The 57671-nt window shown below is 64.4% G+C and carries 50 protein-coding genes, 2 pseudogenes and 1 riboswitch (1 of these 53 running past the window's edge); of the genes and pseudogenes, 27 read left to right on the forward strand and 25 right to left on the reverse strand.

Going from position 1 to position 57671, the window contains the following annotated elements; translation table 11 throughout:
- The 5 genes and pseudogenes from A8V01_RS29230 to A8V01_RS12840 form a co-directional block, all read right to left on the reverse strand.
- Nucleotides 1-123, reverse strand: a pseudogene (locus A8V01_RS29230) (arsenical-resistance protein); the annotation flags it as partial.
- 47 nt (nucleotides 124-170) lie between these two features.
- A complete protein-coding gene (gene arsC / locus A8V01_RS12820) occupies nucleotides 171-584 on the reverse strand; it encodes an arsenate reductase (glutaredoxin) (RefSeq protein ID WP_103096235.1) in 414 nt (137 codons plus the stop codon).
- Nucleotides 585-594: 10 nt separating this feature from the next.
- Nucleotides 595-924, reverse strand: a complete 330-nt coding sequence (locus A8V01_RS12825) for an ArsR/SmtB family transcription factor (RefSeq protein ID WP_103096236.1) — start codon at nucleotides 922-924, stop codon at nucleotides 595-597.
- Between the two features lie 337 nt (nucleotides 925-1261).
- A complete protein-coding gene (locus tag A8V01_RS12830) occupies nucleotides 1262-1717 on the reverse strand; it encodes a hypothetical protein (RefSeq protein ID WP_103096237.1) in 456 nt (151 codons plus the stop codon).
- A 391-nt stretch (nucleotides 1718-2108) separates the two neighbouring features.
- Nucleotides 2109-2315 carry a cold-shock protein gene (locus A8V01_RS12840; RefSeq protein WP_036526131.1) on the reverse strand — a complete coding sequence of 69 codons (207 nt, stop codon included), beginning with the start codon at nucleotides 2313-2315 and terminating at the stop codon, nucleotides 2109-2111.
- A 227-nt stretch (nucleotides 2316-2542) separates the two neighbouring features.
- Between A8V01_RS12840 and A8V01_RS12845 the strand changes: the two genes are divergently transcribed.
- Nucleotides 2543-2971 carry an acyl-CoA thioesterase gene (locus tag A8V01_RS12845; protein ID WP_103096239.1) on the forward strand — a complete coding sequence of 143 codons (429 nt, stop codon included), beginning with the start codon at nucleotides 2543-2545 and terminating at the stop codon, nucleotides 2969-2971.
- Here the strand turns inward: A8V01_RS12845 and A8V01_RS12850 are convergent.
- From A8V01_RS12850 to A8V01_RS28595, 4 genes are all read right to left on the reverse strand, one after another.
- Nucleotides 2966-3790, reverse strand: a complete 825-nt coding sequence (locus A8V01_RS12850; protein ID WP_103096240.1) for a transglutaminase-like domain-containing protein — start codon at nucleotides 3788-3790, stop codon at nucleotides 2966-2968. The two genes, A8V01_RS12845 and A8V01_RS12850, sit on opposite strands and share 6 nt — an antisense overlap.
- On the reverse strand, nucleotides 3784-4050 hold the full coding sequence (locus A8V01_RS12855; RefSeq protein ID WP_103096241.1) for an antitoxin Xre/MbcA/ParS toxin-binding domain-containing protein: 267 nt from the start codon (nucleotides 4048-4050) through the stop codon (nucleotides 3784-3786). The genes A8V01_RS12850 and A8V01_RS12855 overlap by 7 nt, the downstream gene beginning before the upstream one ends.
- A gap of 10 nt (nucleotides 4051-4060) precedes the next feature.
- On the reverse strand, nucleotides 4061-4282 hold the full coding sequence (locus A8V01_RS12860; protein WP_103096242.1) for a hypothetical protein: 222 nt from the start codon (nucleotides 4280-4282) through the stop codon (nucleotides 4061-4063).
- Between the two features lie 80 nt (nucleotides 4283-4362).
- A complete protein-coding gene (locus A8V01_RS28595) occupies nucleotides 4363-4536 on the reverse strand; it encodes a hypothetical protein (protein WP_170065912.1) in 174 nt (57 codons plus the stop codon).
- 309 nt (nucleotides 4537-4845) lie between these two features.
- Between A8V01_RS28595 and infA the strand changes: the two genes are divergently transcribed.
- Nucleotides 4846-5115 carry a translation initiation factor IF-1 gene (gene infA / locus A8V01_RS12865; RefSeq protein ID WP_036526130.1) on the forward strand — a complete coding sequence of 90 codons (270 nt, stop codon included), beginning with the start codon at nucleotides 4846-4848 and terminating at the stop codon, nucleotides 5113-5115.
- Between the two features lie 29 nt (nucleotides 5116-5144).
- Nucleotides 5145-5291: a hypothetical protein gene (locus A8V01_RS28600; RefSeq protein WP_170065913.1), complete on the forward strand. Its 147-nt coding sequence runs from the start codon at nucleotides 5145-5147 to the stop codon at nucleotides 5289-5291.
- Between the two features lie 92 nt (nucleotides 5292-5383).
- On the opposite strand, the gene A8V01_RS12870 is transcribed toward A8V01_RS28600, so the two are convergent.
- On the reverse strand, nucleotides 5384-5746 hold the full coding sequence (locus A8V01_RS12870) for a response regulator (RefSeq protein ID WP_103096243.1): 363 nt from the start codon (nucleotides 5744-5746) through the stop codon (nucleotides 5384-5386).
- A 544-nt stretch (nucleotides 5747-6290) separates the two neighbouring features.
- On the opposite strand from A8V01_RS12870, the pseudogene A8V01_RS12875 reads away from it, so the two are divergent.
- From A8V01_RS12875 to fahA, 11 genes and pseudogenes are all read left to right on the forward strand, one after another.
- A pseudogene (locus A8V01_RS12875) lies at nucleotides 6291-6629 on the forward strand (transposase); the annotation flags it as partial.
- Nucleotides 6630-7135: 506 nt separating this feature from the next.
- Nucleotides 7136-8377 carry a putative DNA modification/repair radical SAM protein gene (locus tag A8V01_RS12880; RefSeq protein ID WP_103096244.1) on the forward strand — a complete coding sequence of 414 codons (1242 nt, stop codon included), beginning with the start codon at nucleotides 7136-7138 and terminating at the stop codon, nucleotides 8375-8377.
- Between the two features lie 11 nt (nucleotides 8378-8388).
- Nucleotides 8389-9783: a UdgX family uracil-DNA binding protein gene (locus A8V01_RS12885; RefSeq protein WP_425437322.1), complete on the forward strand. Its 1395-nt coding sequence runs from the start codon at nucleotides 8389-8391 to the stop codon at nucleotides 9781-9783.
- A gap of 60 nt (nucleotides 9784-9843) precedes the next feature.
- Nucleotides 9844-10098 (forward strand): RNA-binding protein, encoded by a 255-nt coding sequence (locus A8V01_RS12890; protein WP_170065914.1) that lies wholly within the window; start codon nucleotides 9844-9846, stop codon nucleotides 10096-10098.
- 129 nt (nucleotides 10099-10227) lie between these two features.
- On the forward strand, nucleotides 10228-10752 hold the full coding sequence (locus A8V01_RS12895; protein WP_103096247.1) for an RNA polymerase sigma factor: 525 nt from the start codon (nucleotides 10228-10230) through the stop codon (nucleotides 10750-10752).
- A gap of 57 nt (nucleotides 10753-10809) precedes the next feature.
- A complete protein-coding gene (locus A8V01_RS12900) occupies nucleotides 10810-11760 on the forward strand; it encodes a FecR family protein (protein ID WP_245892475.1) in 951 nt (316 codons plus the stop codon).
- Between the two features lie 37 nt (nucleotides 11761-11797).
- Nucleotides 11798-14191, forward strand: a complete 2394-nt coding sequence (locus tag A8V01_RS12905; RefSeq protein WP_425437321.1) for a TonB-dependent receptor — start codon at nucleotides 11798-11800, stop codon at nucleotides 14189-14191.
- A 101-nt stretch (nucleotides 14192-14292) separates the two neighbouring features.
- Complete coding sequence (locus A8V01_RS12910; RefSeq protein WP_103096249.1) at nucleotides 14293-17493, forward strand: autotransporter outer membrane beta-barrel domain-containing protein; 3201 nt, start codon at nucleotides 14293-14295, stop codon at nucleotides 17491-17493.
- A 10-nt stretch (nucleotides 17494-17503) separates the two neighbouring features.
- Nucleotides 17504-18022 carry a DUF6438 domain-containing protein gene (locus A8V01_RS12915; protein ID WP_245892478.1) on the forward strand — a complete coding sequence of 173 codons (519 nt, stop codon included), beginning with the start codon at nucleotides 17504-17506 and terminating at the stop codon, nucleotides 18020-18022.
- Nucleotides 18023-18143: 121 nt separating this feature from the next.
- Nucleotides 18144-19445, forward strand: a complete 1302-nt coding sequence (locus A8V01_RS12920; RefSeq protein ID WP_103096250.1) for an ATP-binding protein — start codon at nucleotides 18144-18146, stop codon at nucleotides 19443-19445.
- A 130-nt stretch (nucleotides 19446-19575) separates the two neighbouring features.
- The gene (fahA, locus tag A8V01_RS12925) at nucleotides 19576-20904 is read left to right on the forward strand and encodes a fumarylacetoacetase (protein WP_103096251.1); all 1329 of its coding nucleotides are present in this window, start codon (nucleotides 19576-19578) and stop codon (nucleotides 20902-20904) included.
- Here the strand turns inward: fahA and A8V01_RS12930 are convergent.
- A complete protein-coding gene (locus tag A8V01_RS12930) occupies nucleotides 20888-21889 on the reverse strand; it encodes an alpha/beta fold hydrolase (RefSeq protein WP_245892479.1) in 1002 nt (333 codons plus the stop codon). The genes fahA and A8V01_RS12930 overlap by 17 nt on opposite strands.
- 101 nt (nucleotides 21890-21990) lie before the next feature.
- A riboswitch (cobalamin riboswitch) is annotated at nucleotides 21991-22233 on the forward strand.
- Between the two features lie 198 nt (nucleotides 22234-22431).
- Between A8V01_RS12930 and cobW the strand changes: the two genes are divergently transcribed.
- From cobW to bluB, 4 genes are read left to right on the forward strand one after another with little or no spacing between them, the layout of a single operon-like run.
- Nucleotides 22432-23481 (forward strand): cobalamin biosynthesis protein CobW, encoded by a 1050-nt coding sequence (cobW, locus tag A8V01_RS12935; RefSeq protein WP_103096253.1) that lies wholly within the window; start codon nucleotides 22432-22434, stop codon nucleotides 23479-23481.
- On the forward strand, nucleotides 23481-27215 hold the full coding sequence (gene cobN / locus A8V01_RS12940) for a cobaltochelatase subunit CobN (protein ID WP_103096254.1): 3735 nt from the start codon (nucleotides 23481-23483) through the stop codon (nucleotides 27213-27215). Before cobW ends, cobN begins: the two co-directional genes overlap by 1 nt.
- On the forward strand, nucleotides 27208-27816 hold the full coding sequence (gene cobO, locus A8V01_RS12945; RefSeq protein ID WP_103096255.1) for a cob(I)yrinic acid a,c-diamide adenosyltransferase: 609 nt from the start codon (nucleotides 27208-27210) through the stop codon (nucleotides 27814-27816). The genes cobN and cobO overlap by 8 nt, the downstream gene beginning before the upstream one ends.
- Entirely contained in the window at nucleotides 27813-28454 is a 642-nt protein-coding gene (gene bluB, locus A8V01_RS12950) for a 5,6-dimethylbenzimidazole synthase (protein WP_103096256.1), read from the forward strand. Before cobO ends, bluB begins: the two co-directional genes overlap by 4 nt.
- Here bluB and A8V01_RS12955 read toward each other — a convergent pair.
- The gene (locus A8V01_RS12955; RefSeq protein WP_103096257.1) at nucleotides 28441-29274 is read right to left on the reverse strand and encodes an ABC transporter substrate-binding protein; all 834 of its coding nucleotides are present in this window, start codon (nucleotides 29272-29274) and stop codon (nucleotides 28441-28443) included. The genes bluB and A8V01_RS12955 overlap by 14 nt on opposite strands.
- 71 nt (nucleotides 29275-29345) lie before the next feature.
- Between A8V01_RS12955 and A8V01_RS12960 the strand changes: the two genes are divergently transcribed.
- Nucleotides 29346-30356 carry a FecCD family ABC transporter permease gene (locus A8V01_RS12960; protein WP_245892481.1) on the forward strand — a complete coding sequence of 337 codons (1011 nt, stop codon included), beginning with the start codon at nucleotides 29346-29348 and terminating at the stop codon, nucleotides 30354-30356.
- A complete protein-coding gene (locus A8V01_RS12965) occupies nucleotides 30350-31123 on the forward strand; it encodes an ABC transporter ATP-binding protein (RefSeq protein ID WP_103096258.1) in 774 nt (257 codons plus the stop codon). The genes A8V01_RS12960 and A8V01_RS12965 overlap by 7 nt, the downstream gene beginning before the upstream one ends.
- A 47-nt stretch (nucleotides 31124-31170) precedes the next feature.
- Here A8V01_RS12965 and A8V01_RS12970 read toward each other — a convergent pair whose 3' ends face one another.
- The 8 genes from A8V01_RS12970 to A8V01_RS13005 form a co-directional block, all read right to left on the reverse strand.
- The gene (locus A8V01_RS12970; RefSeq protein ID WP_103096259.1) at nucleotides 31171-33195 is read right to left on the reverse strand and encodes an MGH1-like glycoside hydrolase domain-containing protein; all 2025 of its coding nucleotides are present in this window, start codon (nucleotides 33193-33195) and stop codon (nucleotides 31171-31173) included.
- A 136-nt stretch (nucleotides 33196-33331) separates the two neighbouring features.
- Nucleotides 33332-36238 (reverse strand): TonB-dependent receptor, encoded by a 2907-nt coding sequence (locus A8V01_RS12975; RefSeq protein WP_103096292.1) that lies wholly within the window; start codon nucleotides 36236-36238, stop codon nucleotides 33332-33334.
- A gap of 262 nt (nucleotides 36239-36500) precedes the next feature.
- Nucleotides 36501-37922 (reverse strand): glycoside hydrolase family 43 protein, encoded by a 1422-nt coding sequence (locus A8V01_RS12980; RefSeq protein ID WP_103096293.1) that lies wholly within the window; start codon nucleotides 37920-37922, stop codon nucleotides 36501-36503.
- A gap of 132 nt (nucleotides 37923-38054) precedes the next feature.
- On the reverse strand, nucleotides 38055-39059 hold the full coding sequence (locus A8V01_RS12985; protein ID WP_103096260.1) for an arabinan endo-1,5-alpha-L-arabinosidase: 1005 nt from the start codon (nucleotides 39057-39059) through the stop codon (nucleotides 38055-38057).
- Nucleotides 39059-40636: an alpha-N-arabinofuranosidase gene (locus A8V01_RS12990; protein ID WP_103096261.1), complete on the reverse strand. Its 1578-nt coding sequence runs from the start codon at nucleotides 40634-40636 to the stop codon at nucleotides 39059-39061. Before A8V01_RS12990 ends, A8V01_RS12985 begins: the two co-directional genes overlap by 1 nt.
- Before the next feature lie 110 nt (nucleotides 40637-40746).
- On the reverse strand, nucleotides 40747-41673 hold the full coding sequence (locus A8V01_RS12995; RefSeq protein WP_103096262.1) for a Gfo/Idh/MocA family protein: 927 nt from the start codon (nucleotides 41671-41673) through the stop codon (nucleotides 40747-40749).
- Nucleotides 41674-41676: 3 nt separating this feature from the next.
- The gene (gene araD1, locus A8V01_RS13000) at nucleotides 41677-42672 is read right to left on the reverse strand and encodes an AraD1 family protein (protein WP_103096263.1); all 996 of its coding nucleotides are present in this window, start codon (nucleotides 42670-42672) and stop codon (nucleotides 41677-41679) included.
- 74 nt (nucleotides 42673-42746) lie between these two features.
- A complete protein-coding gene (locus A8V01_RS13005) occupies nucleotides 42747-44276 on the reverse strand; it encodes an aldehyde dehydrogenase (NADP(+)) (RefSeq protein WP_103096264.1) in 1530 nt (509 codons plus the stop codon).
- A 111-nt stretch (nucleotides 44277-44387) separates the two neighbouring features.
- On the opposite strand from A8V01_RS13005, the gene A8V01_RS13010 reads away from it, so the two are divergent.
- Complete coding sequence (locus A8V01_RS13010) at nucleotides 44388-45143, forward strand: FadR/GntR family transcriptional regulator (protein ID WP_211295011.1); 756 nt, start codon at nucleotides 44388-44390, stop codon at nucleotides 45141-45143.
- Between the two features lie 101 nt (nucleotides 45144-45244).
- Here the strand turns inward: A8V01_RS13010 and A8V01_RS13015 are convergent, their stop codons facing one another.
- Nucleotides 45245-46558: a sugar MFS transporter gene (locus A8V01_RS13015; protein ID WP_103096265.1), complete on the reverse strand. Its 1314-nt coding sequence runs from the start codon at nucleotides 46556-46558 to the stop codon at nucleotides 45245-45247.
- A gap of 157 nt (nucleotides 46559-46715) precedes the next feature.
- Here A8V01_RS13015 and A8V01_RS13020 point away from each other — a divergent pair, with 157 nt between their 5' ends.
- The 3 genes from A8V01_RS13020 to A8V01_RS13030 are packed head-to-tail and all read left to right on the forward strand — an operon-like array spanning nucleotide 46716 to nucleotide 50593.
- Nucleotides 46716-47864 (forward strand): aldose epimerase family protein, encoded by a 1149-nt coding sequence (locus A8V01_RS13020; protein WP_103096266.1) that lies wholly within the window; start codon nucleotides 46716-46718, stop codon nucleotides 47862-47864.
- 19 nt (nucleotides 47865-47883) lie between these two features.
- Nucleotides 47884-49680, forward strand: a complete 1797-nt coding sequence (locus tag A8V01_RS13025) for an IlvD/Edd family dehydratase (RefSeq protein WP_103096267.1) — start codon at nucleotides 47884-47886, stop codon at nucleotides 49678-49680.
- A gap of 58 nt (nucleotides 49681-49738) precedes the next feature.
- Nucleotides 49739-50593, forward strand: a complete 855-nt coding sequence (locus A8V01_RS13030) for an SMP-30/gluconolactonase/LRE family protein (protein ID WP_103096268.1) — start codon at nucleotides 49739-49741, stop codon at nucleotides 50591-50593.
- 12 nt (nucleotides 50594-50605) lie between these two features.
- Here A8V01_RS13030 and A8V01_RS13035 read toward each other — a convergent pair whose 3' ends face one another.
- From A8V01_RS13035 to A8V01_RS13045, 3 genes are read right to left on the reverse strand one after another with little or no spacing between them, the layout of a single operon-like run.
- Entirely contained in the window at nucleotides 50606-51151 is a 546-nt protein-coding gene (locus A8V01_RS13035; protein WP_170065915.1) for a nuclear transport factor 2 family protein, read from the reverse strand.
- Nucleotides 51141-52037 carry an SDR family NAD(P)-dependent oxidoreductase gene (locus A8V01_RS13040; protein WP_103096269.1) on the reverse strand — a complete coding sequence of 299 codons (897 nt, stop codon included), beginning with the start codon at nucleotides 52035-52037 and terminating at the stop codon, nucleotides 51141-51143. The genes A8V01_RS13035 and A8V01_RS13040 overlap by 11 nt, the downstream gene beginning before the upstream one ends.
- Nucleotides 52034-52564, reverse strand: a complete 531-nt coding sequence (locus A8V01_RS13045; protein WP_103096270.1) for a nuclear transport factor 2 family protein — start codon at nucleotides 52562-52564, stop codon at nucleotides 52034-52036. Before A8V01_RS13045 ends, A8V01_RS13040 begins: the two co-directional genes overlap by 4 nt.
- A 228-nt stretch (nucleotides 52565-52792) precedes the next feature.
- Between A8V01_RS13045 and A8V01_RS13050 the strand changes: the two genes are divergently transcribed.
- Genes A8V01_RS13050 through A8V01_RS13060 form a run of 3 tightly spaced genes read left to right on the forward strand, consistent with a single transcriptional unit; the run spans nucleotide 52793 to nucleotide 57332 of the window.
- Nucleotides 52793-53995 (forward strand): efflux RND transporter periplasmic adaptor subunit, encoded by a 1203-nt coding sequence (locus A8V01_RS13050; RefSeq protein WP_103096271.1) that lies wholly within the window; start codon nucleotides 52793-52795, stop codon nucleotides 53993-53995.
- Between the two features lie 8 nt (nucleotides 53996-54003).
- The gene (locus tag A8V01_RS13055; protein ID WP_103096272.1) at nucleotides 54004-55953 is read left to right on the forward strand and encodes a MacB family efflux pump subunit; all 1950 of its coding nucleotides are present in this window, start codon (nucleotides 54004-54006) and stop codon (nucleotides 55951-55953) included.
- Between the two features lie 2 nt (nucleotides 55954-55955).
- Nucleotides 55956-57332 (forward strand): efflux transporter outer membrane subunit, encoded by a 1377-nt coding sequence (locus tag A8V01_RS13060; protein ID WP_103096273.1) that lies wholly within the window; start codon nucleotides 55956-55958, stop codon nucleotides 57330-57332.
- Here A8V01_RS13060 and A8V01_RS13065 read toward each other — a convergent pair.
- Nucleotides 57318-57671, reverse strand: partial view of a tetratricopeptide repeat protein gene (locus A8V01_RS13065; RefSeq protein ID WP_170065916.1) — the 3' end only. Its footprint extends 714 nt past the window's final position; the window shows 354 of its 1068 coding nt (coding positions 715-1068); its start codon lies beyond the right edge, outside the window; its stop codon occupies nucleotides 57318-57320. The genes A8V01_RS13060 and A8V01_RS13065 overlap by 15 nt on opposite strands.

Here is a 57671-nt window from a genome sequence, read left to right on the forward strand (position 1 = left end):
CACAGTAATCGATGCCACGCCCAGCAGCAGGCCCACCAGCGGCGCAAAGGCAAAGACCATGATTAGGTCGTTCAGCGCCACTTGGCTCAAGGTATAGTTCGGCTCACCGTCGACGAGGTTGGCCGCAATGGCCCGCGCATCGCCGACCGTTGCCCTACGAACCGAAAGGCTCATCGCCGGGTCGCTTCCACGACTTCGCCGTCTTCCTTGACGAAAGTGCCGCGCTGCTCGGCCGGCAGCAGGTCCAGCACTGCTTCGGAAGGGCGGCAGAGCTTCACGCCCAGCGGCGACACCACCAATGGCCGGTTAATGAGGATGGGATGTTCCATCATCGCGTCGACCAAGGCTTCGTTCGTCAAGGTCTCGTCGCCGAGGCCCAGTTCGGCATAAGGCGTACCCTTCTCGCGCAGCAGAGCGCGCGGGGTAATGCCTGCCCGCTCGATGAGTTCCACCAGCAGTGTACGGCTTGGCGGCGTCTTCAGGTACTCGACGACATGAGGCTCGATGCCAGCATTGCGGATCATGGCCAGGGCATTACGAGAGGTCCCGCAAAGCGGGTTATGGTAGATCACGATATCGGTCATTGTTGCCTCTTCAGCAGCAGGTAAGTTCGGCCAAAAGCGGCTCGCAGAGTTCGGCGCGCCCCTGGCAGCAATCCTTGGCCAGATAGACCATCAGTCCGCGCAGCGCGTCGAGGTTGGCGCGCTGGATTTGTTGGCGGCCACGCTTCTCGGAAAGCACCAGTCCGGCTTTCGCCATCACGGCGAGATGCGTCGAAAACGTGCTCTGGGTCAGTCCCGATGCCTCGACCAGTTCGCCGGTCGACAGACCTTCAGGCTCGTGCCGGATCAGCAGGCGGAACGCATCGAGCCTCGTCGGATGGCCGAGAGCGGAGAGAATCGAGAGTGCATCATCAGTGCTCATGCATCGGAATTATTCGATGCGAGTTGCCCCGTCAATAAAAGATCGCATATTCCCGATGTATCGGTGGCCAGCAGTAATGGCGGCTTAGATGACTCTGAGGCGTGAAGCTGCCTTTCCGGAGACGGCCAGCTTTACGGGACCTGCCGGGCGGCACTGCGCCCATTATCGCCGTTTAGCGCGCCCTTCTGGATTCCCAGGAGCGGACACTCGCGCAATCCGGTCGCTCATAGACCTGCCAATGATGAATACCCGTTGCGATGGCATAGGATGGCCCAGCAACCGTTGATCGGGCCTATGTCGTGTTCTGTCGGCGTCTCTGGTATCCCGCTCGTCGAGGCTACCCGTGAGTGCTGCCAAAACCGGGGCGGATGCGATGGGCATCTTCCTCTACCTCAATTGCGCGCTGACCCGTCACCACGTCCACCATGCAATTGAAGAACTCTAAGGCTTCATAAGGCGTCGTCAGCGGCAGTTGTACTTTTGCGCCGAGCAAGGCATTCGCTGCGTCCTCTTCGGTTGCATCCCGAAGTTGTATCAGCAGAATATCCTTACGCGCCTTGCAATCATCAAGCTGGTTACTGAGCAAATCAGCGACCAGTCTCACAAAGTCCTGCCGCTCAGGCGCTTCCGGATTTGCACGCAGGAAATCCTCGATCGAGATGCTCGTGACGGCGCCGCCTGATGAGCGGTTAGCTTCATGTACCACCGTGGTTTTGTCGGGCCCGTTCCCACGGGCCAGATACCACTGGTCGCCGTTGGAGCTGAGAGAAAATTGCAGCATCGGATGGGTCATGGCGAATTCAACTCCGCGAGTGCCGAGGGAAAGCGGTGAAAATGGACTCGTTCGTCATCACCACGGCCCTCGTGCGTGACAGACGGGGTAGCGCCGGACGATACCGGCGATCAGCTTTTACGTGAAAACCCGACGCATCTCCTCGGCGCCTTCCGGCCTCACTCAGACAAGACGAGTGCCACCGTTCGGAAGAGGCTTGATCAGCCAACTCGGGCCACGCGGACGCGGCTCGCAGGCATAGGTTACGCACCTGAGGCAGGCTTGCCGCATCTGCTAAAATTGTCTGAAAATCTGCTTGCTCGCGATAAAATACCGGCGGCGACATAAATTTACTCCTGCCCCCCGGAAACAAGATTGGCGGACTTGGCAATGGTCCGCCGCTCTCGTTTGCTCAGGCCGACTGGAGATTGACGGCCGAGGTCTTGCCCCGACGGTCGGTTTCCAGTTCGTAGGACACGCGCTGATCCTTGTTCAGAGTACGCATGCCCGCGCGTTCGACCGCGCTGATGTGAACGAAGGCGTCATCCCCACCCGTTTCGGGAGCGATGAAGCCGAAGCCCTTATCCGCGTTGAAGAATTTAACGGTTCCGGTGATCATGTGGGTATCCTTTGCCCAATGCAGTATGACGGGCATGCGCCAATGGCGGCGCATCCCGGCTTCGTGAGGCTAGTAAAGGACAAAGGGGAGCCTTGGCGGCCCAATATCCGTCATAGGCGACGTTTCAGCTTGGCTCTTGTACGCGCTTTCGAAAAAATAGATAGCCCGAATTGGATTGCCATTCGAAAATGAATCCAGAGTGTCATATCACTGTGATACATGGCGCCATGAATTCTTCTCAATTGCACGATTGCCCTTTGATAATCGAAATCGATGACATCGACTTTATGGGTCATGTCAATAATTCTATCTATTTGAAATGGGTGCAGGCAGCTGTCATCCAACATTGGCATAAGGTCGCGTCGCCTGCGGCAATTGCGGCCTATCTATGGATCGCACTCAAACATGAGATCACGTATCGCAAGCCAGCATTCCTTCGCGACCAGCTGACGGCCAATGTGGTGCTGGAGCAGGTCCGGCGGGAAAGCGCATTCTACGAAACGACGATCCGGCGCGGCAGCGAAGTGATTGCCGAGGTGAAATCGCGTTGGTGCTGCGTTGATGCCGTGACACAGCGTCCAGTCCGGGTGACAGCCGCCGTAATGGCATGTTTCTTCCCCGAAGCCGCCGATGAGCAGGCCGCTCCAGCGTTATGATGAAGCAAGACCCACTCTGTCTTCGTCCGTGTAGATGTCGAACCGGGAAAGTGTGACAGGTCCGAAAGTCATCGTCAGCGCCGCATCGGCCGCGTCCCGTCCTCGCGCCATCAATATTCGCCCGCTGCGAGGGCGGTTGTGCCTTGCATCAAAGACATACCAGCGATCGCCCAGCCACACTTCAAACCATGCTGAAAAATCCATGTCGCCCAGTGGCTTTGGCAAGTCCATGTCACCAAGATATCCGGTACAGTAGCGTGCGGGTACGTTCATGCAGCGGCAGAGCGCGATCGCCAGATGGGCAAAATCACGGCAGACACCTTCGCGCTCCTCGAACACATCCCACGCTGTCTTTGTCGGCCTTGCCTTCATGTAGTCGAAGCGAATGTGACGATGTACAAAATCCACGATCGCCTGGACCAGCGCCCACCCCGGAGGAGTGTTGCCGAACAAATCCCATGCCACTTCGCTCAGCCGGTCCGTCTCGCAGTAGCGGCTCGCCAGAAGGTAGAGCATCACATCGTCCGGCAAAGCCTCGATCGATGACTGCAATGCCTCCGGTGCCACCGGGTCAGGCTGGAAATCATCCTCGATGACAAAGCCGCAGGACAACGTCAGACCGCCGGCCGGAATGGTAATGCGGGTGCAGGTGTTGCCGAAGCTGTCGACGTAGTCGTAGAGCGGGACGTCGGGCGTCGTGAACAGGCGCTGCGGCGTGCGCAAATCCTTGTTGCGCGAAGCATGGACGCTCAGGTGCGCCAGCATCGGCACAGGCTGCTCGCAGGTGAAAGCGATATCGTATCCCGCGCGGATCAGCATGCAGGCTTCAGGTCCGCAAGGGCGCGCTCCACCCGGCTTAAGCCCTCCGCAGATTCCACGGCGAGATCAAGGGGCCTCCCGCCCAGTTTGCAGCAAGCCGTGTTGAGATAGGCGATGGCCTCGTCCCGACTTTCGAATGCTTCAAGCGCCAGTCTCGTTGCCAGACCCTGGCGACTTGCCGCATCTGGGGCCAGTTTAGGCCGGTCCGACCAACGCATTTTCGCGCGGGTCGGTCGAGCGGGCTTTTCGTCGCTTTCCATTTCGGATTTCCTATTGATACGGCCGCATCCGATGTGCGGCGATCTTCCAGAGCATGCTGGTTATCTGGACCTGTCCAATTGAGGAGCCGGTCGCGATCTCAAGCACGGTGCATGCGCGATCGGGAGCTGTGCTGAACAGGAAATCCCGTGCGGCCACCCGGCCGCCCAGCAGGGCAAATGCAAGATCGGTTATCTCGCTGCGCCGCTGAAAAGTCAGATCGTCTCTCGACACCCGATTCCATTGTCGTCCGCACGGCGGGATGCCCGTTGGGCGCGACCTCGGGCATGCGAAGTGGTTCGCCGCAGGCCAGTTCATGACCATTGGGGATAGGCAGATACACCCATGTCCTGCCGTAGCCGGGCAATCCTGGTTTCATAATGCCGCACCAGATCGAACCGCGACCCGGCATCACGATTACCCTTGTTATGGGTGGCGAACTGGATGAGGGCAATCTGATGGTGATAAAGTAGCTGATTGAGGTCCATGCAGGCTCTCCTTGTTTTGCGGGAGCGCGCTTGGTCTCTCAGTCGCCGAGGTGCAGAAATGACCGGCAATATTTTTTCTTTAAACCATTTGATCCGGATCACCGAGCAAATTCGTTGAATGGACGAAATATTTAAAAAATTCCGTCCTCATTGAAAAATCTATTTTCCGATGTATATGGAGTTCTCTGCGTCGTTTTGACGAAATTGCGCCTGCAGTGCGCATGCTCTTTCAGACATCAGCATGGCTCTCATGACCGCCGCTTTTGCGCATGCATGTCGGCGGGTGCACTCAATTTCGGGATATCATGATTGGCCAAGGAAGAATTGCTGACGATGGAAGGCTTTATCGAGGAAATCCTCCCCGATGGCCGCTTCGCGGTTCTGCTTGATAATGAGCACAAGATCATTGCCTACACGGCGGGCAAGATGCGCAAGTTCCGCATCCGCTCGGTGGTGGGAGATCGCGTGCATGTCGAAATGACACCTTACGATCTTTCGAAGGGCCGGATCGTGTTTCGGGAAAAAACGCCCGGACAAGGCGGAGGGCCGCCGAGACGGCGCAGCGGTTTTAGAAGATAAAAGCGGAAGAATCCGCATCATAGGAAAACATGCATACCAATATCCAAGGCGCGCAAAAGCGTCCCGAAAATGCCATCTACCAATCAGTGGCCGGACATCACGGTCCGGTTCAGCCGCCCATCGGCCTGCTGAGCCGGGATCATTTGCGGCGTCTTGTCGCTGCCATGGTCGATTGATCCACCCTTGATTTCAACCGGTGCGCCATCTCGTTTAGATGGCGCGCTGCCCAACCTTCTGGACGCACCAAATTGGCGTGCGCCGCAGCGGCTCAAGAGAGAAGGTTCGCTAATGCCTCCGTGAGCGCTCGTTCCCGGTACGGCTTTTCAAGGAAGATAGCGCCGGCAGGCATTTCGTGCCGAGCCAGCGGCCTGCGTCCCGAAGTAATAATGATGCCGATCATCGGGTGGCGAGCGCGTGCTTCAAAAGCCAGGGCTACGCCGTCGATCGGGCCCGGCATGTCTATGTCGGTGAACAGGATCGCGATCGAAGGGTTCTCCGCGAGGATGCTGAGAGCACGTGTAGCGTTCGTTGCTTCTTTCGTAATCAATCCCGCGCTTTCGACCATGTCGCAGGCGGCCAGCAAAATAATGGGCTCATCCTCGACAACGAGGACGATCGATAGAGGCGGCATGAAATGACAGCTTTCTGCGGGGCGCAGCAGTCAGCCCGGCATGCCGTCCCGATTTCATGGGCCGAGGCTCTCAGGCCCCGATCGAGCCCAATTAGCAAAACAGCGACAGGTCCTATGAGTTCCGGGGTCATTTGAATATTCGGCCAATTTGCAAAGATGTCGCGTTGATAGGCGAAACGAATGCTTCAAATCGGCGGGATAGCCAGCGTCGGGATTTTCCACCCGACCAACGTAATATGCAAGTGATCTGTAGGATAATGTTTTTAATATTTTCGCAAGAAAACTTACCCGTCTGAATTGACAAAACTTGTTGCGCAACATCTGAAAGTCGGCTGCCGCAATGAACATCATGAACTGCTGAGCGTTCGAGAGCTCCCTCAGCCGACTTTTGCCAACGGCGGCTATTATGATAGCTGAGCTACGAAGCAGACATTCGCCTGTCGGCCAAAAAGCGACCGTCTAAACTCCGGAAAGTTTGCCTACCGGAGTTAGGGGCGGCGGGGAAAGCAACCGCCCCGCTAGGCTCCGCGTGCCTGCGAGGGATGACCAGTTGCGCGCCCGCTGGCCAAGGCTCGGCGCTTGCATGGACGATGCCGAGCATGACGTGCTCGCCTACATGACCTTCCCCGAGCAGCACCGGGTCAAGCTCCACAGCGCCAATCCGCTGGAACGCCTGAACAAGGAAGTGAAGCGCCGCGCCGATGTGGTCGGCATCTTCCCGAACGAGGACAGCATCATCCGCCTCGTCGGCGCCGTCCTGCTCGAGCAGAATGACGAATACCAGCTCCAGCACCGCTACATGCAGATCGAGGGCATGGCCGCCCTTGCCACACCAATGATCGAAGAGGCACAGCCGCTACAGATTACACCCAAGGCCGCCTGAAAATGCAGCCCAGTGGCCACAACCGATTTTACACCACATTGACGGACGCGACCGTCGCGGTAGGCGTCCCCACAAGATTTATCCACAACCAACACACAACTCGCCGCTCATCCGAGGCGCCATGCCCCATTCTCATTTCGAGCCGTACCATCGCACTACAGTCCACGCGAAATTGGTTGTTTTTTTTGGCTGCTGCAGGCGATTGACATATGGATAACATTACTTTTCAACGTGTTACACCTTAGGGATTCGTCATGTCTCCCCGACCAACTTCCTCATTCTCAAAACTTGAAGGTCGCGCATCGGCCCTAGCGACGAAGGTCGCGACGACCGGGATGCCGATCGTCGCGACCGCTGCCGGTTGACAGGGGGGTAGCTCTCGCTGGCCCGCGGCAGCGGGATCAATCTCTACGCTCAACAGCTTGAGTCCAATCCGCAATTTTCCCGGATGACTATTTACCATGCGCCGGCTTGCCTTGATGGTGAATGGAACATATAAAGAACACATGTCCCGCTCATCTGTCATGGACCGCCTGGAACTCCTTGCCGATGCCGCCAAGTACGATGCGTCATGCGCGTCTTCAGGCACATCCAAACGCAACAGCCGGGATGGGCGCGGGCTTGGTTCGACCGAGGGCATGGGCATCTGTCATGCCTACGCACCTGATGGTCGATGCATTTCGCTACTCAAGCTGCTGCTGACGAACCACTGCATCTTCGATTGCCACTACTGCATCAATCGCAAGAGTTCGAACGTCCGCCGCGCCCGCTTTACGCCGCAGGAAGTGGTCGATCTCACCCTGTCGTTCTATCGGCGCAACTATATCGAGGGGCTGTTCCTGTCGTCAGGCATCGTCAAGTCATCCAGCCACACGATGGAGCAACTGATTGAAGTCGCGCGCATCCTTCGGGAAGAACACGATTTTCGAGGGTACATTCATCTCAAGACGATCCCCGAGGCGGACCCCGAACTGGTCGCGCAGGCGGGGCTTTGGGCCGACCGTGTCTCCATCAACGTCGAATTGCCCACCGACGCCGGACTGTCGCGCCTTGCCCCCGACAAGAACGGCGCCACGATCGAAGGCGCCATGGGTAAGCTTTCAGGCGCGATCACCGAAGCACACGATGCGCGCCGACGTTTTCGCAAGGCGCCGGTGTTCGCGCCTGCCGGTCAGTCGACACAGATGATCGTGGGTGCAGACGGGGCGAGCGACGCGCAGATCGTCGGCAAGGCGAGCACGCTTTATGACCGCTTCTCTCTCAAGCGCGTCTATTATTCCGCCTTCAGCCCGATCCCGGAAGCCAGTGCGGTGCTGCCGCTCAAGCGTCCGCCACTGATGCGCGAGCACCGGCTTTACCAGTCGGACTGGCTGATGCGATTCTATGGATTTGCGCCTCAGGAAGTGCAGCAGGCGACCGAGGACGACGGTATGCTTCCGCTGGACATCGATCCCAAGCTGGCCTGGGCGCTCAAGTTCCGCGATCACTTCCCCGTCGACCTGAACAGCGCGCCGCGCGAAGCGATGCTGCGGGTGCCGGGACTGGGCGTGAAGGCGGTAGATGCAGTGCTGGCCGCGCGCAGACAACGATCGATACGACTGGAAGATCTCTCGCGGCTCAGCGTGTCGGTCAGAAAGCTGCGGCCGTTCATCGTCACGCAGGACTGGCGCCCCACCCTGCTACTCGACCGTGCCGACCTTCGCGCAAGGCTTGCTCCGCCGGCCCGGCAAATGGAACTGTTCGCGTGATCGGGCCTGCCATGGCCCAGCCTGACGACTTCGAAACATGGCGCGATGAAGCGCGGGCGCTTGTCGCCCAAGGGGTGTCTCCCGAAGCTGCTGCCTGGGCGGAGGCCGATGGAACGGGCGACCTCTTCGCTACGCCGGCGCAGCCGACTGCACCGCCGCCGCGTCAGGCACGCGAAGTCCGCGCGAACCGGGCCTTCATCGATCTTGCGCGCAGTGCGATCCTGCATCGCGATCCCGCGCGGCAAGGCCTGCTGTACCGTGTGCTTTGGCGTTTGCAGGACCATCCTCATCTGATGCGGGACGCTGCCGATCACGATGTCGTCGCGCTTTCGCGGCTGGCCCGGCAAGTGCGGCACGACATTCACAAGATGCGCGCTTTCGTGCGCTTTCGCAGCGTGACGGAAGAAGACGGCAGCGATCGTTTCATCGCCTGGTTCGAACCCGAACACCGGATCGAACGCGCCAACGCGGAATTCTTCGTGAACCGCTTTGCCAGCCAGCGCTGGTCGATACTGACGCCGCGCCTCTCGCTGCATTGGGATGGTAAGGAATTGCACGAAGGGCCGCCCGCTTCACGCTACGATGCGCCTGCAGAAGATGCGACGGAAGAGCTGTGGCTGGGCTATTATCGTTCGATCTTCAATCCGGCGCGGCTGAAAGTGGGCATGATGCTGAAGGAAATGCCGCGTCGGTACTGGAAGAACCTGCCCGAAGCGCGCCAGATTCCCGCCCTCATAGCCGGAGCAAGGCAGCGCGAGGCGCAAATGATCGCGACAGGCGCCAATCTGTTCGAGCAGGAAGCAGTGCCTGACAGCATGCAGGCTATCGCCGAGGGTATCGCACAGTGCCGCCGCTGCCCGATCGGCTGCAACGGCACCAGCGCGGTGATGGGCGAAGGTCCGCGCAATGCTTCACTCATGATCGTGGGCGAACAGCCCGGCGACACGGAAGAGCGAGAGAATCGGCCTTTCATCGGCCCGGCCGGACAGTTGCTCGATCGCGCCCTCGGCGACGCAGGCGTGGATCGGGCGGCGGCTTATGTGACCAATGCGGTCAAACATTTCAAGTTCACCCCGCGCGGCAAACGGCGGCTGCATCAGGCACCCACTGCGGGCGAAATCGACATTTGCCGCTGGTGGCTCGACAATGAACGGGCGCTGGTCCGGCCGAAGGTCATATTGGCGCTGGGTGCAAGCAGCGCCCGCGGATTGCTTGGGCGCACGCCTGCAATCGGGCGCGAGCGGGGACAGGCGCTGCCCCTCCCCGACGGTACGGTGGTATGGCTTACCGCGCATCCAAGCTACCTGTTGCGGCTGGACGGAGAAGCGCGCGAACGAGAGCATGACCGCTTCGCGCAGGACCTCGACGGCCTTAAACACGTTCTTGCGGCCAACGGCGCGGGCTAAGTGCAACTCCGGGGGTTTTTGCGCGTTAAGGGAGACGGCAAACATAGAAGGGGAATGGTTATGGCCAGCGAATGCACCGCCTACCGCGACTCTAAAGGCGGACTTCACAGCAGTCCCGAACGCGCAACTCTAGAAGATCTTGCCGGAGTACTTGGCCGCGTCGGCGATGAGGGCGGAATGACGGGCGGTGTCGCCCGGATGATCTTCGACAAGCGCGCGGAAATCGAACGCGTTTTTGCAGAGCACGATCACATGATTGAAGCAGCTCCGCCCGCGGCCATCGAACCCGGACATCACATCCGCGCGGTGAACTGACGGGCCTGGATCTCGGTCGTCCCGGCACCAGCTCTTCGGCGTCGGGACGACAGCACTTCCCCGCAGGCGCGCGAACGTCTATCAGGCTGCCCGACCCAGAGTAGCCCTTAGTGTTCGTGCCCGCCGTTCGTGACCGTAGAACCTGCATCCTCAGCCGGCCTCGAAGCGGCTTTTCTCGAGAATCGGGATAAGCTGCTGCGATTCTTGCGCGCGCGTGGCGCGGGTGAAGCAGCCGAAGATATCGTGCAGGAAGTCTGGCTGAAGATTTCGGCCAGCCGCCCCGGTCCCGTCGCCTCGCCGTTGTCCTACCTGTTTCGCACTGCTGACCTGCTGATGATCGACCGATTCCGTTCGACCCGGCAGGCCGACGTGCGCGACCGCGACTGGACCGAAGTTAACGCCGGAGACCCGCCGGGCGTCTCGGCCGAACCTTCCGCAGAACGCCGCATCGCCGCTGCGCAGGAAGCGGCCACCGTCCTTGCGCTGCTTGACGGGCTGGGGGCGCGCGCAGCGAAGATTTTCCGTCGCCACCGCATCGAGGGCGCCGCGCAGAAGGTCGTGGCTGCCGAAATGGGCATCAGCCTGAGCACCGTCGAAAGCGATCTTCGGGTGGCTTACCGGGCGCTCGCGGAATGGAAGGAACGGTCGAAATGAGGCCCACGATGAGGCTGAAGCCGATCGTCTCCGTCTTCGCTGTTGAAGGAGCGCCCGATGGCGAACGACATGGCGAGTGACAATGTGATCCGGGACGAAGCGCTCGGCTGGACGGTGCGCGTGGGCGACCCTGCGTTTGCCGACTGGGAAGCGTTCACCCTCTGGCTTGAGGCCGACCCGGCCCATGCTCGTGCCTATGACGAAGTGGCCGCGTCGGTTGCCGATGCCGCGCAACTTGTCGTCGCGGTCGCCCCCGCCAATGACGATCTGAAGCCTGATGAAGCGGACGAAGCCCCCCCCAGGCGCCGTCGCCCCTGGCTTGCCAGCGCGATCGCAGCCAGCCTCGCGGTGGTCGCCGGGTTCTGGGCCTTCCAGGGACAGCAGCGCGATTTCTATACCGTGGAAACGGCACTGGGCGAAACGCGCCGCGTGACGCTTGACGCGGATACGCACATCGAACTGGCGGGCGGCACCGCCGTTCGGTTTGACCGCAAGGACAAGCGCTACGCCCAGCTTGATCACGGGCAGGCCCTGTTCACCGTGCGCCACGACGCGGCGCATCCCTTCGAAGTCACCGTGGGCAAGGAACGGCTGGTGGACATCGGCACGGTGTTCGACGTGCGCCACGATGCGCAGGGACTGAGTGTGGCCGTGTCCGAAGGTGCAGTGCAGTTCGATCCCGATGGCGCCGACGTGCGCGTATCGCCCGGCGAAGTCCTGCGCCGCGCGGCCGGGGCCGGCGAATACACCCTCACCCGCCTGCCCGCCGAACAGGTCGGTGAATGGCGCGAAGGGCGCCTGACTTTCGAAAGCGCATCGCTGGAAGACGTCGCCGCCCAGCTCAAGCGGGCCACCGGCATCGAATACGTGGCGTCCCCCGGAGGCAGTGGAACGGTTTCCGGCTCGATCCTTGTCGCGCCTTTGCGCAAGGATCCGGCATCGCTCGGCGCGCTGCTGGGCCTGTCGGTGCGGTCCGAAAACGGACATTGGGTGATCGGTTCGCGCTGAGGGGATGCGCGGCGCCATCTGCATCATGGCGGCCGCAATGGCCATGCCCGCCACCGCTTCCGCTGAGGAAGTGGCCGTTGATACGCGCAGCGGCTCGGTCGGTCAGGTCGCAATCGAACTGGCGCGCCAGACGCGGTCCAGCATCGTTGTCGCTGATCCGGCCGTGGCTGCGCGGATGGTCGCCCCGATGCGCGGACGGATGGAGCCGGAACAGGCCGTGCGCATGCTGGCTCGCAAGGCTGGCGGCCGTGCAGTCGCGGTAACTACAGCCGCCTGGCGAATCGAAGCCGCCGCCCCCATAAGATCGGCCGCCACGCGCCCTTCCCGTGCGCGCACTGCCAGCATCGTCACGGTCGAGGCACAGGCCCCTGATCCCATCGTCGTTGTCGCATCGAAGCGTGATCTCACAATTGCGGAACTGCCCGGACAGGTAACCATTCTCGACGGCGAATCGCTGGAAGCAGGCGGCGTCGGTGGCACGGAAAAGATCACCCAGCGGGTTGCCACAGTCACATCGACGCACCTTGGCAGCGGGCGCAACAAGCTGTTCATCCGGGGCATCGCCGATTCCAGCTTCACCGGCCCCACACAGGCGACGGTGGGGCAGTATCTTGGCGACATCCGGCTAAGCTATAATGCGCCCGACCCGGACCTGCGCCTTTCCGACATGGCGCGGGTGGAAGTGCTGGAGGGGCCGCAGGGTACGCTGTACGGCGCGGGATCGCTGGGCGGCATCATCCGTCTGGTTCCCAACGCCCCGGTGCTGGGCGAGACGGGCGGCGCGATCACCGTCGGCGGGTCGTTGACGCAAAGCGGCGCTCCGGGCGGCGATGCGGCAGCAATGGTGAACCTTCCGCTGGGCAATTCGGTGGCCCTGCGCGCCAACTTCGATGCAGCGACGCTGGGCGGCTATATCGACAAGCCGCTGCTTGGCCGCAACGACGTGAACCGCACCCGCATCCTGGGCGGCCGCGCCGGGCTGCGCGCAGAGATCGCGCCGGACTGGACGATCGACCTGATCGGCCTTGGCCAGTCCACCGATGCGCGCGACAGCCAGTATGCCGGCCGTAACGCCCGCCCTCCCCTGACAAGCAACGCTCAGGTACCTGAAGGGTCGGACGCCGACTACCTGATGGGCCAATTCGTGATTTCCGGCCGGATTGGGGAAGTGCGTGTGCGCTCCACCACCGGCACAGTGCGCCAGAACCTTAAAGAGCGCTACGACGCGACCGTCGATGCCGATGCACCGCGCCTGTTCTCACAGGAAAACCGCACCCGCATGATCGCGCACGAAACGCGGATATGGCAGCCCGAAACCCACGGATTCGGCTGGCTGATCGGCGCCAGCTACACCCATAACCGCACGGTGCTGACCCGCAGTTTCGAGAACTTCGTCACGACTACCGCCTCGACCGGCGTGCGCAACACGATCGACGAGTTCACGCTCTACGCCGAAGCCAGCCTGCGTATTCGCCCTGGCCTTACCGCCACGGCGGGCGGGCGGCTTACCTATTCGCGCCTCGGCGGCTCGGGTGAGGATGTGCAGCCTGCCATCTCTTTCGCCATGGCCCAGGCCCGTGCGCAAGTCACTGCCGACCGCACGACGACAACGGTGCTGCCATCCGTGGCGATCAATGCCGAAGTGATGGCCGCGACCACGCTTTACATGCGCTATCAGGAAGGCTTCCGCCCCGGCGGGTTCGCCATCGAAAGCGACTACGTCCGCCGTTTCCAGAGCGACCGGACGCAGACCTGGGAATTCGGCATCAAGCACGGCCAGCCCGGTGTGAGCCCCTTCGACGTTGCCGCAAGCGTTTCATATACCCGCTGGCGCGATATCCAGGCCGACTTCATCGACAATTCCGGCTTGCCCAGCACGGCCAACATCGGCGACGGCCGGGTCTGGTCGGCCAGCCTGACCGGCGGCGTCGAACTGCTCGCCGGTCTGCGGCTGGAGGCAGGCGCAACGTGGAACCAGAGCAAGGTGGACCAGCCCCCTACCGAATTGCTCAGTCTTGTCGCCCGCTCGGCGGCCGCGATCGACATGTCTCCGTCCGGACTGCTTGACGCCACGCTGGCCCGATCGATGCAGGTGCCGAACATCGCCCAATTCTCCGGCCGGATGAGCCTTGGCTGGAATCGGGAAATCAGCGACGATCTGCGTCTCACCGCCAATGGCTGGGCCAGCTACGTCGGCAAGTCCCGCCTTGGAATAGGCCCGGAACTGGGCAACCCACAGGGCGATTACCTCGACAGCGGAGCGGACCTGCGCATCGGGACGGAGCGTTATGGCGTGACGCTGAGCGTCAGCAACCTGACCAATTCGCGCGGCAACCGTTTCTCGCTCGGCACCCCGTTCGGTACCGGCCGTGACCAGACGACGCCGCTGCGCCCGCGCACCGTTCGGGTGGGGCTGGACGCCCGGTTCTGATCGGGCCTTCATGAAATTTTGCGCAGCCGGGAACTTTTTCCAAGGCTGACCGGCAATGCCTCCGTCTCAAGGGTCAGACTACAGACCTCAAAGGGACGAAGATGCCTTCCCAGCTGACTGCCAAGACCCTGCTTGCCACCACGGCCGCCCTTGCCTTTGCAACCGCGGCCCATGCCGAAGACGTCAAGACCAAGCTCACCTCGCCGATCCGCACTTCCACCATCAAGAGCGGCGCGGCTGACGCCATCAACATCACGGCAGAAGGATCGGTCGTCCTGACTTCGGGCGTCGCGGTCACGCAGGACAGCAATCACGCAGTCACCAACGCCGGCAACATCACCATCACCAATGCCGACGGCGCGATCGGCATAGATTCGGTAGCGGGCGCCAGCGGGGACATCACCAACAGCGGCACCATCACCGTCGATGAAACCTACACCCCGACCGATACCGACAAGGACGGCGACCTTGACGGTCCGTTCGCGCTGGGATCGAACCGGGTCGGCATCCGCACCCAGGGCGACCACACCGGCAAGCTGACCCAGAGCGGCAAGATCGTGGTCGAAGGCAACGATTCCGCCGGTATCGCCCTGGGCGGCAAGCTGACCGGCGCTTTCACGCACGACGGCTCCACCACCGTCGTCGGCGACCGCACCATCGGCGTTTCGGCGCAGGGCATCGACGGTAACGTCCGCCTTGCCGGCACCGTCTCTGCACAAGGCCAGGATGCCATCGGTGCGCGCTTTGCGGGCGACGTGAACGGTGCGATGGTCGTTCAGGGCACTGTTGCGGCCACCGGCTATCGCTACACCACCGTGCCGTCCGACCCGTCGAAGCTGGATGCCGACGATCTGCTGCAGGGCGGATCGGCGCTGATCGTTGAAGGTAACGTCACCGGCGGCATCGTGCTGGCTGCCGCGCCCAAGGTCGATACCACAAAGCCCGATTCCGACGGTGACGGTATCGACGATTCCAAGGAAGGCACTGCGCGCGTCGTCTCTTACGGCAGCGCCGCCGCCATGCAGGTGGGCGCGACCGACCAAGCGATCGCCATCGGCCCTGTCGCCAATTCGGGCAGCAAGTTCGGCCTGATCATCGAAGGTTCGGTCGAAGGGCTGGGCCTCTATTCCGGCGTTGCCGCGAACGGCCTCGTCATCGGCGGGCGCGGGGGTGCGGTGACCGTTGCCAACGGCATCGGCGTATCGGGTTCGGTGATCGCCAGCGCCAATGGCGCCAACGCCACGGCCCTGCGCATCGGTGCGGGCGCCTCGACCCCGCTGCTGCAGAACACCGGCAACATCGGCGCCGCATCGGGCAATGCCGACAACGCCCTGGCAACCGCCGTGCGCATCGATGAAGGCGGCAGCCTGCCGACCATCCGCAACAGCGGCACGATCAAGGCGGTCGCAGGCGAAAAGGGCGCGGCCACCGCGATCATCGACGCCAGCGGCACCCTTAACCTGATCGAAAACGCAGGGACCATCTCGGCCACCGGGGCCAAGGACACCTTCAACATCGCCATCGACCTGCGCGCGGCAACCGGCGATGTCACCGTGAAGCAGACGCAGGTGGCATCGGGCGTGACTGCGCCCTCCATTGTCGGGGACATCTGGTTCGCTGGCGGCAACGACACGCTCGACCTGGCCGACGGCACCCTCGACGGAAACGTCGCCTTCGGCGCGGGCAACAACACCCTCACCCTTTCCGGTGACGCGGCGCAGCGCAGCGCGGTCAGCTTCGGTGCGGGCAACGACACCGTATCGCTTTCCGGAACGAGCGCGTTCAGCGGCCTGATCGACTTCGGGAGCGGCGCCGACGTGCTGAACCTTTCGGGCACGTCGTACTTCACCGGCTCGATCGCCAATTCGACGCAGCTGGCCGTCAACGTTTCCGGCGGCCTGCTCGATATCCGCAAGCCCGCATCGATCGCGTCGCTGGACGTGGGCAGCGCCGGCACGGTGCTCGTCACGCTCGACAAGACGGCAGGGGCCGGGTCGGCCTATACCGTTTCGGGCAACGCGACCTTCGCGGAAGGCTCCAAGCTGGCGATCCGCCTTGCCGACGTTTCCACGGCAGAAGGCACTTACCAGGTTCTCACCGCAGGCAGCCTGACCGGACGTGACAAGCTGACCACCAACACCGACCTCGTCCCCTTCATGTTCAAGGCCGAACTGGACAAGGAAGCGGCCGCCAACACCATCGTCGTCGACATTTCGCGCCGCACGGTCAGCGAACTGGGTCTCAACCGTTCGGGCGCGGCCGCTTACGATGCCGTGTTCGAACAGCTGGGCAAGGACGACAAGATCGAACAGGTCTTCCTTGGCATCACCAATGGCGACGCGTTCCGTTCCGCCGTGGGCCAGATGCTGCCCGATCACGCAGGCGGCGCTTTCGAAGGCATCAGCCTGGGCACCCGTGCCCTCGCCCGCCAGATGCAGGATCCGCAGGGACCGATCACCGCCAGCGGCCGCTTCTCCACCACGATCAACATGGCGATCTGGGGCAGCGACCGGAAGGCGGGCAACACCGCAGCCTACAAGCTGAACGGCTACGCATGGTCGGCAACCGCCGAGTACCAGACCGGCTTCGGCAAGTTCGGCGGCACGGTTGCCTACCTCAACAACAATCACAAGAACGGCGAACTAACCGAAGTGAACTCCGACGCCTTCGAACTGGCAGCGCACTGGCGCGGCAAGTTCGGCCCCGTCAGCGCCTTCGCCCGCGGATCGGCCGGCACTGCCAACTTCGACGGCGAGCGTAACTTCTACGGCACCGTGGGCTCTGAAAACGTGCGCCGCACCATGGACGCCAAGTGGGACGGCAAGTTCGTCACTTTCGCAGGCGGCGCCGCCATCGAGGGTGGTTCGCAGTTCTTCTTCTTCCGTCCCGGCGTCACCGTCGACTACGTCCGCCTGAAGGAAGACGGCTATTCGGAAACCGGCGGCGAAGGACTGGACCTTACCGTCGCATCGCGCACCAGCGACGAACTGGCAGTGAACCCCAGCATGACCGTGGGCATCGACTTCCTCGGCATGAAGGCGCGTGACGAGAACTGGTTCCGCATGGAAACCGAAGGCGGCTGGCGCGAAATCGTCAGCGGCGGCATCGGCTCCACCACCGCGCACTTCACCGATGGGGACAACTTCACCCTCGAAGGCGACGGCGCGACGAGCGGCTGGTTCGCACGCCTGCGTGCCATCGGCGGATCGGGCGGCTTCACGATGGGCGGCGAACTTTCGGCCGAGGATCGCCATGGCCGGGTCGACCTGGCCCTGCGCGGCTCCGTGACCATCGGCTGGTAAGGACGGGACGATGCGCGGACCACTCCTCTGCGGCATCGTCCTTGGCGCCGGGCTGCTGTCAAGCTGCGCCCCCCGCGTGCAGCCCGGCGTCTCTTCCCCCGCTCCGGCGGGGGAGGAACTGCGCATTTCGCGTGGACCGTGCTTCGGCTTCTGCCCGGTGTACAGCGTCTCGGTGACGCCCGCAGGCCGGGTCGACTTCACCGGGAAACGCCACACGGCCGTAATTGGCCCGCGCGCGCATTCGATAAGCCGCGCCACTTACGAACAAGTCCGCCGCGCACTGGCCGCGCTACGCCCTCACACCGGCGAGCAAGCCACGCATGCCTGCTCCGAAGCGGCAACCGACATGTCCAGCATCACGGTCGAGTGGATTGGTGCCGACGGCGCCCGCACCTCGCTCACGTACAACATGGGTTGTCGCTCTCCCGAAGGATCGGCGATGGCGCGTACCGTCGATGAGCAGCTTGGCCGCCTCGGCGTGACTGACTGGGCAGCGCAGAAGACCTGGCCGGGCGACAGCCGCGGATAATGCCCGACCCAATATGAATGTTGCCCCTGCGTCGAATTGCGTATCAAATCGTTGCTGCACACGTCCCTCCGGTTGACGCGAGGCTTCGCGCGGTGTGTGCGGATGGCGAGAGGATCAAGAAGTGGCCCGTCCCTTCGCACCGCGTTTCGCGGTCTATGTCGCACTTGTGTTCATGCTGCTGGGCGTGCTGCAACTGGCTGCCAGCCTGGTCTTCTATCAATCGATCGATCGGCAGACGCTGAACGAGGATCACGCGCGCCGCATCGCGGAACTGCTGGTCGTCAGCGACCGCATCCACAGCGCCGACCCGCGCCTGACCGCGCCCACCATGAGCACCCGCCACCTTGCGGCCGCCGTCGGCAACAGTCCCAGCGTGGCCACGCCTACCGCCGATGAATCCCTGTCCCGGATAGAACGGCGGATCATCGAGTGGGAACCCTCGCTTGGCGGGCGTTCGCTGCGGCTGGCCATGCAGGGACCGCCGGGCGGGAAGTGCGATCTTGTCGGCGCGATCCGGCTGGCGGACGGGCACTGGCTGAATTTCCGTTCGCGCGATATCAACGCGATGTGGCCTGTCGCCCTGCGCGCCACGGTACTGACCCTGGCGACGACAGTGGCCTTCCTTGCCATCGGCCTGGTCGCCCTGCACGTCCTCACCCGCCCCTTGCGCCGGATGAGCGATGCCGCCGACGCCATCGGCCGGGGGCGGCAGGTGGTCATCGCGGAGAGCGGGACGGCAGACTTGCGCAAGCTCGCCCATTCGATGAACGTCATGCAGGATCGGATCGCCCGATTGCTGCAGGATCAGGCCAAGTCGTTCGAGGCCATCAGCCACGATTTGCGCACCCCTTTGTCACGCCAGAAAGTGGCCGCCGAACTGATCGATGACGCGGAACTTGGCGACGTCATCCTTGCCAGTGTGGACGAGATGGAGGGCCTGCTCGCCTCGCTCCAGCGCTTCCTGCGTGCGCAGCATCTTGCTGCAGAGGCCGAGACGATCGACCTTGCCGAACTCGTCTCCCACGTACTGCACCCTTACGGGAATCGCGCCCGATGCGACGCCTGTGCCCCAGCTGTCACCCGCACCTTCCGCGAACCGCTGGCGCTTGCGCTGGCGGCGCTGGTTGAAAACGCCATCCAGTTCGGCGGCGAGGCACGGGTTTCCATCGGCCGCCACGAAGGCCACTGGCGCATCGAGATCGCGGATTCCGGGCCGGGCATCCCCTCCGCCTATTTCGAGGCAATCCTGGACCCGTTCTTCCGCATTGACGAGGCACGCGCCCGCGACACCAGGGGCTTCGGACTTGGCATCCCCACCGCTCACCGGCTCATGGCCCGCTTCGACGGGCAGCTTTCCTTCGCCACCTCCCCCGAAGGCGGCCTGATCGCGCGCCTGGACGTGCCGCAGCCGCCGCTGGACTGATCTGCGATTGCGGAACATCGTTACCCCGCACTTGATCCGAGAGCGCGGCGGGTCTTTAGATAGTGCTTGCCGCAAGCGGCCAACGAGCCCGGATCAACTCCGGGACGACACGATATCCGGAGAGTGACCTGTGAACTGGTGGACGATCGACGAAACGCATGACCCTGCCCGCAAAAGCTGGGTCGAAGGTGCCAAGGGCCATCGCGACTTCCCGGTCCAGAACCTGCCGTTCGGCGTGTTCTCCCTTGCAGAAGGCGCGCCGACCCGCATCGGTGTGGCGATCGCAGATCATGTGCTGGACCTTGGGGCACTGGCAACTGCGGGGCTGGTTCCCGCGCACCTTTCCGACATCTGCCGCGACGCAACGATGGCGCGCCTGATGGGGCTTTCCCCGCAGGACCGCAGTGCCCTGCGCCGTTCGCTTTCCGACGTGCTGTGCGACGAAGCCCGCCGGTCGGAAATCACGCCAATGCTGCACCCTGCACAGGACTGCATGCTGCACTTGCCCACGCGCATAGGCGACTACACCGATTTCTACGTGGGCATCCATCATGCCAACAACATCGGCCGCCAGTTCCGTCCGGACAACCCGCTGCTGCCCAACTACAAGCACGTGCCGATCGGCTATCATGGCCGTTCGTCCTCCATCCGCCCCTCCGGCGTTCCGGTGGTGCGACCGACCGGCCAGCGCAAGCCGCCCGAGGCCGACGCTCCGATCTTTGCGCCCACTGCAAGGCTCGATTACGAACTGGAGATGGGCGTCTGGATCGGCCGGGGCAACGATCTGGGCATGCCTGTTCCGATCAGCGATGCTGCGCAGCATATCGCGGGATTCTGCCTGCTCAACGACTGGTCCGCCCGCGATCTGCAGGCATGGGAATACCAGCCGCTTGGCCCTTTCCTTGCCAAGAACTTCCACTCAACGATTTCACCCTGGGTGGTGACGCCGGAAGCACTGGCGCCGTTCCGCATGGCCCAGCCGCTCCGGCCCGAGGGCGACCCGCAGCCCCTGCCCTATCTGCTCGATGCAGACGATCAGGCACACGGCGCACTGGGCGTCATGCTGCAGGTCCACCTGACCACGCAGGCCATGCGCGACGCCGGGCTTGAACCCCATCGCCTCAGCCATGGCCCCGCCAGCAACATGTACTGGACGGTGAACCAGATGGTCGCCCACCACGCATCCAACGGCTGCAACCTGACGCCCGGCGATCTGCTTGGCACCGGCACCATCTCCGCCCCGGATCGTGAGGGCTTCGGCAGCCTCATGGAAATATCGCAGGGCGGCAAGATGCCCCTGACACTCCCTACCGGCGAAACGCGATCTTTCCTGGAGGATGGCGACGAGATCAGCATCACCGCCACCGCGTCTGCGCAAGGTTACGTTTCCATCGGCTTCGGCGAATGCCGCGCGCGGATCGGGCAGGCTATCGATAAGGCAATCAGTTCAGCGCCTTGACCAGATCGGCGTTGAAGCGCTTCGCGTCCTGCACCTGCGGGCTGTGCCCGTAATCGGGATAAGTGATCAGCTTCGCGCCCGGAATCCGCGCCGCCGCCGCGCGCGCCAGCTTGGGGTAATCGCCCAGCGTAGCGCGCAGCACCGGGTCGGCGCGGGTCTTGCCTATGGCGGTGTTGTCCTTCTCTCCGATCATCAGCACGGTGGGCACCGCAATGCGCTGGATCTCGTGGATCACCGGCTGGTTGAACACCATGTCTGACGTCAGTGCCTGGCTCCATGCCACGATCGCGCCGTCCTGCCCGGCATACATCGACGCCAGCATGTCCACCCAGCGATCGTAATCCGCCCGCCACTGCCCGGCGTAGTAGGTACTTTGCTGATAGGCCTTCAGACTTTCGCGCGTGGTGCGCAGTTCCGAGGCATAGAGCCGGTCGACGGTGGTATTGGGCACCCCCTTGGCGCGCCAGTCCTCAAGCCCCAGCGGGTTGACCAGCACCAGTTTCGACACATCCGCCGGGTACTGCAATGCATAGCGCATCGCCAGCATGCCCCCCATCGAGTGGCCGACGATCACCGGCTTGTCGATCTTGAGCCGGGTCAGCAGGTCATGCGTATTGGCGGCAAGCGTGTGGAGCCCATACTGGTAGCGCTCGGGCTTGCTGGACTTGCAGAAGCCGACCTGATCCGGCGCGATGACGCGATAGCCCGCGCCCGTCAGCGCCTTGATCGTGGCGTCCCAGGTGACGGCACAGAAATTCTTGCCGTGAAGCAGCACAGCCGTGCGCCCGTTGGGCTTTGCGGGCATAACGTCGATGTAGGCCATGTCGAGCGTCTGGTTCTGGCTGTTGAAGCCGAAGTGCTGGATCGGCCGCCCGTAGGAAAAGTCCGCCAGCATCGGATCCGCCTGCGCCGGGGCGGCAAGCCCGCAGCCAAGGACCATGGCGGCAGCGGCAGCGGCAGAACGCAAGGGCGAACGCAAGGGCAACAAACGACTTCTCCTTCAAAGGCTTGAATACCTAATGTTCGCAGCTGCGAAGGGTTGCCGCAACAGGACACTTGCGCCCACCCATGCGCCCCGGTATCCGCCGGAAACAAGATCGCGCCGGTGCCCCGCAAGGGGCTTAAAAGGGAAGGCGGTGGGGGTGGTTCACCACTCGAATCCGCAGCTGTCCCTGCAACTGTAAGCGGCGAGCGCGATGCACATCGCCTTCTCCCACTCCGGGAAGGCAGCCACTGAAGCCGGACGCTGCGACATGCGAGGCTTCGGGAAGGCCGTGCATCAAGCTGTGACCCGCGAGCCAGGAGACCTGCCGGCGTCTGGTCGCTCTTGCCATGGTCCAGGGGATGGCCGCGGCACGGTTCACCGTCTGAGCGACGACACGCATGCGGCATGGGGCCGCAGCGGAGCATGGTCGCCGGGCGTCTTCGCGCCTGTCCGTCGCCCCTGCCTCGCACTGGCGCGCTTCCTGTAACGGGCGGCGCCGGTACGCCCCGCCGCCACAAGTCGCCGGCGCGGGAGTGAAACGCTTGAGCAAAGTACCCACCACCGTCATCACCGGCTTCCTCGGCGCGGGCAAGACCACGCTGATCCGCCACCTTCTGCAGAACGCCAAGGGCCGCCGCCTCGCCCTCGTCATCAACGAGTTCGGCGATGTCGGCGTGGACGGCGAACTGGTGAAAGGCTGCAACGACGAAGCCTGCCCCGAGGACGATATCCTCGAACTGGCCAACGGCTGCATCTGCTGTACCGTGGCCGACGATTTCCTGCCGACCATGCAGAAGCTGCTGGACCGCGAGACGCCGCCCGATCACATCATCATCGAAACCTCGGGCCTTGCCCTTCCCAAGCCGCTGGTGAAGGCGTTCCAGTGGCCCGACATCCGCACCCGTGCGACGGTGGACGGCGTTGTCGCGCTGATTGATGCCGATGCGGTTGCCGCCGGTCGTTTCGCCACGGACGAGGAAGCGCTGGCCGCCGCCCGCGCCGCCGATCCGATGCTGGACCATGACAGCCCACTGGAAGAACTGTTCGAGGAACAGCTGGGCTGCGCCGACATGGTCGTGCTCAACAAGACCGACCTTGTCGATGCGGACGTTCTGGCCGAGGTGGAAAAGTCCGTCGCGGCAGAAACGCGCCCCGGCGTGAAGATCGTGCGCGCAGACCACGGAGCGGTCGATATCGCCGCTCTGCTCGGCATCGTCGCTGCGGCAGAAGACGACCTCGACAGCCGCAAGTCGCACATCGATGGCCTCGACGACGATCACGACCATGACGACTTCGACACCTTCATCCTGAACGGCGGCGAAGTGGCAGACCTTGACGCTCTGCTGGCGGGCCTGAAGGACCAGATCGCCGCGCATGACGTACTGCGCGTAAAGGGCATGGTGGCGCTGGCGGGCAAGCCCAGCCGCCTTGTCGTGCAAGGCGTCGGCCCGCGTATCCAGCACTTCTTCGACCGCGCATGGAAGGCCGGGGAAGCACGCCGCACGCAGCTGGTGGTAATCGGGCAGAAGGGGCTGGACCGCGCCGCCATCGAAGCCGCACTGGCCGGTGTGCTTGGGACCGTAGCTGCCTGATGCACCTGCTGTCCGCCACTCCCGGAACGATATCCAACGGCGAAGAGGCGATCGACCTCGATCAACCGCCGGGCGATATCGTGATCCTGACTGTGGCGGACAGCGAACTCGCCTGCTTCGCGAAGGCGGCGGCCATGCTGCCTGAACATGGCCCCAGCGTCCGTCTCGCCAACCTGCTGCAGTTGCGCCATCCCTACTCTGTCGACCTCTATGTCGAAAAGGTGATCGCACACGCAAGGTTCGTCTGCGTGGTGCTGCTGGGCGGCAAGAGCTACTGGCCCTACGGCATCGACGAAATCGCGCTGGTCGCCCGTGAGCGCGGCATCGCCTTTGCCGCGATTGCTGACGGGCGGGAAGACGATCCCACGCTGACCGCCGCCTCCACCCTGCCCGCCGGGACGGTCGAGCACTTGCGCGACTATCTGCGGCAGGGCGGCAGCGCCAATGCCCTGTCATTCCTGCGCACCGCCGCGCGGCTGATTGGGGAGGATTGCGGCCAGCCGGACGATCCGGTCCCGGTGGCCGACGCGGGCCTCTACCTGCAGGGCGTGGATCGCCCCGCGCTTGCCGATTTGCGCGCATCGTGGCAGCCGGACGCCCCGGTCGTGCTGCTGGTATTCTACCGTGCGCTGATGATCGCGGGCACTCTGGACGCCGTGGACGCCATGGTCGCCGCCCTTCAGGCGCGCGGGTTCAACGTCGCCGCAGTTCATGTCCGCGCGTTGCGGGAGCCTTTCGCCATCGACTGGCTGAGCGGCCTCATGGCCGAAATCGCGCCCGACGTGATCGTCAACGCCACCAGCTTTGCTTCTTCCTCGACAGGCGAGCCGCGCGTCGGCGGGGTGCTGGAACGTGCCGACTGCCCCATCCTGCAAGTCGCCTTTGCGGGCGTGGAGGAAGCCGACTGGCAGGGTGCCGCGCGCGGCCTTGGCCCGCGCGATCTGGCGATGAACGTGGCGCTGCCCGAAGTGGACGGCCGCCTGTTCACCCGCGCCGTCGCCTTCAAGGCCGCCGAGCGCTTCGATGAAGTGACGCAATGCGGCATCGTCGTCCCGCGCGTCGCGCCCGATCGGGTAGCCTTCGTGGCAGACCTTGCCGCGCACTGGGCGAACCTTCGCCGCACCGCGCCTGCGCAGCGCAAGGTGGCGCTGGTGCTTGCCAACTACCCCAACCGCGACGGGCGCATCGGCAACGGGGTTGGCCTTGATACACCCGCCAGTGCGGCGTCGATCCTCACCAGCCTTCGCGCCGCCGGGTACGACACCGGAGCCGCACCCGAGGATGGGCAGGCGCTGATGCGGCTTATGACCGGCGGCGTAACCAACGACCTGACCTCGCTGGATCGACCGGGTGAAATTTCACTGACGCTGGCAGCCTATGAAGCAGCGTTCGAGCAAGTGCCCGAAGCTGCGCGCACCGCGATGCTCGATCGCTGGGGAACACCGCAGGCCGATCCTTTCGTAAGGGACGGCGCATTCCGCCTTGCCGTCCACCGCTTCGGCAATGTCTGCGTCGCCGTGCAGCCTGCGCGCGGGTACAATATCGATCCCAAGGAAACCTATCACGACCCGGCCCTGCCGCCGCCCCATGCCTACCTTGCCTTCCACGTCTGGCTCGAACGGCAGTTCGGCGCGCAGGCACTGGTTCATGTGGGCAAGCACGGCAATCTGGAATGGCTGCCGGGTAAAGCCGTCTCCCTGTCTTCTGAGTGCTTTCCCGAAATCTGCGCAGGGCCGCTGCCGCAGCTTTATCCCTTCATCGTCAACGACCCCGGCGAGGGTACGCAGGCCAAGCGCCGTATCGGCGCAGTGATCGTCGATCACCTGACACCGCCGCTCACCCGTGCGGAAAGCTACGGCCCGCTCAAGCACCTCGAAGCGCTGGTGGACGAATACTACCTTGCCGCCGGAATGGACCCGCGCCGTCTGGAGCGGCTGCGGCGCGACATCATCGACCTTGCCCGCACACAGGGGCTGGACAAGGACGCCGGCGCAGAGGGCGACGGCGACGATGCGCTTTCGGCCATCGACAACTACTTGTGCGAGCTGAAGGAACTGCAGATCCGCGATGGCCTGCATGTCTTCGGCCAGTCGCCGGAGGGGCGCTTGCGGCGCGATCTGCTGGTGGCTCTGGCCCGCACGCCGCGGGGATATGACGGGCCGGAGCAGGCTTCGTTGCTGCGCGCGATGGCGCAGGACTTCGGGTTCGATTTCGATCCACTCGACTGCCGCATGGCGGATCGCTGGGAGGGTCCGAGACCCGATGCGCTGGCGGCCGTGTCGGACGAACCATGGCGGACGCTGGGCGATACCGTGGAGCGGCTGGAACTGCTGGCGGCGCAATGGGTGGACGCGCTGCCCGAAAGCCGCCCCGGAAAGCACGCCGAGCCCGTCCTCCACGCCATCGCCACCAGCCTTGCCCCGCGCGTCGATGCCTGCGGCCCTGCCGAAACGGCGGCGCTGCTCGCGGGCCTCGACGGGCGCTTCGTAACGCCCGGACCTTCGGGCGCGCCCACGCGGGGGCGGCCCGACGTGCTGCCCACCGGGCGCAACTTCTTCTCCGTCGATACCCGCGCCGTGCCCACCGCCGTCGCCTGGGGTCTCGGCCAGCGATCCGCGCAACTGCTGGTGGAAGACTATCTCCAGCGAGAGGGCGAATACCCCAGGGCCATCGCGCTTTCCGCATGGGGCACTGCCAACATGCGCACCGGCGGCGATGACATCGCACAGGCCCTTGCGCTGATGGGCGTGCGCCCGCGCTGGGAATGGACCTCCGGCCGGGTCACCGGGTTCGAGATGATAACGCTGGCCGAACTCGGCCGCCCGCGCGTGGACGTGACCTTGCGCGTATCGGGCTTCTTTCGCGATGCATTCCCCGAACAGATGGACCTGATCGACAGCGCCGCGCGCGCGGTCATGGCGCTGGAGGAGGCGGACGATGACAACCCTGCCGCCGCTCGCCACCGCGCGGAAACCGCGATGCTTGCCGCTGCGGGCGATGACGCCGCCACCGCTGCCCGCCGTGCCGGTTCGCGCGTGTTCGGATCGAAGCCGGGAGCTTACGGTGCCGGTCTGCAGGCGATGATCGACGAGAAGCTGTGGCACGACCGCGCCGATCTGGCCAACGTCTACCTCGACTGGGGCAGTTACGCCTACGGAGCGGGCGTGGAAGGCGATGCCGAACGCGATCTCTACGCCGCGCGGCTGACCCAGGCCGACGCGGTGGTCCAGAACCAGGACAACCGCGAGCACGACCTGCTCGACAGCGACGACTACTACCAGTTCGAAGGCGGCATCGCCGCTGCGGTCGAGCACCTGAAGGGCCGCGCGCCGGTCAGCTATCACAACGACCATTCGCGCCCCGAACGCCCGGTGATCCGCACTCTGGCGGATGAGATCGGCCGGATTGTCAGGGGCCGCGTGACCAATCCCAAGTGGATCGCGGGCGTCATGCGTCACGGCTACAAGGGCGCGTTCGAAATCGCCGCCTCGGTCGACTACCTCTTCGCCTTCGCCGCCACCACAAGCGCAGTGAAAGACCACCATTTCGACGCCGTCCACGCCGCCTTCATCGAGGATGAGGCCGTGCGTGACTTCATGGCGCAGGCCAACCCGGCGGCCCTTCGCGAAACCGCCGCGCGGCTGGCCGAGGCGCTGGAACGCGGCATGTGGAAACCCCGATCGAACAGCGCGGGCCTGCTGCTCGCAGACATCTCAGGAGCCGCACATGGTTGAACGCACCGAAGAACAGCACACCGAGAAGATGAAGAAGAAGCAGGCCGCGCATGACCGCATCATGGCGGGCAAGACGGTGGAAAAGGGCCTGCTGATCGTCAACACCGGCAAGGGCAAGGGCAAGACCACGGCAGCCCTCGGCATGGTGGTACGGATGATCGGCCACGGGAAGAAGGTGGGCGTCGTCCAGTTCGTGAAGGGCGCGATGACCACCGGCGAGAAAGCCGTGTTCGACGCCTTCCCCGACAACGTCGAATTCAAGGCGATGGGCGAAGGCTTCACCTGGAACACGCAGGACCGCGCTCGCGATATCGAACTGGCGCGCGAGGCGTGGGACGAGGTAAAGCGCATGGTCGAAGACCCTGCCTACGATCTCGTTCTGGCGGACGAACTGAACATCGTGCTGCGGTATGACTACCTGCCGCTCGACGAAGTGCTGGACGTGCTGACCGCGCGCGCTGAAATGAAGCATGTGATCGTCACCGGGCGCAATGCGCCACAGGGGCTGATCGATGCCGCCGATCTCGTCACCGAGATGACGCTGGTAAAGCACCCCTTCCGCGAACAGGGCGTCAAGGCGCAGGCGGGAATCGAGTTCTGACCACTCCCGCCTTCTCCCCGGCATTTGGCGATGACCTTGCCGCGCTGCTGGCATGGCGGCGCGATGTGCGGCATTTCCGGCGCGATCCGCTGGACGATGCGCTGGTTGCAGAATTGCTGGCCACCGCACAGCTGGCACCCTCCGTGGGCAATTCGCAGCCCTGGCGCTTCGTGCGGGTGCGCTCGGCCGACTTGCGCGCGGCTCTGGCCGCCCATGCCGATGCCGAAGTGTCCCGCGCCGGGGATGCCGCCTACGAAGGGGAGCGCCGCGCGGCCTACGGCGCGCTGAAGCTGCATGCGCTGGACCATGCGCCCGAAGTGATCGCGGTGTTCTGCGACGAGGCAACACCGATCGGCATGGGCCTTGGCGCGGCGACGATGCCGCAGACGCGCGAATGGTCGGTGGTCATGGCGATCCATACGCTGTGGCTGGCCGCGCGGGCGCAGGGGCTTGGCCTTGGCTGGGTGTCGATCGTCAGGCCCGATTTCGTCACCGAACTGCTGGCCGTGGCCCCTTCATGGCGCTTCGTAGCCTTGCTCTGCCTCGGTCATCCGGAAGCGGAGGACGACGTTCCCGAACTTGAACGCAAGGGCTGGCAGGCCCGGCTAGGCGCAAGCGCGCATGTCAGCGTGCGTTGACGCCTTGGGCCAGCGCCCGCGCCGCCTTGACGTAAGCGGGACCGCCGCAGACCGTCCACGCCTGCGGGATGGCCACGCGCGGGATGCCGTCCAGCACGGGATGATGCATCATCGCCGTGCCCTGATCGACGACCTTGCCGGTCGCGCTGTCGACAACGATCACATCGGGGCGCGCGGCCGCCAGTTCCTCTATCCCCATTTGCGAGAGCGCGGGCTTGCCCAGCTTTCCGGCAAGGTTGGTCACGCCCACGCGGGTCATCAGATCGTCGATCAGGGTGCCGGTGCCGGTCAGGTAGCCGCGCCGCTGCCAGTACGCCGCGACGACGCCCTTTCGAGCGCGCGGAAGACGCGCCAGATCGCGCTCCATCCCGGCGATCATCGCCTGGCCCCGTTCGGGGTGGCCGACCGCCAGCGCCACCTTGCGGATCGATGCAAGAATCGCGTCGTAGCTGTCAGCGGATTTCAGATCGACGGCGGGATAGCGGGTCTTGAGCGCCTTGATCGCCGGATTGCGCCTTGCGGGCATGCCCACGACAAGGTCGGGATCGATCGCCATGATCTCTTCCGCCGCGCCGCGCAGGATCGGCAGGCCCCTGGCCCGCGCCGCTTCGGCCGACATGTCGGGATCGGCGGCGTAGCGGGTCAGCCCGGCGATCTGTCCCCGGTCGGCCAGCGCCAGCACCAGCTGGTCCGCGCACAAATTCAGCGAGACGATCCGCTGCGGCCGCGATACAGGCCCTGCAGACGCGGGCACCCCGCAGACGGCAACCACCCCGCAAAGGGCCACAAAGAGCGAACGAAGAGTAGCCGAAAGCGCCATATCGGCGTTTCCATAGCAATACGACCCCGGGACACAAGCGTGACGGGGAGCCTATCCAGCCAGAGGTGTTCGTGCCTGAAATTCCCGTCCTGCGCGCCCGTAACCGGGCGCTGGTTCCCCTTCTTGTCCTTGCCATCCTTGCGGCCGCCATCGCCTCGCTGACGCTGGGCGCGGTAGCCATTCCTACCGGGCAGCTGATGAATGCGGCAACGGGCCATGGCGATCCGGTGGTACGCGCGATCCTGATCGAGCTGCGCCTGCCGCGCACGCTGGTGGCGCTGATGGTCGGCGGGATGCTTGGCCTTGCAGGCGCGGCGCTGCAGGGATACCTGCGCAATCCGCTGGCCGAACCTTCGGTGCTGGGCGCTTCGAATTCGGCAGCGCTGGGCGCCGTCATGGCGATCTATTTCGGGCTGGGCGACCTTCATCCCGCCGTGCTGCCGGTGCTGTCCATCCTGACCGCGCTGGGCAGCCTTGTCCTGCTGTTCGTGCTTGCCGGCCGGGCCGAGGGGCCGCTGGCACTGATCCTTGCGGGCATCGCCGTCTCCACGCTGGCGGGCGCGGGGATCAGCCTGAGCCTTAACCTGTCGCCCAATCCCTTTGCCGCGATGGAGATCATGGCCTGGCTGCTCGGATCGATAGAGAACCGGCAGATGGAACACGTGTGGATTGCCATGCCGTGCATCGTGGCAGGCGTTGCGCTGCTGCTGTGGGACGGGCGCGCGCTTGATGCCCTGTCATTGGGAGAGGACGGCGCGCGGTCGCTGGGGGTGAACCTTTCGCGCACCCGCATTCGCCTGCTGCTGGGCGTCGCCATCGGCGTGGGCGGCGCGGTGGCAGTATCCGGATCGATCGGCTTCGTCGGCCTTATCGTGCCGCATCTGGTGCGCCCGCTGACAGACCGCAGCCCGTCCGCCGTGCTTCTGCCTTCGTTTCTCGGCGGCGCGGTGTTGCTGACCGGAGCGGACATTCTGGTCCGCCTGATACCGACTGCGGGCGAACTGAAGCTGGGCGTGGTGACGGCCTTCCTTGGCGTCCCCGTCTTCCTTGTCCATCTGCTGAAGGAGCGCCGCCTGTGGTGACCGTGACCCTCAAGGGCCTTTCCGTGGACCTGCGCGACCGGGCAGTGCTGCACGGCATCTGCGCCACGCTGCGCCCCGGCGAACTGACCGGGGTGATCGGCCCCAATGGCGCGGGCAAGTCCACGCTGGTGCGCGCGCTGCTGGGGCTGATCCCGGCGACGCAAGGCGCGATAGAGATCGACGGGCGCGACATCGCCCGGCTGAGCCCGCGCGAACTGGCACGGCTGATCAGCTATCTGCCGCAGGGACAGGCGCTGCACTGGCCGCTCAGCGTCGAACGGCTGGTGGCGCTGGGCCGCCTGCCCGGCCTTGGCCCGATGTCCAGGCTGGGCGCACAGGACATTGCCGCCGTCCACGCCGCGATGGAGCGGGCCGACGTGCTGCACCTGGCCGGCCGCACCGCCACCGAACTTTCCGGCGGCGAACGCGCGCGGGTGATGCTGGCCCGCGCGCTGGCGGTAGGCGCGCCGGGGCTGGTCGCTGACGAGCCGCTGGCCGCGCTCGATCCCGGCCACCAGATCGACGTGATGGAACTTCTCTCGGCCGAGGCGCGCGAGGGGGCGCTGGTGGTAACCGTGCTCCACGACCTGACAATGGCCGCGCGTTACTGCGACCGGCTGCTGCTGATCGATCGCGGAATGCTGGTGGCGCAAGGCTCCCCGCAGGAAGTGCTGACCAGCGACCGGCTGCGCGAAGTTTACGGCGTGACCGGGCGGATCGAATTCGGGAACGGTTCGGCGATGGTGGTGCCGCTGGAGCGGGTTTGAAAGGGGGCTTGGACAGGCTTAGCCCGCCCAAGCCCCGCACGTTGCGATCAGCGCGCGAACGCCTTGACCTCGGCCAGACGGATCGCGCGGCCCTTTGCCGGAGTCATCGATACGCGCAACTTGCCCGTCTCGATCGCGGGCCAGGTCACCCGCGTCACCCCGTTGGCCAGCGGCGTTACCGGCGCGCCGACATGTTGCCAGCGCCCCTCGCGCCATACTTCCACGCTTACTCTGCGCGGCGCGGCAAAGTGCGTGCCATCCGCGAAGAACGCCAGTTCGGCGCTGCCCAACGCGATCGTCCTGCCGAAGTCCAGCGCATACCACTGCGCCTTGCCTGAAGCGTCCGAATCCCAGCCGTTGGGCAGTTCGGGATAGAACCAGGCGCGGCCGTCCACCGCGTCGTGCAGCTTTTCCGCGTCGGTGCCGGACGATGCGCTGGCCCTGGGCCAGCCGCTGCGTACCAGTTGCACCGCAAGGTTCTCCTCCCGCACGATGGACGCGTTCGCCGCCCGCGCCACCGGCACCTCGATCCGGCCAAGATCGGCGCGACGGGCCACTTCCTTGCCGTCTACCGCGATGGAAAGCCCCCTGCCCCGGCGGTAACGGCTGCCATCCGCATCCCACGTCACTGACACTTCATGCCCGTGGTAGGGCACCCGATCGATGTGGAACCAGTCCAGCCCCTGCTGCAGCGGGTTGACTTCCAACACGTCGTCCGCGCGGGGGCGAATGCCGACAAGGCCGGTCAGGATCAGGTCGATGTAGCCGGAGTGGAAATAGTGATGGCTGCGATCCAGCCCGACGATCGGCTTGCCCGTTTCCGGGTCATAGTCTTCCTCAAGGTCGAGGCGCTCGTCCTTTCCGGTCCCCTGATAGTGCAGCTGGGTATACTGGCGCAACATGGCCATCCAGTCCGCGCGGGAGACAGGACCATGCGCCTCGTAATGGTCAAGCAGGTTCGCCATCGCGGTCAGCACCTGCGTCGTCTGGTAGGGCCAGATCGGGCCGTTCCACTGACATTCCGGGTCCGGGCCTAGGTAGCGGTACTGGCGCATGTAGTATTCGTAATTCTTTTCGACCGTGCGCATCCCGGCCTTGCCCGCCAGCGATTGCGGGTCGGTCAGGTGGCCCCATGCCTTCGCGTACTTCGCATCATCGGGGACAAGGTCGAACATCCACGGCAGATAGCCGACGAGTTCGCGGTTACGGATCGGTTCCCAGTACTTGACGTATTCGTTGGTGATCTGGTGCCGGTCGGTGAAGTGTTCGAGCTTCGGGTTCCACAGGTCCGCCAGCACGCGGGCTTGCAACGCCTTCGCCCGCGCGGCGTATTCCTTCGCCATCGCCGTATCACCCGCCATTTCGGCCATGCGCGACAAGGCGCGGGCATTGGCGAACATGTAGGCGTTGACCGAAGGCCGGAACGAATCGCCGCCCCTGAAGCCATCCTTGCCGCCCGATGCGTCGATGGAGGACACGGTATACTCCGTGGCATCCAGCAGCGGTTCGACGAAGTAGAGCCCCTTGTCGAAGTCGAACTTCTCGTCCCACAGGCGGTAAATGTGGCGCATCGTCTTGAGGTGCGCCAGCAACGCCTCGCGGTCTCCATCCACCAAGTATCGGCCCCAGACCGAATCCGCCATGTGGTCGGTGAAGTGGCGGTCGTTGCCGCCTTCGTACATGAAGTTGATGTAATCGTCGGTGAAGCGCCGGTCGTTCAGCCAGCGCCCTTCGGCGATGTGAAAGCCGCTTGCATCGTTGAGGCTGGCGAAGGGCTCGCGCTGCCAGTCGACGTCGTCGGCGAATTCGGTGGTGATGTAGCCCTGCCCGCCAAGATCGCGCTGATGCGCGCGGAACAGGCCCCAGCGGTAATAGTAGACCGCGTCGATCCTGGGATCGGAGCTTTCGAAGAAGGGAATGCGCTGCTCGTACCAGGCGGCATCGTTGCCGTAGCGCGCCTGTGCAATGGCATGGCCGTCGAGCGCCGGAGCAGGAGCAGGCGGGACGACAGCTGGCGGACTGGCCGCCGTCGCAAGTAGCAGCGCGAGCGCCAGGATCTTCCGCAAGGTCATCCCCTTTTGTCAGTCAGCAGTAAAAAGGCGGCCGCGCCGGGCCGGGTGTTGGGAGAGGAAAGGAGCCCCAACCCCACGCGGCCGCCCTGAGCAGGCGCGATGCGCGGGAATGGCATCCCGCATCGCGCCTGTTGGATCAGTCGAACTTGAAGCGCACACCCACCGCGAACGTGCGGTCGATCAGCAGCGTGCTGGAATTGAACTGCTGCGCGTTGCCGACATCGCCGAACTTGTAATAGTTCTGCTGCTTCGCCTTGGTGAGGTTCACCGCGTCGAAGGTCACGCCGATGTCGTCGTTGACGTTCCAGGTCAGCTGCAGGTCGAGGCTCTTCTCAGGTGCGCGCCAGAAGCCGATCGGGTTCGCGAATGAGCGGCCCTCGTTGCTCTGGAGGAAACCCTTGCGCCAGATGTACGACAGGCGGGCACCGATCGGGCCGTTATCGTAGGCAAGCGTCGCGTTGTACGAAAGCTTCGACACGCCGAAGAACGCCGACTTGGTCGAGCCGGTGATCTCGCCCGCAGTGTTGACCACCGGGATCGTCTGCTCGGAGTCGAGGATCGTCGCGCTGCCGACGAAGCCAAGGCCGTTGAGCGGGCCGGGCAGATAGGTCGGGAAGTAGGTCAGGCCCAGTTCCACGCCCTTCAGCACGCCGTCGGACGCGTTGACCGGACGGGTGATGTTGAACGTCTCGGTGTAGGAGTCGTTGTCCGGCAGATAGTTGTCCGGGATGATCTCGCGCGCCACCAGGGGCACGACGAGGCCGTTGATCTCGCGGCGGAAGGCCGTCGCGTAGATGGCGCTGTTGCGCTCGAAGTACCATTCGAGAGCAATGTCGATGTTCTTCGAATGCGTGGCGCCGAGGCTTGCGTTACCCGCGCTGCCGGTACCGAAGCCAATGCGCGACAGGTCGCCCGTCAGCGTGACGTTGGGGTTGAGATCGCCGAACGCCGGACGACGCAGCGTTTCGCCGTAGTTGAAGCGGATGCGCAGGTTGTCGGTGATGCCATACCGCGCAGTGAACGAGGGCAGCCACTTGGCCGAACCGGTCGAAACCGCGGTGCGTGCGAAGTTGTTACCGCGATCGAAATACTCGTAGTCGGTGTCGATCTGCACGTAGCGGACGCCGGCCTGCAGCTGCAGCGGGCGGCCGAACAGTTCGATCTCGCCATCCGCCATGAGGTAGGCGGCGGTGTTGATCTCTCCGATACCGAAGACATGACCGAAGGTCAGCTGGTCCGACAGCAACAGCGCCGGGTTGACCGACTGGTACAGTTTACGCACCGCATCCTTGTCCATGGTGCGCGGATCGGCCAGCACCCAGCTGGTCGGAATGTCGGCCTGGCCATCGAAGAAGCCGCTGTTCGTGAAGGGCGTGCCCTGCCCGAACTGGTCGAGCGTCACGCCCGGCAGGCCGCCCGCGCCCTGGTCACGCACGTAGCTGTCGGCCTTGCGGTCATCGTAGCGGAAGCCCGCCTTGATGCGGCGCAGGAAACCTTCGTCCCACTCGTACTCGCCGTCGAGCATCACGGTCAGCGCGCTGCCCTCGTTCTTGGTGCCGCTATCGAACAGGTTACCCACGGTCCACGCCGAAGCGTCGGTCAGGACGCCCTGATTGCCGAAGCTGTACGAAGGCAGGCCGCCACCGGCGTTGAAGTCCACGTCGATGTCAAGCGGTGCGCGATCGGTGCGAATGGCGAAGAACGAGGTTTCGTTCTTGCTGTCCTGATAGGTGACGTCGGCTGTGATCTTGCCGCGATCGGCAACGTCCCACTTGGCGTTGAAGGCGTAGACGAAGCTGTCGGTCTTGTTGGTGGAATAGTCGCCGCTGTTGAAACCGGAGACGCTGCCCATCTGCCGCGACTTGATGATGTTGGTGCCTTCATACAGCTCGAAGCTGTTCGCCGGATCCTGAATGTCCCCCCACCAGTCGGCGTAGCTGAAATTCAGGCTGTTGAAGGTCTTGCCGCGGAAGCCGCTGTAGAAAACTTCGGCGGTATAGATCGAACGATCGTTGGGCGCCCACTGCAGCGCCGCGTTGACCGAAGGCCGGGTGCGCTTGCCGTAAAGGTCCGAAGCGATCACCGCATCGCGCGACAGGTAATAGGGAACCTCGACGCCGTTGATGTTGAGGGTCGAGCCCGCAGCGGTCGACAGGCCAGCATCGAGGCCCGGCGTCCACAGGTTGCCCTGCGGGTTGGAAGCGGTCACCGCACGGCAGTCGGTAGTGAACAGGCGCTCCATCGCGACGAAGGGGTTGCCGCCGGGGCAAGCGCCCGGAAGAGTGCTGGTGGTGACCGAGGGCCGCGCGCCGTCAGCGGTCAGGAACGGCACCATGGCGCCCGCCTGCAGGTTCTGGTTGCGGTATTCGGCGCGGGTGTAGCTGGCGTTCACAAGGAAGCCGATCTCGCCGATGCCGGTATCCCACCTGTCCGCCACAAGCAGCGCGACGTTGGGGTTCGCCTTGTCGGCCATCTCCGAATAGATGCCACGCGCGAGACCCGAGATCGTGAAGCCGTCGAAGTCGAGCGGGCGGCGCGTCTGCACATCGATCTGCCCGGCAAGACCGGTCTCGATCTGGTCGGCCGAGCGGGTCTTGTAGACGTCGACCTTCTTGACGAGGTTCGCCGAGATGTCCTGCAGCGCGAACGAGGTGCCCGCCGCGGTGAAGATGTTGCGGCCGTTAAGCGTGGTCAGCGGATCGGTCAGACCGCGAATGGTGATCGTCGCCGCTTCGCCGCCGGCGCGGTCGGTCACCTGGATGCCGGTGACACGCTGCAGCGCTTCGACAACGTTGTTGTCAGGCAGCTTGCCGACGTCTTCGGCGACGATCGAGTCGACGATCTGGACGTTGTCCTTGCGGCTGTTGATGGCGCCGACGATGGACGCACGCACGCCGGTGACGATGATGTCCTCAGCGCTGGCGTCATCGGCAGCCGACTGCGGCGCAGCATCCTGCGGAGCGGCGTCCTGAGCCTGCGCCACCGAGGCGAGGCCGAGTGCGAGAACGGATGCGGTGCAGAATGCGAATGGCTTGAACGCCATGATCAACCCTCCCATGGGGGCTGGCCGATTACCATGCCCCAAAACTGTGTGGGGCCTGATTATTAGTCGGACTATTCGGACGCAAGCGGAAAATGCATTGCTCCGACAAAAAGGGCGGGCATATGTGGCCTTTGGGGCGCACATGCTGGCTCACACGTGAAGATGCCCTTCGGCTTGGGGCTAATTAATCAGACAATAAGGGCAAAAAGCACGGACCGCCGCGCTCATGGGCGAGCGGCGGCGGTCCGATTGTTGCGTGCCGTCAGTCAGCCAGCCAGGCGACGCTGGCATCGTAGGAATCGCCCAGCACCAGCCTGTCCGACGCATAGGCAAGCGCCCTGCCCTCGAACGGGACCGAGGCGAAGCGCACGGTGCCGCTGGCGGGGCCTGCCTCGCGGCGGAAATGGCTGGCTTCGGCCGTCGCGCGCGGCGCCAGCGTCACCGATCCGTCGGCAGCGGCCACAAGGCAATGGTCGGGCTTGAGGATCGGCGAAAGCTGCACCACGCCCTCGCCCGCCTCGATCGAACGGAACTGCGTCTGCGCCAGCGGGGCGTCGCTCACCGAAAGGTTCGTGCCGTCGCAGGCCATGCGGACGGTGCGGTGGACCGCCGGGATGAAACGCTCGGGCAGCGCGCCGTTGCCTACCGGCACGCCGAAATCGGGAACGCCGTTGGCATGGTAGTAGATACGCTGGATGCGGGTGTGGCGGTCGGGGTTGAACAGCGGGTCACCCTCGATCGCCTCATAGTCGCGCCCGTGATAGACAAGGATGTCGCGGCCTTCTTCGTCAACCGTGAAGCTGTTGTGACCGGGGCCGTAGACCGAGGTTTCCTTGCAGGTCGTGAACACCGGCTCGGGCGCCTTGGTCCACGCGCGCGGGTCCATGATGTTCGCCGTCTCGTCCACGCTGAGCAGGCCCATGCAATAGCGCGCATCGGTTGCGCTGGCCGAATAGGTCATGAACAGGCGGCCGTTGCGGTTGAGGAAGGCCGAACCCTCGTTGACCTTGAAGCCCTGGATTTCCCAGTCGAGCGTGGGAACCGTCAGCCGGGCGGGCGCCGATGCCAGCGTCAGCGCATCCTTCATCGGCGCGATGTAGACATTGGAATTGGTCTCGATCCCCGGCTCGCGCTGCGCCCACGAGAAATAGCGTACGCCGCGATGGGTGAAGATCGTCGAATCAAGGTTGAAGCTGTCCCACGGCGCCTTGAATTCGCCAAGGACCGACCAGTTTCCGGTCATCGGATCGCGCCCGTCGCAGACCACGGCGAAAGTGCGGATGCGGAACACGTCCTCGCCGCCGCCGCTGGGGCCGGCGGCGAAATAAACGATCCACCTGCCGTCGACGTAATGCAGTTCGGGCGCCCAAAGGAAGCCGGACATCGGCCCACTCGGCTCATGCCGCCACAGCACACGCTCTTCAGCGTCGGCAAGCCCGGCCAGCGTCTTCGAACGGCGCAGCGCAAGGCGATCATATTCGGGCACCGAACCCATAGCATAGTACCAGCCATCGTCGTGGCGGAAGATCTGGGTGTCGGCCCGCTGACGGATGAGCGGGTTGCTCGCCACGGGGGCTTCCGGCGCCTTCGATCCGCCAAGCACGGTCTTGCCGGGCGCGGAGCAGGCGATGGGGAGCAGCGATGCGGCAGTGGCGAAACTGCGGCGCGACAGGGGGAAGTTCATCATGGCCTCTCCGGAGGTTCTGGTACGCTTGGGGTAGCGTTAGGTGTCGTTTGGGTATCGTCAGGTGCCACACTGAAAAAGGACGCTCCGGCCTTCTTTTGCAAGGGCCGGAGCGCCGTCAGGTGGGTGTGGTCAATAATCGGCGACGGGCCAGCCGTCCGCATCCCAGCGCAGCGGCGCAATGCGCAGCGTGGGGCGGCCATCGGCCTCCTTGTCGTAAGCATGGTAGACGATGTAGGTCGTGCCGTCCTTGTCGGTGAACGCGCCCGCATGGCCGGGGCCGCGGAAACGCTGCTTTTCCTGAAGGTCCGAGCGCAGCAGGATGGTGCCCTCGCCCTCCATCATGGAACTGCCGTCACGGCCGAGGAAAGGCCCTGTGATCTTCTTCGAACGGCCGACGACAGTGTAATACGTGCTGTTCACGCCCTTGCAGCAATAGTCATAGGACGCGATCAGGAAGTACCAGCCACCGTGGGACAAGATGAACGGCGCCTCGACCGGCGCCGCCGCTCCCGCAGGCGCGCGGCGGCGGGCGATGGAGTACGGCTCCGTGCCGGGAACGACCTTTCCGGTCTTCGCATCGAGCGGGAACAGCTTGAGCCCGCTCCAGAAACTGCCTAGCGACAGCCACTGGCGCCCTTGCGCATCGACCACGAAGTTGGGATCGATGGCGTTGAAATCATCGTCCTTGGTGGACATGACGACAAGCCCGTGATCTTGCCATTTCGCCTTTGCGCCCAGTGTCTTGGTTGTAGCCAGGCCGATTGCGGAGCGGTTCGACCCGAAGGTCGAGACCGAATAGTACAGGCGGTATTCGCCATTCACATAGGAAATATCCGGCGCCCAGATGCCTTCGGTTCCCGGAACCGCGTCTTTCGCCCGTGCCGGAATTTCAGAGAACACCGAGCCCGCGTCCTTCCAGACCTTGAGGTCCGTCGAAGTCTTGATCCCGATATACTTGCCCACGGTGCTGAACACGTAATACGTGTCCCCCTCGCGGATGATCACCGGGTCATGGACGACAAGGTCGCCGGAAAGCTGGGAATTCAGCGTTCCGGCACCCTTTTCGCCGACCTGCTGCGCGCTCGCGGAACCGGCAAGAGCCAGCGCCGCGAGACTGAGGAAGGCCGCCTTCATCAGTTCAGTTCCAGCACCACGACCGACTTCGCGGGCAACGTCACGACCAACTGGCCGCCCTGCACGCTTGCGCCGGAGAAGGCAGCGGGCTTGACCACGTCGGGCGCGTCGAAGGTGTTATGCGAATTGATCGCCGAAGCCGTGAGAATCCGGCCGGCAACCGCCGATGCGCTGACGCCGTCAAGCTTGATCGTCACCGTGTTCGACTGGTTGGGATCGAGGTTCGACAGCGCAACATGCACCTTGCCGTCCTTCGCCTTCACCGCCGAGCCGCTGACGGCGGGCATGGTGAATTCGTCCTTCGAATACCAAGGAGACTTGATCTCCAGCGGCAGCACGGTGGCGTCCTGCCAGGGCTTGTACATCTCGAAGACGTGGTAGGTCGGGGTCAGCACCATCTTGCTGCCCTCGGTGAAGATCATCGCCTGCAGCACGTTCACCATTTGCGCGATGGCCGTCATGCGCACGCGATCGGCATGCTTGGCGAAGATATCGAGGTGGATGGAGGCGATCAGCGCATCACGCAAGGTGTTCTGCTGGCGCAGGAATCCGGGGTGCGTACCCTCGTCCTGAGCGTACCACGAACCCCATTCGTCCACCGCAAGAAAGACGCGCTTGGCGGGATCGTACTTGTCCATGATGGCCGAGTGCTTCGTGATCAGCTCGTCCATGTGCCGCGCGCCGTTCAGCGCATCGGCCCAGCCATGCTCGTCGAAGTTGACGGCAGGCGCGCGCGGCGGCCAACCACCAGCGGGGTGGACGTAATAGTGCAGCGAAACGCCATCCAGCTGGTTCGCCGCGACGCGCATCATCGTCTCGGTCCAGTTGTAGTCGTCGACATTGGCACCGGCCGCGACCTTCAGGATCTTGGTGTCCGCAGGCGCCTTGACGAAAGTGGCGTAACGGCGCGTTTCGTCCGCGGCGAACTCGGGGCGCATGTTGCCGCCGCAGCCCCACAGCTCGTTACCGACGCCGAAATACTTGACCTTCCAGGGTTCCTTGTGACCGTTCTTCGCGCGCTCATTGGCCAGCGAACCGGCGGGCGAAGTCATGTATTCGACCCATTCGGCCATCTCGCGCGGGGTCGCGGTGCCGACGTTGCCGGCGACATAAGCCTCTGCGCCGACCTGGCGGACCAGTTCGAAGAACTCGTGCGTGCCTACCGTGTTGGGTTCGGTCACGCCGCCCCAGTGGGTGTTGATCTTGACCGGGCGCTTGGCCTGCGGGCCGATACCCTCGCGCCAGTTGTATTCGTCGGCGAAGCAGCCACCCGGCCAGCGGATCACCGGCACCGACAGATCCCTGAGCGCCTTGACGACGTCGTTGCGGAAGCCGTTGGTGTTGGGGATCTTGCTGTTCTTGCCGACCCACAGGCCGCCGTAGATGCCTTCGCCCAGATGCTCGGCGAACTGGGTGAAGACGTCCTTGTTGTAGACCGGGCCGGGCTTGTCACCCTCGATCGTGGCGGTGGTGGGCTGGCCGTTGGTGTCGGCATATGCCGTCTGGCTCAGAGGCGCGGAAAGCACCGTCGCGGCCATCAGCATGGCAAGCGAGGTACGGCGGAACAACTTGGTCATGTCAGTCCCCTCCCAAGGAGCATTCCCAGGCCGGGCGCGATCGCCGTTGGCCTGGGAGTGTTTAGAAACAAAGGGTTGGCGCAATCTCTTCAGACCGCGCCAAGGATCGGTCAGTCGTGGAATTCTTCAACGATCTTGCGGTGGCCGCGCAGGAACGCATCGGCCACAAGGCGGAACGGTGCCACATCCACGTCGCTGCGACCGCCGCGGATCAGCGTGGCGAAGCGCGCATAGAGGCCCGGATATTCCAAATCCTCGTTGTGCTCGACGCCGCTCGGCAGGGTCAGCACAGCGCCGCCGTTGGACAGCTTCAGCGTGCCGGCATCCGTCTCGACGATGATGTCCCACGACTGGGGGCCGGTCTGGCGCCAGTCGAGGTCCATGTGGATCGGCGCGCCGGCAGTGTCGCGGAACTGGATGTCCGCGCCGATCGGCGCAGCGCGGTTGGCCGGAATCTCCAGCGTGGCCGACTGCAGGAACATCTGCCGGGGCAGGATGTGCGTGGCGATGGAGAGCGCGTTGATACCGGGATCGAACACGCCGAGGCCGCCCGGCTCCCAGATCCATGCCTGCCCCGGATGCCACACCCGCACGTCTTCGCGCCAGACGATCGAAACGCTGTCGATCCGCCGTTCGGCAAGCCATGCCCGCGCAGGCGCGACGCCCGCCGCGAAGCGCGAATGCCAGGCGGCGAACAGCGTCGCGCCGACTTTATCAGCCCGGCTGGACAGCGCCCCCACTTCGCCCAGCGTCGCGCCGGGCGGCTTTTCGAGGAATACGTGCATGCCCTTGCGCAGCGCCTGCACGGCAAGGTCATAGCGAACCTGCGGCGGCGTGCAGAGCGCCACCGCATCGACCGCCGGACCGCGCTCGATCAGTTCTTCAAGGCTCCTGGCGTGCGGCACGCCCTCGACACCCGGATCATGCGGGCTGACCGTGGCGGCAAGGCTGAACGCGCTGTTCCCGGCAATCGCCGGCAGGTGCTGGTCGCGGGCGATCTTGCCCACGCCCACCACCGCAATGCGGATCGGATCCATCGATCAGATTGCCTTCACCGCGAACGCGCGCTCAGGCACGCGGACAAGGCGGTTCGCAACCGGCAGCGTGAAAGGCGCGGCCGAAATCTCGAACACGTCGCCTTCCTCGGTCTGCACGCCGTCCGCGAAAGAAAGCGTCGCGGTGCCGAAGAAGTGGACATGCACGTCGCCGGGGCGACGGAACAGGTCGTACTTGAAGTGGTGGTGCTCAAGGTTGGCGAACGTGTGCGACATGTTGCCCTCACCCGAAAGGAAGGGCTTTTCCCAGATCGTCTCGCCACCACGGATGACCTTGCTGGTGCCTTCGATGTGCGAAGGCGGCGTGCCCAGCAGCAGTTCCGGGCCAAGCGCTGCCTGACGCAGCTTGGAGTGGGCCAACCAAAGGTAGTTGTGACGTTCGGTGACATGATCCGAATATTCGTTGGCAAGCGCCAGACCCAGGCGATACGCGGTGCCGTCCTCGCCGATCAGGTAGATGCCGGCCAGTTCCGGTTCCTCGCCGCCGTCCTTGGCGAAGGCAGGCATTTCAAGGTCGTCGGTCGGGCCGACCAGCTGCGAGCCATCGCCCTTGTAGAACCATTCCGGCTGCTGGCCGACTTCGCCCGCTGCAGGCTTGCCGCCTTCCAGACCTTCAAGGAACATGCGCATGGAATCGGTCACATGCTCGCCCGATGCGGCCGCCTTGTGCATCTTGTCGCGGCCCTCGGCCGAACCCAGGTGCGTCAGGCCGGTGCCCGCGAGCAGCAGGTGTGCGCCGTCCTCATGGTCGATCGGAGCAAGCAGGCGGCCCGCGGCGAACTCGGCCGCGATGTCGACCGCTTCGCCCTGCCCGGCATCTTTCGCAGCGTCGGCCAGCGTCTGCCCGGCGGCGATGGCGCCCAGCGCAAGCTCACGCACCGAAGCGACGCCCGGCAGGAAATGCGCGGCATCGCCGTCGGCAAGGATGACGGAACGAACGCCGTCGGCGCTCAGGTGCTGGAGCAGGCGGAGGTAGGTCATGGAAACTCTCCCTGAGGGCACTTGGCCCTGTGACGGCGCGCCCTTCTTGGAGACGCGCCGCCCGGATGGCTGGATCAGTTGATGGTAAGCGTGCCGTCGATCAGGCGCGGGGCGCCGTCACCGAAAGCGGTGTCGCGCAGTTCGGCCGGAAGCAGGCCCTGCGCAAAGTTCTGGTAGCTGACCGGACGCAGGTAGCGGTCGATCGCCATGCTGCCGACCGACGTGGTGCGCGGATCGGAAGTCGAGGGGAACGGGCCGCCATGCACCATCGCGTGGCACACTTCGACGCCGGTGGGCCAGCCGTTGACGAGGATGCGGCCAACCTTGCGCTCCAGCACCGGCAGAACGCGCGCAGCAGAGCCTTCATCGGCATCGTCCATGTGCAGGGTCGCGGTAAGCTGGCCTTCAAGACCTTCGAGGACGGTCAGCAGTTCAGCTTCGTCCTTGCAGCGCACGATGACGGAGGATGCGCCGAACACTTCGTCGCCCGCGGCCTTGTCGGCCAGGAACTGCGACGCCGTGGTCTGGAACAGGATCGCGCCGCCGGTGGTGGTGCTGCCTTCTTCACCCTTGGCCAGCGTTTCTACGCCGGGCAGAGCTTCGAGCGTGGCCACGCCCTTGGCATAGGCGGCGGCGATGCCGGTGGTGAGCATGGTCTGCGGCTTGGCTTGCGACACGCCGGTGGTGGCGGCCGCAACGAAGGCGTCGAGCCCCTCACCTTCAATGGCAAGGATCAGACCGGGGTTGGTGCAGAACTGGCCCGCGCCCATCGTCAGCGAACCGACGAAGGCGGTGCCCAGTGCCTCACCGCGCGCCTTGAGCGCTTCGGGCAGCAGCAGGACAGGGTTGATGCTGGACATTTCGGCATAGACCGGGATCGGCACTTCGCGCGCCTGGGCCAGCTTCGCCAGCGCCAGACCACCACCGCGCGAGCCAGTGAAGCCCACCGCCATGATGCGCGGATCCTGCACAAGCGCGGCGCCCAGATCGGTCGACGGGCCGACGAGGTGCTGGAACACGCCCTCGGGCAGACCGGCGTCCTTCACCGCCTTGGTGATGGCAGCGGCGATCAGCGAGCCGGTGATCGGGTGGGCCGGATGCCCCTTGACGACGACGGGGCAACCAGCGGCCAGCGCCGAAGCCGTGTCGCCACCGGCGGTCGAGAACGCGAGCGGGAAGTTCGACGCACCGAACACCGCAACCGGACCGACCGGGATCATGCGCAGGCGCAGGTCCGGGCGCGGCAGCGGTGCGCGATCGGGCATGGCGGGGTCGATGCGCAGCTGCATCCACTGGCCCTTGCGAACTACATCCGCGAACATGCGCAGCTGACCGCAGGTGCGACCACGTTCACCTTCACCACGACCGCGCGGCAGGCCGCTTTCGGCCATGTAGGCTTCGATCAGCGGCTCGCCGATCGCCATGATCTCGTCAGCGATTCGCTCAAGGAAGGACGCGCGCGTTTCGCGGTCGGTGGCACGGTACGTGTCGAACGCGGCAGCCGCAGCGGCGCAGGCAGCCGCCACATCCGCGGTGGTGCTGATGGCGAAAGGCTCACCCTGAGCTTCACCGGTAGCGGCGACGATGGAACGAAATTCAGTCATTGGGATCTCCCTATTTACTCCGACATATTTCCTGTGCGAGCGAAACGCAATGTTTGTCGTTCCTTCTCGCGCAAACCGCTGTTAGTTTCATCCAGGGAGGAGCCCATACCTGTGACAGATGCCGATTTGACGACTACCGAAGCGAATGCAAAGCTGGCCGAAGAAGCCCGCGGCCCTGGACGGCGGCTGCACGGAGCCATCGCACACAAGCTGGGCACGGCGATCTTGTCAGGCAAATACGCGCCCGGAGACATTCTTTCCGGCGAAGTCGCCTTTGCAGAAGAACTCCAGGTATCCCGCAGCGCCTACCGCGAGGCGATACAGGTGTTGACCGCCAAGGGCCTTGTCGCAAGCCGCCCAAAGGCCGGCACCCGTGTGCTGCCGCGCGATCGCTGGAACCTGCTCGACCCCGAAGTGCTCGGCTGGGCCTTTGCGGGTGAGCCGGACATCGAATTCGTGCGCAGCCTGTTCGAACTGCGCGCCATCGTTGAACCGGCCGCCGCCCGCCTCGCCGCGCTGCGCCGCGACAAGGCAGACCTCAAGACGATGAAGGACGCCCTCACCGCCATGCGTCGCCACACCCTGACGACAGAGGCAGGCCGCGCCGCAGACCGCGATTTCCACAAGTCGATCCTGCAGGCGACCCGCAATGACGCGCTCCTGACGCTCAGCGCCTCGATCGGCGCGGCGGTGAACTGGACCACCCAGTTCAAGCAACGCGCCCGCGCCCTGCCCCGCAACCCGATCCCCGATCACGTGAAGGTCTATGACGCCATCGCCGCAGGGGATGCCAATGCAGCGGCGGAGGCGATGAACGTGCTGGTGGATCTGGCGCTTGAAGATACACGCAGCTCAATGGAAGACTGATCAGCCGAGGCTGGGGCGGCAGCCAGCCCTTCCACCACCCCCAGAAACAAAAAAGGCCCCGGCGATCGCTCGCCGGGGCCTTTTTCGTTATGTGCTACCGGTTATTCGAAAGTGGCTTCCGGGGCCGCCACCGCATTGGTCGGCTTGCTGCCCCACAGCGCGTAGAACAGCACGTAGAGTTCGCATGCCGCGGTCAGCAGGAATGAAGTCTGCAGACCGTAGTTGTCGGCCAGCCAGCCCTGCACCACCACGAGCGCACCGCCGGCGATCGCCATGACGAGCAGGCCCGAACCTTCTTCGGTCAGCGGGCCAAGACCCTTGATGCCGAGCGTGAAGATCGTCGGGAACATGATCGAGTGGAACAGGCCGACGAGGATCAGCGACCACATTGCGACCGGACCATGGGCGAAGACGGTGACCATCATCACCACGAACGCGCCGATCGAGAAGAACGCCAGCACCTTGCCTGCATCGAAGCGCTGCATCACCGCCGAGCCGACAAAGCGGCCGACCATCATGCCGCCCCACAGGAAGCTGAGGTACTTGCCCGCCTGTTCATGCGTCAGGTTGGCGATGTCAGGCTGGCTGACGAAGTTCACGAAGAGGTTGGCGACGCCGATTTCCGCGATCAGGTAGATGAAGATCGCGGGCACACCGAACACCAGGTTGCGGTGGTTCCAGAGCGAGAGGTGCTTGCGCTCTTCCTTGGCGGCGCGCGAACCGGCCGAGCCCATCGCGGGCAGCGGGAACTTGGCGATGATCACGGCAAGGATTACCAGAACCACCGCGACGAGCGCGTAAGGCAGGATCACCGAATGGGCGTCCGCCATGCGTTCGGCTTCGGTAAGCACGGTGCCCGCCGTTGCCGTACCGCCCTTGGAACGACCGAGGATGAGGTACGCACCGAAGAGCGGCGCCAGCATGGTACCGGCCGAGTTCAGCGCCTGCACCAGATTAAGGCGCGAGGACGCGGTTTCAGGCTTGCCGACGACTGCGACGTAGGGGTTCGCCGCGACCTGCAGCAGCGTGATGCCACTGGCGATGACGAAGAGCATGACCAGCGTGACGCCATACGACGGGATGCTGGCAGCCAGCATCATGCCGCATGCACCGGCCGCCATGATCAGCAGACCGACGACCAGCGACTTCTGATAGCCGATCCGCTCGATCAGCTTGGCCGACGGGATCGACGCCACGAAATAGGCGATGAACCACACCGATTCGATCAGCGTCGTCTGGGTATAGCTCAGCTCGAATACGCTGCGCAGGTGGGGCAACAGCGTATTGTTGATGACAGTGATGAAGCCCCACATGAAGAACAGGCTGGCGAGCAGCGTAAGCGCGGGACCATAGCGCACGCTTGCCGGATGCAAGTGAACCACGGGGGCGTCGGTGGATGAAACCACAGGGGGCATGACATTCCTCTCGTTAGCGCACCCGGCGGATCGGCTCATGCGGCAAACCGGCTTGCGCTCTTTCTATTTGTCGGACTATATGCGCGAAGCGACGCCGTCAATGGGGCGCGTCTTCACACAAGAATCGAAATCTCACCGACACGCGGGAGCTAAGGGAATGAGGAATCCGGGCAAGGTTTTTCTGATGGCAGCGGCTTCGGCGGCGGTTCTGACCGCAACGCCCACGCTGGCCACGGAAGCCACTCAGGCAAGCGCGGGCAAGCTGTCCGACGGCAGCGAAGTCACCGCGGTGACGCTGACGGCAGGCAACGGCGTCTCCGCCACGATCCTGACATTCGGCGCAACGCTGTGGAAGCTGAACGCGCCCGACCGCGACGGCAAGACCGCCGACGTGCTCGTAGCGTATGACAAGCTCTCCGATTTCGAAGCGCGGCCCAATTACTGGGGCGCCACCATCGGCCGCTATGGCAACCGCATCGGCGAAGGCAAGTTCACGCTAGACGGCAAGTCCTACCAGCTTCCCGGCAATGACCATGGCCAGTCGCTCCACGGCGGCGGCAAGGGCTTCGACGTGCAGAACTGGAAGCTCGATTCGGTGAAATCGGGCAAGGTGGCAACGGCGGTATTCTCGCTGGTCAGCCCGGACGGCGATTCCGGCTATCCCGGCACCGTGAAGGCCAAGGTCACCTACTCGCTCGACGAAACCGGCAACCTGCAGATCGTGTTCGACGCGACGACCGACAAGCCGACCGTGCTCAACATGACCAACCACGCCATCTTCAACATGGCGGGCGAAGGATCGACGCGCGATGCGATGACCAACGTGCTTACCATCCCGGCCAGCAAGTACACCCCCGTCACCGAAAAGCTGATCCCGACCGGCGAGCTGCGCCCCGTCGAAGGCACGCCGTTCGATTTCCGCAAGGGCAAGCCGGTGGCCGTGGGTCTGCGCGACGGCAACGACCAGCAGATCATCTATGGCCGCGGCTTCGACCACAACTTCGCGCTCGACAAGGGCCAGACGAAGACCCCCGAACTTGCTGCGCGCCTGGAAGACCCGGTTTCGGGCCGCGTGCTGGAAGTGCTGACGACCGAACCCGGCGTCCAGTTCTACTCCGGCAACTTCCTCGACGGTACGTTCATCGGCAAGCAGGGCCACCTTTACCGCATGGGCGACGGCATCGCGCTGGAACCGCAAAAGTTCCCCGACAGCCCCAACCACGCCAACTTCCCTTCCACCCGCGTCGATCCCGGCAAGCCGTACAAGCATGTCATGATCTACCGCGTCACCACGTCTCCGCGCTGAACCGGACCAGAAAACAACCATGACCGAACAGAAGACTCCCAAGCTGCGTTCTCGCGCCTGGTTCGACAACCCCGACAACATCGACATGACCTCGCTCTACCTGGAGCGTTACCTGAACTTCGGCCTCAGCCTTGAGGAACTGCGTTCGGGCAAGCCGATCATCGGCATCGCCCAGTCGGGCAGCGACCTTTCGCCCTGCAACCGCCATCACCTCGTACTGGCAGAGCGTATCCGCGAAGGCATCCGCGAGATGGGCGGCATCGCGCTGGAATTCCCGGTGCACCCGATCCAGGAAACCGGCAAGCGTCCCACCGCCGGGCTTGACCGTAACCTGTCGTACCTCGGCCTTGTCGAAGCGCTTTACGGCTACCCGCTCGACGGCGTGGTGCTGACCACAGGCTGCGACAAGACGACCCCGGCGATGCTGATGGCCGCCGCGACCGTGAACATCCCGGCGATCGCACTGTCGGTCGGCCCGATGCTCAACGGCTGGCACAAGGGTGAACGCACCGGATCGGGCACGATCGTGTGGAAGGGCCGCCAGATGATGGCGGCAGGTGAACTGGACGCGGACGGCTTCATCAAGCTCGTCGCGTCCTCGGCGCCTTCGACCGGCTACTGCAACACCATGGGCACGGCGACCACGATGAACTCGCTGGCCGAAGCCCTGGGCATGATGCTGCCCGGCTCCGCCGCGATCCCCGCGCCTTACCGCGATCGCCAGGAATGCGCCTATCACACCGGCAAGCGCATCGTGGACATGGTCCGCGAAGACCTCAAGCCCTCGGACATCCTGACGCTTGACGCCTTCCACAACGCCATCGTCGTCAATGCCGCCATCGGCGGATCGACCAACGCGCCGATCCACCTTGCCGCGCTGGCCCGCCACATCGGCGTGGACCTGCCGCTGAAGGACTGGGAGCGCCTTGGCCACAAGATCCCGCTGCTGGTGAACCTGCAGCCCGCCGGTGAATATCTGGGCGAGGATTACTATCACGCAGGCGGCGTGCCCGCCGTCGTCGCGCAGCTGATCGGCCAGGGGCTCATCAAGGAGAGCGCCCTTACCGTCAACGGCAAGACCATGGGCGACAACTGCCGCGACGCCACGATCGAGGACGACAAGGTCATCAAGACCTTCGACAACCCGCTGGTCGAGGAAGCGGGCTTCCTGGTCCTGTCGGGCAACCTGTTCGACGCGGCAATCATGAAGACCAGCGTGATTTCCAAGGAATTCCGTGACCGCTACCTGTCGAACCCCGAAGACCCGGACGCCTTCGAAGGCCCGGCGATCGTGTTCGACGGTCCCGAGGACTATCACCACCGTATCGACGATCCGGCGATGGGCATCACTGCCGACACGCTGATGTTCATGCGTGGTGCGGGGCCGATCGGCTATCCCGGTGCGGCCGAAGTCGTGAACATGCGTCCGCCTGCCTACCTGATCACCGAAGGCGTCAGCGCCCTGCCCTGCATCGGCGACGGTCGCCAGTCGGGCACCTCGGGCAGCCCCTCCATCCTCAACGCGTCTCCCGAAGCCGCGGCGATGGGCGGCCTTGCGCTGCTCAGGACCGGCGACCGGGTGCGCATGGATCTCAAGAAGGGCAAGGTCGACGTCCTGATCTCCGACGAAGAGATGGCCGCACGCCGCGCCGAGCTGGAGGCCGCAGGCGGCTACAAGTACCCCGCCTCGCAGACCCCCTGGCAGGAAATCCAGCGCGCCCTCGTCGGCCAGATGGATACCGGCGCGATCCTCGAAGGATCGGAAAAGTACCAGCGCATCGCCCAGACCATGGGCCTGCCGCGCGACAACCACTGAGGAAAACGTCGTCCCGGACCAGCTCCGGGACGACGCATGAATGCGGGAGAGAACGCGAATGACCCTCTGGCGCAAGATCGATCGCGACGTGCGCGATACCCTTGGCGAAGGCGCGCTGTGGTGCGCGCGTGACGGCGCGTTCTACTGGGTCGATATCCTGGCTCCCGCACTCAACCGGCTGACGCTGGCGGATGGCCGGATCGAGCGGTGGGACATGCCCGCTCCGCTCGGCTGGGTGGCGCCGCGCGCATCGGGCGGGTTCGTCGGCGGCTTTCGTGACGGCGTCGCCGCGATCACGCTCGACCCGCTGAACGTGGGCGAGCGTTCAGACCCTGAACCCCACCTGCCCGGCAACCGCATGAACGACGGAAAGGCCGATCGCCACGGTGCGATCTGGTGTGGCACGATGGACATGGCCGAAGAGGAAGTGTCCGGCTCGTTCTACCGGCTGTCTGCGCAAGGGGACTGGCAGGTCATCGACACGGGCTACACCGTGACCAACGGCCCGGCCTTCTCGCCTTGCGGCAACTGGCTTTACCATACCGATTCCGGCCGCCGCACGATCTATCGTTTCGCGCTGGACGAAAACGGCGCGGGCGACCGGCAGGAATTCATCCGCTTCACCGAGCAGGACGGCTATCCGGATGGCATGACCACGGACGCCGAAGGCTTTCTCTGGGTCGCCCACTGGGACGGCGGCCGGATAAGCCGCTTGGCGCCCGACGGCACGCGCGATCGATCGATCGAACTGCCGGCAAAACGCATCACCAACATCGCCTTCGCCGGGGAAAACCTCGACCGCATGTTCGTGACTTCGGCCTCCACGGGCCTCCCGGCTTCGGAATTCGATGGCGCGCTCTACGAAGTGGACGCAGGCGTCACCGGCAATCCTGCCGGGATCTATCTCGGCTGATCCCGAGCCGGATCAGGGCCTTGCCGGCGCGCGCAGGTTTATCAGCGGGCGCCGGTAGGACGGATCTTCCGGGCTGCGCGCCGTTACGCCATTGAGCGCAATATCCGGCACGTCGGCAAACGGGATCGGCATCGGCCGCGGCAGGCAGCCCCACTCGATCACATTGGTGCGCAACGCAATACGCCATTGCCCGCCGCGCCGCTCCAGCCGGTCGACATAGCGGCCACCCGCGATCCAGAGGCTTTCGTCGCGATTGCGGCCGACGAACTGGTAGTAGGTTTCGGCATGAGCAGTGTCGCCATCGAGGTCGATGTTCGACTGCAGCAGCGCATGATGCGTGAGTATCTGCCCCGCCTCATGCATGGGCACCGCCCAGTCCCAGCAATCCGCCGCAGTGCCGACGAATGGCCCGGCCGCCATTTCGGCATCATCCCAGAAAGCCGAAAGGTAGATCCCGCGATCCGAACGATCCATCCCGCGTGAGAAGCGTTCAAGACATTCCCGGATCTCGTGCTTGTCGAGCATCACGGCCATGCGTGCGTCGCGGTCACTTGCCACGGTAATCGACCTCCGCGATCGGCTTCCAGATCGGCGATCCGCGCCGCGCGCGGGCCGATGCGATGGTGTTGCCGTCCACATCGGTGATACCCAGTTCATCGGCCAGTTCGGCGGTGATGAACTCTCCACCCGAGCGCTTCATGACGTCAGGGTCCGCAGCCAGAGCGGCGATCACCCGGCCCGGATGCTCCACCGTGCTGCCCTGCATGGAAGTGATCGTCGTCGTCATCCTGTCGCCCATGCGGGCAAGGTTGTCCTTCGCCTTTTCAGTAAGCGTCAGCCCCTGCCACAAGGTAAGCGAAGCGACGCCGTGCGGCTCCAGTTCGATCGCCATGTCGCGCGCCATGCGGTCTGCGGCGGACTTGGACGTGCCGAAGACGACGCCATATGTGTAAGTCACCGCCGCATAGCCGGAGATCACCACGATCAACCCCGACTTTTGCGGCACCATGATCCTCGCGGCATGCCAGGCGGCAACGAAGTTGGACTTCACGCCAACGTCCCACATCTCAAGGTTGGACAGGGGTTTTTCCCAGAAGCCCTTTGGCTCCAGCAGGTCGTCGGAGATCGTGAAGGCATTGTTGACGAGGATGTCCAGCCGCCCCTGCTCCTGCGCGATCCGATCGAACAGCGCGGCCACAGCGGCATCGTCGTTATGATCGCAGGCGACCGCAACGCCGCGCCCGCCGCTGTCACGACCGCGCGCATCGCATTCCGCCGCCGTGCCACCGACAGTGCCGGGAAGGTAATAGTCCCCCTCCTTCACCGTGCGACCGGTGATGTAGACAGTCGCTCCCTGTTCCGCGAGGACGAGGGCGATGCCCTTGCCGATCCCCCGACTGGCCCCGGTGACCAGCGCCACCTTCCCTGCAAGCGGTGCGCTCATGCGGCTTCTCCCGTGAACCAAATTTCGCTGAAATCGCCTTTGGCGCGGCCGGGGAAATGTTCGGCGGTGAAGGGATAGCCCATCACGCCTTTCGACCAGTCTGCCGCCGCGCCCCAGTCCTGCTCCCAGTCGTAGAGCATCACCCGATCGACGATGCGCCATTCGGTGCCGCGCTTTTCGAAGCGATCGAGGTAGCGCCCGCCGATGCAGGTATCGCGATCGCCCGCGCCCATATCGACGCGGTGATAGGAGAATACGTGGGTTTCGGCCTTGGCGGTGCCATCCGAAAGTTCGACGTAAGTCTGGCCAAGCAGGTGCTGCGTATCCTTGATCGCGTCCGCACCGGGCACCACCCACGAAAGGTAGGCGTCGAAATCGCCGCTATGGACCCCGTAGTCGAAACGCGCTTCGGGCCACCAGCACGACCGGATCAGATCGGCGCTGCGCCTGTCCTCGCCCCGCGCCAGCCGCGCCACGCAGGCGCGGATCGCCTCGCGGTCGACCATCTGCTGCACCATGGGGTCCATCGTCCTCTCCTTGCTCGGGCCTTTGCTCGCAAGGATTGCCTACGGCCTGAAACGGAGGCCGTCAGGGCTATTCGCCCGTTCCGCCCCCACTCATCGCCGCTGCGGAGGAAGCACGGGCGGGCGATAAGATCGCGCCCTGCCCATTTGTCGCACGGTTTTGCGCAAAGGTTACACATTGCTACGAAAAACCTGCTTACAAGCTGGCCGCCAGCCGCCATACGGGGCACTATGTTCACCACTCGTCGTATCGTGATCGGTGGCGTCGTTATCGGCGCGTGCATCCTCCTTCTCGTCTGGAAGCTGTTCCTTGCCGGACCTGCCGAACCCGACGTCGCGACCGTGAAGGTCGCACGCGGTTCGCTGGAACGCACGGTCGAAGCCACCGGCACGCTGGAGCCGAAGGAACTCGTCAGCGTGGGCGCACAGGTGTCCGGCCGGCTCGACGATCTGAACTTCGACGTCGGCGACGTGGTCCACAAGGGTGACCTCATCGGCCTGATCGACCCGCGCACCCAGACGAACAGCCTTGAAACCGCGCGCGCAGACCTTGCCAACATGCAGGCGCAGGCCGCGTCCGCAAAGGCAACGCTGGCCCGCGCGCAACTGGCGTTCAACCGCCAGAAAACCCTTGGCCCCGGCGAAGCAACGTCGCAGCAGGACTTTGAAACCGCGCGGCAGGAACTGCAGTCCGCGCAGGCAAGCTACGACGCCCTGCTGGCGCAGATCCGCGCCGCCAGCGTCAGCGTGAACACTGCCGAAGTCCAGCTGGGCTATACCAAGATCACCGCGCCGATGGACGGTGTCGTCGTGGCCGTCGTCACCAAGCAGGGGCAGACGGTCAACGCCAACCAGTCCGCGCCGACGATCGTGATCCTGGCCAAGCTCGACGTGATGACGATCAAGGCCGAAGTCTCCGAGGCAGACGTCATCAATGTAAAGCCCGACCTTCCGGTCTACTTCACGATCCTGGGCGACCCCGACAAGCGCTACGAAGCCAAGCTGCGGATGATCGAACCGGCGCCGGAATCGATCGTCGACGAAGTCAGCTCCAGCTCCAGCAGTTCCTCTTCCAGCAGTTCGTCGTCGAGCACGGCGATCTACTACAATGCCCTGTTCGAAGTGCCGAACGAGGACAACCGCCTGCGTGCGCTGATGACGGCCAAGGTCACCATCGTCCTCGACCGGCGCGCCAATGCCCTGACGATCCCCGCAACCGCATTGGGTGCGAAGGACAAGGACGGCGCATACACCGTCCGCGTAAAGACTGATGACGGGAAGATCGAAAGCCGCAAGGTGAAGATCGGCCTCAACAACAACGTCAACGTCGAGGTGCTTTCCGGCCTCAAGGAAGGTGAAAACGTCGTCATCGGCGAGGCCAAGGCGGACAGCGAATCAAGCGGCCGCCGCCGCATGGGACCGCCGGGCTTCTGAGGCAGGCAATGGAATCCGCCCCGCTCCTTTCGCTCTCGCACGTCCGGCGCGAATATCCGTCGGGAGACGGCGTCTTTGCCGCGCTCAAGGACATCGACCTGACGATCAACGCCGGAGAGATGGTGGCGATCGTCGGCCAGTCCGGTTCGGGCAAGTCGACGCTGATGAACATCCTGGGCTGCCTGGACCGGGCTACCTCGGGATCGTACCGGGTGAACGGGCGCGATACTGCCCGGCTTGAGCCTGACGAACTGGCGGCGCTGCGCCGCGAGCATTTCGGCTTCATCTTCCAGCGCTACCACCTGCTGACCGACCTTTCGGCACTGGGCAACGTGGAGGTTCCGGCCATCTACGCGGGCAAGCCGCGCGGCGAACGTGCCGCCCGCGCCTCGCAACTGCTTGCCCGTCTTGGCCTTGGAGAGCGCACCGGGCACCGCCCCGGCCAGCTTTCCGGCGGCCAGCAGCAGCGCGTCTCGATCGCCCGCGCGCTGATGAACGGCGGCGAGGTGATCTTCGCCGACGAACCTACGGGCGCGCTCGATTCCGCCAGCGGCGTGGAAGTCATGGCGATCCTCGGCGAACTCCACGCAGAAGGCCACACGGTCATCATCGTCACGCACGACATGCATGTGGCCGAACATGCCGAGCGGATCATCGAGATACGCGATGGCGAGATCATCGACGACCGCCGCACTGCAGAGCGCAGGACCGCATCTGCCCTTGCGCCGACGCCAACCGGGGCCAGTGGCTTCGGGCAGTTGGCCGACCGCTTCCGCGAAGCGTTCCGCATGGCCGTTCTGGCGATGTCCGCGCACAAGCTGCGCACCTTCCTGACGATGCTGGGCATCATCATCGGCATCGCATCGGTGGTATCGGTGGTGGCGCTGGGCAACGGCTCCCAGGCCAAGATCCTGTCCGATATATCCGGGCTCGGCACCAGCACGCTGACCGTCTACCCCGGCAAGAGCTTCGGCGACATGCGATCGGGCAAGATCCAGACGCTGAAGGACAGTGATGCAGAGGCGCTTGGCCAGCTGTCCTATATCGACAGCGTCACGCCCAGCGTCTCCACCAGCGTCACCGCGCGCTACCGCAATGTCGCCGCAACCGCGCAAGTCAGCGGCGTGGGCGCCGACTACTTCCGCGTGCGCGGCCTGACACTCAGTTCGGGTAGCCTGTTCGATACGCAGGCGGTGCGCCAGCTGGCGCAGGATGCGGTGATCGACGAGAATACGCAGAACACCCTTTTCCCGGACGGAGAAGACCCGCTTGGCAAAGTCGTGCTGCTCGGCAAGGTGCCGGTGCGTATCGTCGGCATCGTAGGCACCCAGCAGCAGGGCTTCGGCGGCAGCGACAGCCTGACCGCTTACGTCCCCTATACCACCGCGATGAGCCGGATGCTGGGCCAGAGCTACGTCTCCAGCATCACCGTGCGCATCAGCGATGACGTTTCCACATCAGCGGCTGAGGCGGCGGTTACGCAGCTGCTGACCCAGCGCCACGGCACGGTCGACTTCTTCATCAGCAACTCCGACGACATTCGCGCCACGATCACCAGCGCCACGCAGACGATGACCCTGCTTGTCGCCGCGATCGCGGTGATCTCGCTCGTCGTCGGCGGCATCGGGGTGATGAACATCATGCTCGTTTCCGTCACCGAGCGTACCGCCGAGATCGGCGTGCGCATGGCCGTGGGCGCGCGCCAGTCCGACATTCTCCAGCAGTTCCTGATCGAAGCGATCCTCGTCTGCCTGATCGGCGGCGTCATCGGGGTCAGCCTGTCTTTGGCGCTGGGCGTCGTGTTTTCCTACTTCGCCTCCGACTTCGCGATGGCCTATTCGACCACGTCAATCGTCGCCGCATTCGCGTGTTCCACCCTCATCGGCGTCGTGTTCGGCTTCCTGCCCGCGCGCCGTGCGGCCCGGCTCGACCCGGTCGACGCCCTTTCGAGAGACTGACGATGCGCCCTCACCTCCTTGCCGTGCTGGCGCTGCTGCCGCTCACCGCCGGCTGCGGCGGCGTGATCCGTTCGCAATATGCAGCGCCTGCCGTTCCCGTCGCCGCCAACTGGGACGCAGGCGTATCCGGTGTCCCGCAGAAGGTCGGTTCACAGTGGTGGAACGAATTCGACGATGCGGCGCTGACCGCTCTTGTCGATCGCGTGCTGGCCGACAATGCGGACCTTGCCGCTGCGGGCCTGCGCCTCAAGCGTGCGAAGCTGTCGTCCGACCTTGCCCGGCAGGCGTTGCTGCCCAGCCTCTCTGCCAGCGCTTCATCCGATGCATCCAAGGCGCTGGAAGGCGGTTCGGCATGGAACAAGAGCAGCTCCACATCGCTGGGCGCATCGTGGGAGATCGACCTGTTCGGTCGCCTTGACGCGCAGGCCGATGCTGCCCGCTGGGAAGCGCAGGCGACCGCGCAGGATCTTGCCGAAACCCGCCTTGCGCTGGTCAGCACCACAGTGCAGGCATGGTGGCAGCTGGCCTACGCCAACGAACAGATCGCGCTGGGCGAACAGAGCCTTGCCTATGTACGCCGCGCGCTGGAGCTGGTGCAGCGACAGTATGATGCGGGCGCCGTCTCGCGCCTTGAACTGCGCGATGCCCAGCAGACGGTGGCATCGCAGGAAGCATCGCAGACCCAGCTGATTCAGGGCCGCGTCGAAGCGCTCAAGACCATCGCCGCGCTGCTTGCCCAACAGGACTACGATGGACAGGAACCGCAGGCACTGCCGCAGGGCGACCTTCCGGTCATAGCGGCGGGCGTGCCTGCATCTTTGCTTGCCAACCGCCCTGACCTTGCCGCAGCCGAACTGCGCCTGCGATCCACGCTGGCGACCAGCGATGCGACCGTGGCCAGCTATTACCCGACCTTCAGCCTGACCGGGGCGCTGGGCACCGCAAGTTCATCGCTGCTCAAGTTCTTCACCAACCCGGTTGCCAGCCTTGGCGGCGCGCTGTCGCTGGCAGAGCTGAACCCGGCCAAGGTGCGCCTTGCCACCGGCGTTGCGCGGGCAGACTACGACATTGCCGTGCAGGACTTCCGGCAGACGTTCTACGATGCCCTGCGCGATACCCAGATCGCGCTTTCCGCGCGGGAGCAGTACGTCCGGCAGGCGCAGTTCTCCACCCGGAACTACGATGCCGCCGTCGACGCCGAAGGGCTTTACGAACGGCAGTACCGCGCTGGCCTCATCCCCCTGCGCGACTGGCTGGACGCGCAGGAACGTGCCCGCAGCGCGCGGATCAGCCTTATTCAGAACCGCTACAACCGTGTCATCGCGCAAGTGCAGGTGTACCAGGCGCTGGGCGGGCAGATACCGTCAGCGGGAAGCTAGGCTGATCCCGCCCACGCGCAAGTCGATCATGGCGGCGATACGGCGATCGTTCTTCCAGACCGCACGGATGCGCGGAACAAGCGCGGCGTCGCCCCAGACCTCATGCTCGCGTTCGGCTGCCTGAAGCAGTTGCATCACCGCCCTTCGGTCGCCCCGCAAGGATGCCACAAGGACCGGCCAGGCACGGCCGCGCGATCCCTCGGCCACATCGCTCAGCGCCTGTTCGTATACCAGCCGTCGCAACCGGGCCGGACCAGCCTCGGCAAGATGCTGTGCCTTCCGCATCAGCCGCTTGTCCTGCCGCGCAAGGGCGAAACGGGTGAAGTGCACCACATAGCC

This window comes from Novosphingobium guangzhouense (assembly GCF_002896965.1).
Taxonomy (GTDB): Bacteria; Pseudomonadota; Alphaproteobacteria; order Sphingomonadales; family Sphingomonadaceae; genus Novosphingobium; species Novosphingobium guangzhouense.

Bases quoted from the DNA above. Each gene is read 5' to 3' on its own strand.
- arsC (WP_103096235.1), bottom strand. From the start codon at position 584: ATGACCGATATCGTGATCTACCATAACCCGCTTTGCGGGACCTCTCGT.
- A8V01_RS12825 (WP_103096236.1), bottom strand. From the start codon at position 924: ATGAGCACTGATGATGCACTCTCGATTCTCTCCGCTCTCGGCCATCCG.
- A8V01_RS12830 (WP_103096237.1), bottom strand. From the start codon at position 1,717: ATGACCCATCCGATGCTGCAATTTTCTCTCAGCTCCAACGGCGACCAG.
- A8V01_RS12840 (WP_036526131.1), bottom strand. From the start codon at position 2,315: ATGATCACCGGAACCGTTAAATTCTTCAACGCGGATAAGGGCTTCGGC.
- A8V01_RS12845 (WP_103096239.1), top strand. From the start codon at position 2,543: ATGAATTCTTCTCAATTGCACGATTGCCCTTTGATAATCGAAATCGAT.
- A8V01_RS12850 (WP_103096240.1), bottom strand. From the start codon at position 3,790: ATGCTGATCCGCGCGGGATACGATATCGCTTTCACCTGCGAGCAGCCT.
- A8V01_RS12855 (WP_103096241.1), bottom strand. From the start codon at position 4,050: ATGGAAAGCGACGAAAAGCCCGCTCGACCGACCCGCGCGAAAATGCGT.
- A8V01_RS28595 (WP_170065912.1), bottom strand. From the start codon at position 4,536: ATGGACCTCAATCAGCTACTTTATCACCATCAGATTGCCCTCATCCAG.
- A8V01_RS28600 (WP_170065913.1), top strand. From the start codon at position 5,145: ATGCATACCAATATCCAAGGCGCGCAAAAGCGTCCCGAAAATGCCATC.
- A8V01_RS12870 (WP_103096243.1), bottom strand. From the start codon at position 5,746: ATGCCGCCTCTATCGATCGTCCTCGTTGTCGAGGATGAGCCCATTATT.
- A8V01_RS12880 (WP_103096244.1), top strand. From the start codon at position 7,136: ATGTCCCGCTCATCTGTCATGGACCGCCTGGAACTCCTTGCCGATGCC.
- A8V01_RS12885 (WP_425437322.1), top strand. From the start codon at position 8,389: ATGGCCCAGCCTGACGACTTCGAAACATGGCGCGATGAAGCGCGGGCG.
- A8V01_RS12890 (WP_170065914.1), top strand. From the start codon at position 9,844: ATGGCCAGCGAATGCACCGCCTACCGCGACTCTAAAGGCGGACTTCAC.
- A8V01_RS12900 (WP_245892475.1), top strand. From the start codon at position 10,810: ATGGCGAACGACATGGCGAGTGACAATGTGATCCGGGACGAAGCGCTC.
- A8V01_RS12905 (WP_425437321.1), top strand. From the start codon at position 11,798: ATGGCCATGCCCGCCACCGCTTCCGCTGAGGAAGTGGCCGTTGATACG.
- A8V01_RS12910 (WP_103096249.1), top strand. From the start codon at position 14,293: ATGCCTTCCCAGCTGACTGCCAAGACCCTGCTTGCCACCACGGCCGCC.
- A8V01_RS12915 (WP_245892478.1), top strand. From the start codon at position 17,504: ATGCGCGGACCACTCCTCTGCGGCATCGTCCTTGGCGCCGGGCTGCTG.
- cobN (WP_103096254.1), top strand. From the start codon at position 23,481: ATGCACCTGCTGTCCGCCACTCCCGGAACGATATCCAACGGCGAAGAG.
- cobO (WP_103096255.1), top strand. From the start codon at position 27,208: ATGGTTGAACGCACCGAAGAACAGCACACCGAGAAGATGAAGAAGAAG.
- A8V01_RS12955 (WP_103096257.1), bottom strand. From the start codon at position 29,274: ATGGCGCTTTCGGCTACTCTTCGTTCGCTCTTTGTGGCCCTTTGCGGG.
- A8V01_RS12970 (WP_103096259.1), bottom strand. From the start codon at position 33,195: ATGACCTTGCGGAAGATCCTGGCGCTCGCGCTGCTACTTGCGACGGCG.
- A8V01_RS12975 (WP_103096292.1), bottom strand. From the start codon at position 36,238: ATGGCGTTCAAGCCATTCGCATTCTGCACCGCATCCGTTCTCGCACTC.
- A8V01_RS12980 (WP_103096293.1), bottom strand. From the start codon at position 37,922: ATGAACTTCCCCCTGTCGCGCCGCAGTTTCGCCACTGCCGCATCGCTG.
- A8V01_RS12985 (WP_103096260.1), bottom strand. From the start codon at position 39,059: ATGAAGGCGGCCTTCCTCAGTCTCGCGGCGCTGGCTCTTGCCGGTTCC.
- A8V01_RS12990 (WP_103096261.1), bottom strand. From the start codon at position 40,636: ATGACCAAGTTGTTCCGCCGTACCTCGCTTGCCATGCTGATGGCCGCG.
- A8V01_RS12995 (WP_103096262.1), bottom strand. From the start codon at position 41,673: ATGGATCCGATCCGCATTGCGGTGGTGGGCGTGGGCAAGATCGCCCGC.
- araD1 (WP_103096263.1), bottom strand. From the start codon at position 42,672: ATGACCTACCTCCGCCTGCTCCAGCACCTGAGCGCCGACGGCGTTCGT.
- A8V01_RS13005 (WP_103096264.1), bottom strand. From the start codon at position 44,276: ATGACTGAATTTCGTTCCATCGTCGCCGCTACCGGTGAAGCTCAGGGT.
- A8V01_RS13015 (WP_103096265.1), bottom strand. From the start codon at position 46,558: ATGCCCCCTGTGGTTTCATCCACCGACGCCCCCGTGGTTCACTTGCAT.
- A8V01_RS13020 (WP_103096266.1), top strand. From the start codon at position 46,716: ATGAGGAATCCGGGCAAGGTTTTTCTGATGGCAGCGGCTTCGGCGGCG.
- A8V01_RS13025 (WP_103096267.1), top strand. From the start codon at position 47,884: ATGACCGAACAGAAGACTCCCAAGCTGCGTTCTCGCGCCTGGTTCGAC.
- A8V01_RS13030 (WP_103096268.1), top strand. From the start codon at position 49,739: ATGACCCTCTGGCGCAAGATCGATCGCGACGTGCGCGATACCCTTGGC.
- A8V01_RS13040 (WP_103096269.1), bottom strand. From the start codon at position 52,037: ATGAGCGCACCGCTTGCAGGGAAGGTGGCGCTGGTCACCGGGGCCAGT.
- A8V01_RS13045 (WP_103096270.1), bottom strand. From the start codon at position 52,564: ATGGACCCCATGGTGCAGCAGATGGTCGACCGCGAGGCGATCCGCGCC.
- A8V01_RS13050 (WP_103096271.1), top strand. From the start codon at position 52,793: ATGTTCACCACTCGTCGTATCGTGATCGGTGGCGTCGTTATCGGCGCG.
- A8V01_RS13055 (WP_103096272.1), top strand. From the start codon at position 54,004: ATGGAATCCGCCCCGCTCCTTTCGCTCTCGCACGTCCGGCGCGAATAT.
- A8V01_RS13060 (WP_103096273.1), top strand. From the start codon at position 55,956: ATGCGCCCTCACCTCCTTGCCGTGCTGGCGCTGCTGCCGCTCACCGCC.